The organism is Paraburkholderia dipogonis, from assembly GCF_042680985.1.
Taxonomy (GTDB): Bacteria; Pseudomonadota; Gammaproteobacteria; order Burkholderiales; family Burkholderiaceae; genus Paraburkholderia; species Paraburkholderia phytofirmans.
In genome coordinates this window covers 112,196-168,851 of record NZ_JBHUFR010000007.1, presented here as the reverse complement: position 1 = coordinate 168,851, position 56,656 = coordinate 112,196, and the positions used below count along the sequence as shown (strand labels likewise).

Below are 56,656 nucleotides of genomic sequence, written 5' to 3'. Positions count from 1 at the left end.
ACACTCAATTCGACACTCGCGGGACAGCACGCGGTCGTCACCGGCGGCGGCAGCGGCATAGGCGCCGCCGTCGCGGAAGTTCTGCTACGCGCCGGCGCGCGCGTCACGTTGATGGGCCGCAACGCGGAACGGCTCGACGTGCAGCGTGAGAAATGCCGGGCACTGGGCGACGTGGCTTGCATCAGCGTCGACGTGACGCAGGAAGACTCCGTCGCGAGTGCATTCACCGAGGCCGGCGCAATCGACATCCTCGTCAACAACGCGGGCCAGGCGCAAGCCGCGCCGTTCACGCATACCGACATGGCGCTCTGGCAGCGCATGCTGGACGTGAACCTCACCGGCGTTTTTCTCGGCACGCGCGCGGCGCTGCCCGGCATGCTCGAACGCGGCCACGGACGCATTGTCAATGTGGCCAGCACGGCCGGCCAAATCGGCTACGCGTACGTCGCGGCCTATTGCGCCGCGAAACATGGCGTGATCGGTCTTACGCGATCGCTCGCGTTGGAAGTCGCGACGAAGGGTGTCACCGTCAACGCCGTGTGCCCCGGCTACACCGAAACCGAACTGCTGCACGCATCGCTTGAACAGATCACCAGCAAGACCTCGCGCACCGAACAGCAGGCGCGCGAAACCTTGCTGCGCTCGAATCCGCAACATCGCTTCGTGAGTCCGGAACAGGTCGCCAACGCGGTGCTGTGGCTCTGCCAACCCGGCTCGGATGCCGTCACGGGGCAATCCATTTCCATCTCTGGTGGAGAAGTGATGTGACCAAGTCATCGAACATCAAGAAGCCTACGGCGGCGGCTGATACGAAACCGCCGCGCAAGGGCGTACCTAAACCCGCGGAGAACGTCGTGGACCTCGAAATGAGCACGGGCGCTGATAGTCACATGGGCCTGCGCTTGTGGCTGCGCATGCTGACGACGACCAACCTCGTGCAAGCCGAACTGCGCAAACGGCTGCGCAACGAATTCGACACCACGTTGCCGCGTTTCGATCTGATGGCGCAGTTGGAGCGTCATCCCGAAGGCCTGAAGATGACCGAACTGTCGCGCCGTTTGATGGTGACGGGCGGCAACATCACCGGCATTACGGATCAGCTCGAAAAAGAAGGCCTGGTGTCACGCGACAACGATCCGAACGACCGGCGCTCGATCAGTGTGTGCCTGACGCCGGCGGGACGCAAAGCGTTCGACAAGATGGCGACCGCGCACGAGCAATGGGTGGTCGAACTGTTCGGCGGCCTGAGCCTCGATGAAAAATCGCGCACGCATCAGCGCCTCGGCAAACTCAAGCAACATCTGCTCGACAGTCTGAAAGACTGATCGGCATCGAACCGCGGAGAGAGACTCATGACACGATCCAACGCCGACGCCCTGCTGGCCGGCAATCGCATCACGCTAGCCGGCTACGAAGCACGGCACTTCGGCTGGTCGGTCGCCGACAAGGTCGCGACGATCACGCTGAATCGCCCCGAGCGCAAGAATCCGCTGACCTTCGAGTCGTACGCGGAGTTGCGCGACCTGTTCCGGCAATTGACCTATGCGACCGACGTCAAAGCAGTCGTGATTCACGGCGCGGGCGACAACTTCTGCTCCGGCGGCGACGTGCACGACATCATCGCGCCGCTGATCGATTTGCCGATGCCGGAACTGCTGCTCTTCACGCGCATGACCGGCGATCTGGTGAAAGCCATGCGCCATTGCCCGCAGCCGGTGATTGCCGCGGTCGACGGCGTCTGCGCCGGCGCCGGCGCGATTCTCGCCATGTCGTCCGATATGCGGCTCGGCACCGCGCGCAGCAAGCTCGCTTTCCTGTTCTCGCGCGTCGGTCTCGCCGGTTGCGATATGGGCGCCTGTGCGATTCTGCCGCGCATCATCGGCCAGGGGCGCGCCGCCGAACTGCTCTTCACCGGACGCTCGGCAAGCGGCGAAGAAGGCCACGCATGGGGTTTCTACAACCAGCTATGCGAACCGGCAGCGCTGCTTGAAGAAGCGCACAAGCTCGCCGCCGATCTCGTCGCCGGCCCGACTTTCGCGCACGGCATCACCAAGAAGATGCTGCATCAGGAATGGAGCATGAGTATCGACGAAGCGATCGAGTCGGAGGCGCAAGCCCAGGCCATCTGCATGAGCACACGCGATTTCGAGCGCGCGTACAGCGCGTTTGCCGCGAAGTCACGTCCCGTGTTCGAAGGAGATTGAGTTGAGCGCCAACAGCGAACTGGATCTGCATAGCGCGCTCGCGTGGCCGTTCTTCGAGCCGCGTCATCGCGAATTGGCCGCGGGTATCGAAGCATGGTGCCGCGAGAAGTTGAAGCACGAAGACCACAAGGACGTCGACGCAACCTGCCGTCACCTGGTGCGTGAACTCGGCGCGGCGGGCTGGCTGAAATATGGCGTGGGCGGCGTCGCGTACGGCGGCCACGGCGACACGATCGACACGCGCGCCGTTTGCCTGCTGCGCGAAACGCTGGCCAAACATTCCGGACTCGCGGACTTCGCTTTGGCGATGCAGGGACTCGGTTCGGGCGCCATTTCGCTTGGCGGCACGCACGAACAAAAGACCCGCTATCTGCCGCGCGTCGCTAACGGCACGGCGCTCGCAGCGTTCGCGCTATCCGAACCCGAAGCCGGCTCCGATGTCGCCGCCATGGCGCTCTCAGCGCGCGAGGACGGCGACGCCTACGTTCTTGACGGCGACAAGACGTGGATTTCCAACGGCGGCATCGCCGATTTCTACGTGGTGTTCGCAAGAACCGGCGAAGCGCCGGGCGCGCGCGGCATCAGCGCGTTCATCGTCGATGCGGACACGCCGGGACTGGAGATCGCTGAACGCATCGACGTGATCGCGCCGCATCCGCTCGCGCGTTTGCACTTTGCCGGCGCACGCGTGCCGCGCAGCCAGATGCTCGGCGCGCCCGGCGAAGGTTTCAAGCTCGCCATGCGCACGCTGGATATTTTCCGCACGTCCGTGGCGGCAGCATCGCTCGGCTTCGCGCGTCATGCGATGGCCGAAGGTATTTCGCGCGCCGCATCGCGCAAGATGTTCGGGCAGACACTCGGCGATTTTCAACTGACGCAAGCCAAACTCGCGCAAATGGCGTTGACCATCGACAGCAGCGCGTTGCTCGTCTACCGCGCCGCGTGGCTGCGCGATCAAGGCGAAAGCGTCACGCGCGAAGCCGCGATGGCGAAGTGGCACGCAAGCGAAGGCGCGCAACAGGTGATCGACGCCGCCGTGCAACTCTTTGGCGGCATGGGCGTGCAAAGCGGCACGGCTGTCGAGATGCTGTATCGCGAGATTCGCGCGTTGCGCATTTACGAAGGCGCGACCGAAGTGCAGCAACTGATTATCGGACGCGATGTGTTGAAAGCGCACGCTGCCGCGTCTGCCGGAGACAACGCCCAATGAGCGCGTCTTTCGAACGGCCCGTGCGCATCCGCTTCTCGCACTGCGATCCGGCGGGCATCGTGTTCTTTCCGCAATATCTGGTGATGACCAACGCGCTGGTCGAAGACTGGTTCAACGAAGGCCTGAATATCGACTATGCGCACATGATCTCGCAGCGCCGTGTCGGCTTGCCGATCGTCAAACTCGATTGCGAGTTTTCGCGGCCGAGCAAGATGGGCGAAACGATCACGCTGACACTTAACGTGGCAGCAATCGGCCGCCGCTCGATCAGCATCGATATCGCCGGCCATTGCAACGGCGAAACCCGGTTTCGCGCGAAACAGGTGCTCGTCACGACATCGCTCGAGCGCGGCACATCCATCGACATTCCCGCCGACATCGCGAGCGCGCTCGCGGCGTTTGCCCCACAGCCGGACTCCACTGAGGCGCATCGCTCATGAAAAAAGCTCTTCTTCCCGCCGGCTGGGTCAAGCCGCGTGGTTACGCCAACGGCGTCGCGGCAATCGGCACGCAGGTGTTCATTGCCGGTCAGATCGGCTGGGACGAACAGGCGCGTTTCCAGACCACCGACTTCGCCGCGCAAGCCATCCAGGCGCTCAAGAACGTGCTCGCCGTTTTGCATGAAGCGGGCGGCAAGCCTGAGCATCTGGTGCGATTGACGTGGTATGTCACCGACAAACGCGAGTATCTCGCGTCGTTGAAAGACATCGGCCGCGCATTTCGCGAGTTGATCGGCGACTACGACATTGCGATGAGCGCGGTGCAGGTGGTCGCGCTGATCGAAGACGAAGCGAAGGTTGAAATTGAAGGGACTGCGGTGATTCCGCAGTAGCGCAGCACATTCAAAAAGCCACCAAGCCAACCGAAGCGCATTCAGCCGGCTCAACGCCCGGGAGACCATGATGGAACCGTCAGCACACGTCGATACCTTCGCGCGCGACAATCTTCCGCCGCAGGATCAATGGCCCGTCTTTCTGCTCGACAACCCGGACGTCGCTTACCCGGCGCGCTTGAACTGCGCGACGGAGTTGCTCGACAGAACCATCGACGCGGGCCACCGTGATGATCCCGCGATCTGGTCCGATGTCGACGGGACACCGCGCGCCACCACTTACGGCGAGCTGCTGGCATTGGTAAATCGCAGCGCGCACGTGCTGGTCGACGAAATGGGACTGCAGCCCGGCAACCGCGTTTTACTGCGCGGCCCGAACACGCTGCATATGGCCGTGACCGCACTCGCGGCGCTGAAGGTCGGGCTCGTCGTGGTGCCGACCATGCCGCTCCTGCGAGCCAAGGAGCTGAAGCAGATCATCGAGAAGGCGCAAGTTAGCGCGGCGTTGTGCGACGCGCGCTTGACGGCCGAACTCGCACGCTGCAGCGATCCAGAAGACGAATTTCACTGCGCGGGCCTGAAGCAAACCCGCCTCTTCCACGACGACGCCCCTGATTCACTCGACACGCTCGCGATCAACAAGCCCGACCACTTCACCGCGTGCGACACAGCCGCCGACGACGTCTGCCTGATCGCCTTCACCAGCGGCACGACCGGCGCCCCGAAAGGCTGCATGCACTTTCATCGCGATGTCGTGGCCATGTGCGATCTGTTTCCGCGTCACGTGCTCGAACCTACGTCGAGCGATATCTTTTGCGGCACGCCGCCGCTCGCATTTACGTTCGGACTCGGCGGCTTGCTGTGTTTTCCGTTGCGAGTGGGCGCGTCCACGGTGCTGATCGAGAAGCTCACGCCCGAGACTTTGCTGCAGACTGTGGAACGTTTTCATGCGACCGTCATGTTCACCGCGCCGACCTTCTATCGGCAAATGGCGCCGCTGGTTGCGCAGCACGATGTCTCTTCGTTGCAGAAAACCGTGTCGGCAGGTGAGGCGTTGCCGGATTCCACGCGGCGTTTATGGCGCGACGCGACCGGCATCGACATGATCGACGGTATTGGCGGCACCGAGTTGATCCACATTTTCATTTCGGCGCAGGGCGACGAGATTCGCCCGAACGCCATCGGCCGCGCGGTGCCAGGTTACGCCGTGCAGGCCGTGGACGACGACATGCAACCGGTCGCGCCGGGCACGATCGGCAAACTGGCGGTGCGCGGCCCGACCGGCTGCCGCTATCTCGCCGACGAGCGGCAAAAGAAGTTCGTGCGGGACGGCTGGAACTTGCCAGGCGATTCCGTCTATCTCGACGAAGACGGCTACGTGTTCTACCAGGCCCGCGCCGACGACATGATCGTCTCCGCCGGCTACAACATCTCCGGCCCCGAAGTGGAGAGCGTCCTGTTGCAACACGACGCGGTGTCCGAATGCGGCGTGATCGGCGTGCCCGAGGAAACCCGCGGGCAGATCGTCAAGGCTTTCGTCGTGGTGAATCCCGGGTACGAGCGCGACGACAAACTTGTCGCGCAACTGCAGGAATTCGTGAAAAATAGCGTGGCGCCGTATAAATATCCACGTGTCATCGTTTTTGTCGATTCATTGCCGCGCACCGAAACCGGCAAGCTCAAACGTTTCGAGTTGCGTACCATGGCATAGCTCAGATTATCTGCATGGAGACACACCGCATGGCCGCCTCTTTCATCGAAGTCGTCGCCCAGGATGGCGGCCGTTTCAATGCCTACGTTGCGCGCCCCGCGCAAGGGTCGGGCCCGGGACTCGTGCTCCTGCAGGAAATTTTCGGCATCAACGACACGATGAAGGCGTTGGCCGATCGCTTTGCTGAAGAAGGATATGTGGTGCTGGTGCCCGATCTGTTCTGGCGGATCAAACCGGGCATCGTGCTCGGTTATGGCGAAGCCGACATGAAACAGGCACTCGACTATCTCGGCCAGTTCGATACGGATCTGGCCGTCGACGATATCGCGGCCACCCTCGCCGCATTGCGTGCCATGCCTGAACAGGCCGGCAAAGTCGGCACCGTGGGCTACTGCCTCGGCGGCAAGCTCGCGTTCCTGAGCGCCGCACGAACCGATGTCGACTGCGCGGTCAGCTACTACGGCGTCGGCCTCGAAGCCTATCTGGATGAAGTACCGGCAATTCGTTGCCCGATGGTGTTTCATTTCCCCGAAAACGACTCGCATTGTCCGGCGGAAACCCGCGAACGGATCAGCGCCGCCTTGCGCACGCGGCCGCAAATCGAGCAATACGTGTACCCGGGTTGCGATCATGCGTTCGCCGCGCCGTCGCGCCCGCAATACGACAAACCCGCCGCGATGATGGCGTATTCGCGCACGCTCGCGCTGCTGCGCAAGGTGCTCGGCCCGGTCTACGATCTCAACGCGCTGTGGGAAGCGCATTGCTATTACGAGTTCGCCACGCGCGACGTGGATGCCGTCATGCCGACCATGGTCGCGCAACCCTACGTCAATCACGTTCCGACCATGACTGGTGGAGTCGGTCATGACAATCTGAAACGTTTCTATACGCATCACTTCGTCAACTCGAATCCCGTCGATACGAAGCTGATTCCGATTTCGCGCACCATCGGCGCGGATCGCATCGTCGATGAATTCATTTTCAGCTGCACGCATAGCTGCGAAATCGACTGGTTGCTGCCCGGCGTCGCGCCGACCGGTAAGTATTTCGAGGTGCCTATGCTGGCGGTCGTTTGTTTCCGAGGCGACAAGCTCTATAACGAGCACATCTATTGGGATCAGGCTTCCGTGCTGGTTCAGGTGGGCTTGCTGAACCCCGAGGGACTGCCGGTGGCCGGCATCGAAAGCGCGCGCAAGCTGCTCGACGAAACGCTGCCGTCGAATCAGTTGATGGGCGGCAAATCACGCGTGTGAGGTGCGACTAGAGGCCCGCCTCTGCGCAACGTCCTTATGATGTGACACTCCACTGGCCACCGTCACTCGACCCATGCTGATCGTCCATCATCTGAACAACTCCCGCTCGCAGCGTGTGCTGTGGCTGCTCGAAGAACTCGACGTTCCTTACGAGATCAAGCGTTACCAGCGCGACCCGAAGACCATGCTTGCACCGCCCGAGTTGCGCGCGGTGCATCCGCTCGGCAAGTCGCCCGTGATTACCGACGACGGTCAGACGATCGCCGAGTCGGGCGCGATCATCGAGTATCTGATCGGCAAATATGGGCAGGGACGTTTTGCGCCGGCACCGGGCACGCCGGAGCGACTGCGCTACACATACTGGCTGCACTATGCGGAAGGTTCGGCGATGCCTCCGCTGCTGCTCAAGCTCGTGGCGCTGCGCATTGCCAGCGCGCCGATGCCGTTTTTCGCAAAGCCGATTGCGCGCAAGATCGCCGGCACGCTGCAATCGAGTTTCATCGATCCGCAGTTGAAGCTGCACCTCGGTTATATCAATCAGGAGTTGAGCAAGACCGGCTGGTTCGTCGGCAACGACTTCACGGCGGCGGACGTGCAGATGAGTTTCCCGCTCGAAGCCGGCACGGCGCGCGGCGGCATGGAAGGCCAGATTCCGGCCGTGGCCGATTTCCTGAAGCGCATTCATGCGAGGCCGGCGTATCAGCGCGCGCTGGAGCGTGGCGGCAAGTACGAGTTGCTCGGCGGCGATTGAGAGTCGCGCCGACCTGGAACTCGTAGTTGTAGGTCGAAATTCGCGGGTGCTAGACTGACAAATCCCATTGTCGTCAACGAGTTGCCAAACGGTTGGTCTGGACTGCGCCCACATTTTTCTGGCGCGGCATCTGCTTCAGCCGCGGCATGTTCGGCATCCCATCGACCATGCCTAAGGAGTCGCCCGCATGACCCATTCTATCCACGGTAACAAGCGCTGGCTCGCACTGATCGTGCTGTGCCTCGGCGTGCTCATGATCGTGCTTGATACGACGATCGTGAACGTCGCGCTGCCGTCCATCGCTGCGGATCTTGGGTTCACCGAAACGTCGCTCGTGTGGGTGGTGAATGCGTACATGCTGACGTTCGGCGGTTGCCTCCTGCTGGGTGGGCGGCTCGGCGATCTGTATGGGCATCGCAAGCTGTTTCTTATCGGCATCACGTTGTTTACGCTGGCGTCGCTTGCTTGCGGGATTTCGAACTCACAAGGGCTGCTGGTGTGTGCGCGTGCGGTTCAAGGTGTAGCGGGCGCCATCGTCTCGGCGGTTTCGCTGTCGCTCATCATGAATCTGTTCACCGAACCCGGCGAGCGCGCGAAAGCCATGGGCGTGTACGGGTTTGTGTGCGCGGGCGGCGGCAGCATCGGCGTGTTGCTCGGCGGGCTGCTCACCAATCTGCTGAGCTGGCATTGGATCTTTCTCGTCAATCTGCCTATTGGTATTGCCGTGTACGCGCTCTGTGTCGCGCTGTTGCCGTCCGCGCGCGGTCATGCGCACGGCGAGCGGCTCGATGTGGCCGGCGCGGTCTCCGTCACGGTCTCGCTCATGTTGGCCGTGTACGCAGTGGTGAATGGTAATGAGGCAGGTTGGACTTCGGCGCAGACGCTCGGTTTGCTGTTTGCGGCGCTGGCGCTGCTGGCCGTGTTCCTGGTGATCGAGTCGCGCGTGCAGCATCCGTTGATGCCGCTGGGTCTGTTCCGCTTGCGCAATGTGGCGACGGCGAATGTGGTCGGCGTGCTGTGGGCGGCGGCGATGTTTGCCTGGTTCTTTATCTCCGCGCTGTATTTGCAGCGTGTGCTCGGCTATCGGCCGCTGCAGGTCGGACTTGCGTTCCTGCCCGCTAATCTGATCATGGGGTTCTTCTCGCTCGGGCTGTCGGCGCGGGTGGTCATGCGCTTCGGACTGCGCGTTCCGCTGGCCGCGGGGTTGCTGGTCGCGGCTTGCGGTCTCGCGTTGTTCGCTCGCGCGCCGGTTGGCGGCAGTTTTGTGCTCGATGTCATGCCGGGGATGATTCTGCTCGGCTTCGGCGCGGGTATTGCGTTTAATCCGATGCTGCTAGCCGCCATGAGCGATGTCGATCCGGCCGATTCGGGGCTTGCGTCGGGTATTGTCAATACTTCGTTCATGATGGGTGGCGCGCTTGGGCTTGCGGTGTTGGCGAGTCTTGCCGCCGCGCGAAGCGAGGCGGTGCAGGCGTCGTCTGGAGATGCCGTGGCTGCATTGAATAGCGGGTATCACGTCGCGTTTTTGTTTGGGGCAATTTTTGCGGCGGTGGCGGGGATTCTAGGCGGCTTGCTATTGCGCACGGGGCACGCAGGTAGTGCGGGTGCGCATGAAGACGCTCACGGTCACAACACGGCGGCAGCGGATGAACATTCCACCGCCACGGGCAACAAAGCCGCGACCGAAAACTACTGAACGCGTTTCCGCAAAACCGCAATCCCGATCAAACACCTCGCGTCGGCGCTCGCTATGCTGGTTCCATGCTGACATGAGAGCCCAAATGAACCCGGTCGGAAAAGCGCTGTGGTTTATCGAAAGCCACTTTGCCCATGAGTTGACGCTCGACGACATCGCCAACTGCGGATGCGTGTCGCGTTTTCATCTGGCGCGCGCCTTCGAAGCGGCCACCGGGTTTTCGGTGATGCGCTATGTGCGCGGGCGTCGCTTGAGCGAAGCGGCGCGTCGGTTGGCGAGTGGCGCGCCCGATATCCTCGCGGTCGCCATCGACGCCGGCTACGGTTCTCACGAGGCATTCACGCGCGCGTTTCGCGAGCAATTCGGGCTTACGCCCGACGCGCTGCGCGCGCGTGGCCATCTCGACAATCTCGCCCTCGTGGAGCCGATCAAAATGGACGAAACTCTCCTTACCCATCTCGAACCGCCGCGCTTTGAAGACGGCAAAGCGTTTCTCGTCGCGGGCCTGAGCGAGCGCTACACCAGCGAAACCTGTGCCGCGATTCCTTCGCAGTGGCAGCGCTTTGGCGACTACTTCGGCAAAGTGCCGGGGCAGGTCGGCAATGTGGCGTATGGCGTTTGCTATAACGCGGACGACAGTGGCAACGTCGATTATCTGTGCGGTGTCGAAGTCAGCGACTTCTCGGCGTTGCCTGTTGAGCTGAGCCGTTTGCGTATTTCGCCGCAACGGTATGCGGTGTTTAGTCATCGCGAGCATGTTTCAACCATTCGGCGCACCTGGAATACGATCTGGAATCAGTGGCTCCCGGCATCGGGACATATTCCTGCCGATGCGCCGAATTTCGAGCGGTATGACGAGAAGTTCGATCCCGTCAGCGGGATGGGTGGACTTGAGATCTGGTTGCCGTTGAAGGGCTGAGGAGCCCACGCGCGTGTCCCGGTGATGCATGTGGCGTGTGAGTCGCCGACAAGCCTGCTATTGGCTGGAAAATGGGCGCAATACGACCGATGTGTCCTGCTTGTTTCTCCCTGCCTACTTTGTCCAATTTTGTTTGAGTGACGACAATGACGCAAACCGCCGTGAGATTGCTGGCCATTGTCACCCTGCTTCTGGGTCTGTTGGTCACGCCCGTCTTCGCGGCGAATGTCGGCTTTGAGGAGGTCAAGATACCGAATGGCGCTGAGCCGCCGCTCATTGCCGGCATCTGGTATCCGACCGATGCGACGGCGACGTCACACGTCTTGGGCAATTTCGCTCAGACTGTGGCGGCGGACGCGCCGATCACTGGCAAACACTTCCCGCTCGTGGTGATGTCGCACGGCGGCGGAAGCTGGTACGGCGGGCATTACGATACGGCGCTCGCGTTGGCTCATGCGGGCTTCGTCGTGGCAGCGGTGAGTCACGCCGGCGACACTTTCGATGATCAGAGCCGGGTTCTGCAGCTCTGGCGCCGTCCTGCCCACCTTCACGCGCTGGTCGATTACATGCTCGACAAGTGGCGCGGGCACGCACAATTGAACGCGGCGCGCGTCGGTGCGTTTGGCTTTTCTAACGGTGGCTTCACCGTGCTCGTGGCAGCAGGCGGTGTCCCGGATCTTTCGACAATCGCCCCGTTTTGCGAGGCTCATCCGGATCACGATCTGTGTGAAGCTCTCAAGCATGCCGGCGTCGATCTCCATATCGGCGCGAGTGTCCCCGCCGACGCCTGGGTCCACGATCCGCGCATCAAGGCCGTTGTCGTCGCCGCGCCCGCGTTCGGGTTTGCGTTCGGACCCGTAAGACTGCGCGGTGTTCGCGTCCCGGTCCAACTCTGGAGCGCTGCCGACGATAGCCATCAGCCGCATCCCTACTATGACGAGGCCGTGCGCGACGACTTGCCCCTCGCCCCCGAATATCACGTCGTTGCCAACGCAGGCCACTACGACTTCCTCCCACCCTGCGACGCGCGTCTTTCCAGGCTACGGCCGGAAATTTGCAACAGCCTGCCGGGCTTCGACCGCGAGGCGTTTCATGAGCAATTCAACGCCGACGTCGTGCGGTTCTTTGAGGCAACGCTGCGATAGGAAACTCATCCTCTTGTGTACGCTGGCCTGTACGCCGCGAAATCGGTCGCGAGCCTTCAATTGAATCTCGCGAGTGCCTCATTGTGTGACTGTTTGAAAGTCCGGAGAGGCCGCACGCTGTTGCGACCGTCCCGGAAAAAGATTGCCCTCGGATTACCAGGCAGGCGCTACTCAGGCTGCGAGCACCTCACTGACCTCCCAGCTATCTATCCCCAACGCGTCGCCGACCGGTTTGCAGGTGAGCCGCCCTTCATGCACATTCAGGCCGGGGCGCAGGTACACATCGTCGAGCAATGCCTGCTTCCAGCCTTTGTTCGCGATGTCGACCACGAACGGCAGCGTGGCGTTGTTCAAGGCGAACGTCGACGTTCTTGCCACCGCGCCCGGCATATTCGCCACGCAATAGTGCACCACGCCGTCGACGACGTACGTTGGCGCGTCGTGCGTTGTCGGACGCGAGGTCTCGCAGCAGCCGCCTTGATCGATCGCGACATCGACAATCACCGAACCTGGCTTCATGCGCGCCAACATGTCCCGCTTGATCAACTTCGGCGCCGCCGCGCCGGGCAGCAGCACGCAACCGATCACGAGATCGGCCCGTTCAAGCAGTTCCTCGACTTGAGCCTGCACCGAGAAGACCGTCTGGATCGCGCTGCCGAACTGCACTGTCAGACGCTTCAGAACGTCGGCGGACCGGTCGACCACGGTCACCCTCGCCCCCATGCCGAGTGCAATCGTCGCCGCGTGCGTGCCGGACACGCCGCCGCCCAGAATCAGCACCTCTCCCGGCGGCACACCGGGCACACCGCCAAGCAGCACACCGCGGCCACCCATCGATTTTTCGAGGCAACGCGCGCCCGCCTGTGGCGCGAGCCGGCCCGCCACCTCCGACATGGGTGTCAGCAAAGGCAAACCGCCTGAACGCGAGGTCACTGTTTCGTACGCGATGCAGGTCGCGCCGCTCCTGATCAGATCGGCGGTCTGATCGGCGTCGGCCGCGAGGTGCAGGTACGTGAACAGGATCTGGCCACGGGACAAACGTGCGCGCTCTATCGCCTGCGGTTCCTTGACCTTGACGATCAACTCCGCCTCTTTCCACAGACGCTCGACCGAATCCTGAATGCTCGCACCCGCTTTGACGTAGTCGCTGTCAGCAATGCCTGATCCTTCGCCCGCGCTTTTTTCGACCGCGACGCTATGGCCATGTCGAACCAGCTCGGCGACCGACACCGGCGTCAGACCAACCCGGTACTCCTGCGTTTTGATTTCCTTTGGTACGGCGATTTTCATTTTATGTCTCCTCGGGGTGGATCAGGCGCTTGCTTGTGGCAAGTGCGTTTGTGATCGCGTCGATTGCGCCTGGTGTTGCATCGACGGCAGTGTTCGCCTCCGCGTGGGTTAGATAACGTGGCGGCGTGGAGTCAGAATATCGCTTTGAAGGATGGCGCGTCTAATGATGTCGTTGTCAAGAAGCGGTGCAGCAATGGGTGGCGTGACTGCGAGCGCCGGATCGAAGAAAGATGTGGTCGATACGATTGGCGAGTTGGCTCCATGGCGGTCGGCATTCCCTTGTCCCGCACAATGCCCATGATCGGGACTTCCGCAGGCGAATCGCGCAACGAATTACTCGAATAACGGCGCAAATCCCGAGTGATTTTGACGCGGTGCGGTGAATCGATCAGCTTCATCAGCTTCGCCGTACCTGCTGCTTTGCACAACGGGTGTGACGGTAGGTTCACTCGTGCCTGATTGGTCCGTTCTTCTCTGCGCCCTGCTACGGCGCCCGTTAGATCTTGTCGCTAACGATGGCGCCCGAGAGCGGCGCGCCGGTGGGCATTTGTCCCTTGGCGATTGTGATCAGAACGACGTATAGCCCTTTTCAGTCTGCCGTCATATCTTGCCGGCATCACTCACCCCACCTGATCAGGATTAGCGTTTGCCGCGGCCACCAGCGGGTTTGCCAGCCGGCTTACGTGAGCCCGCAGCTGGCTTGCTGGCGGGTTTGCTGCGCGGCTTTTGCACGCTGAATGGGCTATTGCTGGACAAGCTTGTGCCTTTATTCGTGGCCACAGCGCGTTGCGCCGCAGGCTTGCGTTTGCTTTCGCCAGTTTGCGGGCGCGGTTTCTTGCTGGGCATCTGCAGGGCGCCCGGCGCAGTTTGCGGCACTTTGGGCTTCTTCGGCTTCTTGGGTTTCTTGATGATCTCCCCCGTCGCGCTAGTTTGCGGCACGCGGTGTTCGGCTTCGAAGCCCGGCTCTTCTGCACGACGCAGAGTCTGCCGGATCAGCGCTTCAATCGCGGCCAGTTGCGGCGCTTCATCGGCACACACAAGGGACACCGCCACGCCGCTGGCGCCCGCTCGGCCGGTACGGCCAATACGGTGCACATAGTCTTGCGCCACGATCGGCAGATCAACATTGATCACTAGCGGCAGGTTGTCGATATCAAGCCCGCGCGCAGCCACATCGGTGGCTACCAGCATATTGACTTCGCCCGTCTTGAAGCGCTCCAGCGCACGCAGGCGCGCGGGTTGCGGCTTGTCGCCGTGGATGGTGTCGACCGAATAGCCCGCTTCATCCAGTATGGCCGCCAGGTAATCGACGCCGTTGCGGGTTTTGACGAACACCAGCGCGTGCTCCCAGTTGTTCTCGGCCACAAGGTGCATGAAGAGCTCAGGCTTGTTCTTTTTATCCACCGGCACCACCCACTGTTTGATCTTGCTGGCCGTGGCATTGGGTGGGCTGACACTGATATTGACCGGGCCGCGCAAAATGCCCGCCGCCATGGTGCGGATATCATCGGTAAACGTGGCTGAGAACAGCAGGGTCTGGCGCTGAGCGGGCAATGCGGCAAACACCGCGTTGAGTTCACGCTCAAACCCCAGATCCAGCATGCGGTCGGCTTCATCCAGCACCAGCGTTTGTACTTGATCGAACTGCACTGCGTTCTGGCGATTGAGATCCAGCAAACGGCCCGGCGTGGCAACGAGCACATCCACGCCTTTGCGCAACTTCATCATCTGCGGGTTGATGCTCACACCGCCGTAGGCGGCCAGAAATCGTAGGTCGAGACCTTTGCCGTAGGCGATAAAGCTTTGCAGCACTTGTTCGGCCAGTTCGCGCGTGGGCACCAGCACCAGAACACGCGCGCGGTTGCTGGACACCGCCGGGCCGTGCTGCACTAGCCGTTGCAACAGCGGCAGCGCAAAACCCGCCGTTTTGCCAGTGCCGGTCTGTGCCGCAGCCATGACGTCATTGCCACTGAGCACGGCGGGAATCGCCTTGACCTGCACCGGCGTAGGTGTCTGGTAATTGAGGTCCTGCAAGTTACGCAGCAAGGGATCGATCAGGCCAAGCGAAGCAAAAGACATTGGCGTATTCCGGGCTAAAGCCGCAATTCTAGCGGTTGCCGTCTGATTTGCGCGGCGCAGACATGTTCTCGGTGGATGAGAAGCGCGCATTCGGCCGCTACCAAGGCTTCGATTCCGCGGACTTGAGCGTTTGACAGGTAGCGCTTGAGCATGAGCCACGAAATGTCGTCACCGGGCCAACAGATACAGCTCGAAGTCGGCTCGAAGTTGGCTAAAAGCCATCCACCTTTTCCAGACGCCCGTGGGGTCGCGGACGCCACGGCTAGTGCTGATGCGTCATTGCTCGTTTATTCATGATGTTCGACCAACTGGCGCAATGATTGCAATACGTTGGACGAGCAAGCCAAACTGCTCAAACCAAGCTAAACGTGCTTATCAGGAGCGTTGCCATGACTACCCTCACAATCCAGGACCTATCCAAGGTCGAGACGTTGGATCGTCAAACCATGAAGAACGTACACGGCGGAATTATCGGCGCCTGTGCACCCGGCCCGGAGGCTCAAGCCGGTATGACAGTGAACGATTACGTTAAAGGGCTCTCGCAGTATCTGGGTAACATAGGCCGTCAGAACGGTCTAAATTGCGACGGTTCCGCCGGGCCACGACCCTAGAGCGTGGTGGAGTAGATGCCCTGGGTGGTTCGAGAAGCCACTGGGGCATTGTCTGCTCCGAGGGGGAAGCCGCATAAGTTTAGTCTTGCATATGTTCGACATGAAAAGCAGGCGTTGGCATGACTGGTTTTGAGTTACCCATCTTTACGTTCTTCGATCAAAGGGCGTTCGTTGATGGCGGTTGCGTTGCAATCTAGCTCCGCTAGCCGTAGCGTCTTGTGGATCACACTGGGTGTTCCCGTTACGGATTATCGGATGCACAAGGGAGCAATCTCCTGCGCAAGCGACTCCATCCATCCTTCGACTCCAGATTTTGCAGCGGCATAGTCGCTGCAAAAGACAAGACCAGCAATGCCGGCTGTCGATGAGATCGTGGCCGCGCAAGCACACATGTGTCTGTCGACGTTCCGTCAGCATTTCCGCAACATCACGAGAACAAGTCCTCTGCAATACCAGAAGCAGTTGCGCTTGCAAGAGGCGCGGCAAGATTTGAGGCGACTCCGCTTACCGTGATGTGCACATTCGCAAATGGCAGGCAGCGATTGTTGGCGATCCGCGCTACGGGATCGGACGGCTGCGCGTGTTTGGCCGAACCCGGGCGTACATAGCCGGCCCCAAGGGGAGTTCCTTGGACGACAACCGAGCTTCCGTAGCCGTCCCACTACGGACGATCACGCGCTCCTGGTTCCAACGACGGGTATCGGGGCGGAACGGCCATGCCGTGTCATGACCGATTGGTCAAGAGGCCAACAGCGACGCTGGGTCGATGAGTCTGGCGTAACAATGTGGCAGTGCGTCCAAACACCAATTGTTTATCTAATTTAGGCCGCGGACTGCTTCGCCAACTGTCTGATAGCAGGTCCCGCATGATCGTAGAAGCGACGGATTCCGGAGCAAAGATAGTTCAATCCCGGCTCGCCAGCCGGACTGCGCACGAAACGATTCTTCGGACACTCGCCCCAGCACAGTTTCAGGTGTTTGCACTGCGCGCAATACGCGGGAAGCGAATCTCGCTTGGCGTAGCCAAAACTCTGCTGCCGAGCCGAGAACGCCATCTCGCCAAGGTGCGTCTTGTGTATATTCCCGAGCGAGTAGGACGGGTACACGTAGTGGTCACACGAATAGACTTCGCCATCGTGCTCGATGGCCAATGCCTTGCCGCAAAACTCAGCGGTCACGCAGGTTTGTGCGGGCCTGCCCATCGTCTGCACCACTGCAGTTTCGAATAGATTGACCAGCACGCGACCCACATCCTTCCTGTACCACTCGTCGAACGTTCGCGACAAAAAATAGCCCCAATCGTCGGGATCGACCGACCAGTCAGTCACAACCGAATCGGCATGGCCCGGCTTCGCCGCCGTGCTTCCCAGCATCGGCATCGAATCTATCTGCCAATGCTGTGGCGCGACCGTATGGAAATTCTTTGGCTCGACGCAGGGAATGAACTGGATGTAAGTCGAGTTGATCTCGTTACGCAAAAAACGGTACACGTCTAAAGGCCGTTTTGCATTGACACGATTTACAACCGTCAGTGTGTTGAATTTCACGCCGTGTTTTTTTAGCAGCCCGATGCCTCGCATGACCTTGTCGAAAGTGGGCTGACCTTTACGATCGACGCGAAAGGTGTCGTGTAGTTCACGAGGCCCGTCGATGCTTACGCCTACCAGAAAGTCGTTCTCTTTCAGGAAAAGACACCAGTCGTCGTCAAGCAGCGTTGCATTGGTCTGGAGATCATTCGAAATGCGGCGGTTTTCGGGCGCATAGCGCTTCTGAATCTCGACGATGTCCCGGAAGAACTCAATGCCGAGCATGGTCGGCTCGCCGCCCTGCCAGGAAAAGATGATCTCGTCGCCATTTTGCGCTTCGATGTATTGCCGGATATAACACTCGAGCATAGAGAGTTCCATCCGGCGGCCACGATGCTGATCGAGCAGATGTTCCTTGTGAAGGTAGTAACAATACGTGCAATCGATATTGCATGTCGAGCCGATTGGCTTGGCCATTGTGTGGAACCGGCCCTTCTGTTCGGGTGCCGTGGGTTCCAGTTCCGCATTCGACGGCCGCGTCGGGAAAAAAGTTACAGGCCGCTCTGCTGTTACGTCGTCGAGACTATGCACGCCATTTCTCCACGTATCGGTCTTATCCGGTGAATCGGCCCTGTCATTGCGTCGCGCCCGCTTTCGCAGCGGGAAAGATTGTCTTCCAGTCCTGTTTCATGCTGACCACTATCCAGCCGCGCGCGAGGGCTTCGTCCCACGCCTTGTCGAGCCTGGCAAGCGATGATTGCCGGTCGTAGGCAAACTCGCGCTGCGCATCGTCGTGATGCACGAGCAACGCTAGCCTGGCGCCGGATCCGGCCGCCGTGTATTCAAGCATTTCACGATCGCCGTCGGAATTGCCGAAGGCAAGGATCGGCCGACGACCGATAGCGCGAAAAATACCGACAGGCTTACCAGGACCATCATCGTTGAAATCGAAACCCGGTTGACGGATCAGCACGGGCTTGCCGTCGCGCACCTGATACGACAACTTTTCCTGGGTGCCCACCACATGGTCCGGCGGGATGCCGTAAGCGTCCATTGCCCACACGCGCATGAACTCCGCAGTGCCCCCGGAAACGATCCAGATCTGGAAACCGCTGGCTCGCAGAAGATCGAGCAACTCAAGTTGCGGTTGATACACGAGCTGCGTGTATGGACGACCGAGTGACGGATGCTTCGCGCCGGCCAGCCAGCTGTGTATCTCCGCGTCGTATTCGTCGGTTGTCATGCCGCTGTTGGCGACCGCGACCATCTGCAAGAACGCTTTTCTGTTCTTCGCAATTCCGGCGGTGTCGTTCGCAAGCAGCGCCTGGTATGCGGGCGTGTTCTTCCACTCCGGATGTTGAGGCGCGACGGCCTTCAGTTTCTCGATCATGAACGACAACTGAAACGGCATGGGCTGCTCGCTCCAGAGCGTGCCGTCGTTGTCGAAAACCGCTATACGCTCGCTGGGCGGCACGTATGTGGACGAACCTTCGCGAGTAACGCCGGCAATGAATCTGAGGATGGCGATACGCGCCGCACCGTCGTTCCACGATGGCAATGCAGCAGCCGACGGCTGAACAGAGACGGTCTGACGCGAGGTCTCCGCTGGCGGCGTGCCGTGGCCCGCGCATGCGCTCAGCAAAGAGCACGTGCATAGGCATAGACCCGTAAGCCGAAGCCACCATCGCCACGAGCGCGATCGTTTTTCGCTGCAACGCATGGTTAACTTCTCCGTCAAGTCGGTCGCCACCTGCGCATTGCCGCTTCCGGACAATGGGGCACGTGAGTGTCCGGAAGCCCACAACGCATCATCAGTTGCCGGTCGGCAGCGGGATCTCGAAGCCGTTCTTTTGCAACTGGTCGCGGACGTACTGGAACCTTTCGTACTCGCTCAGTGTGATCGGCCCCGAATACGATTCGCTCTGCAGTTTGCGCGGCGGATACTTCACGTAAGTCTTCATCATTTCCTTGACTGCTCCGCTGAGCGTCGGCAGCGTCCAGGTGTGCTCGGTGTAATTGTTCATGAAGATGTCGTAGCGTTCCTGAGGGTCCTGATACAGATCGAACACCTGCGGGACCGTTGCGACGTAACTCTCCGGTCCTTTCCAGCCGAGATTCGAGTCGACGGCAAGGCCACCTGTTTTCACGCCAGCGTCACCCCGCAGATTGAACACGGCCTTGAACTGGCCAACCCGCACGGCACCCGGCGTCAGTTCGTTCTCCGTGAAATAGAACCACGATGTACGCTTGCTCTTTCCCGTGCCGAACAAAACGGGCGACATGTCATAGCTGTCGAAGATTATGGGCTTGCCCTCGCGATCGTTTTTCGGCAGGTCCACGCCCGCAACCGCCGCGAACGTAGCCATGCAGTCGAGGCCGCCCAGAATGTCATAGTTGCGCGTGTGCGGCTGAATCTTGCCGGGCCACCAGGCGATGGCCGGCACGCGCGAGCCGCCTTCCCGGTCGGTTCCCTTGGTGCCCCGGAACGGCGTGTAACCTGCGTCGGGATAGACATCCTGCCACGCGCCGTTGTCCGTCGTGAATATGACGAGCGTATTTTTGTCGAGCCCTTTTTCGCGCAGTTTGTCGAGGATATGGCCAACTCGCGCATCGAGTTCGACAAGCGAATCGGCGTATTTCGACTTGGACAATGACTTACCGATGTAGTCAGGATCGGGCAGGTTCGGTTGGTGAACTTTCATGAAGTTCACGTTAATGAAGAACGGTTGTCCCTTTTGCGCGGCATCGTCTATATCGTCGAGTGCCGCCTTTTCGATGTAACGATCCACGAACGGAATGCCGACGACGCCTTTTTCGGGCGTGTTTTCATACTCGCCATTGAGCTTGAAATCCTCATGCGCCTTTTCACCTGCTTTGGCCGACAGCATGCCCTTGGTTACCTTGACGAACAGGTCCCGCGTTTGCTGGTCCATGTCGGGAAACCATTTTGGATCCGCATACGTGTAGGCGTTAAGGTGGTATAGGCCGACGTACTTCATGTCGTCATAACCTTGCGCATTGGGAAGCGCATAGTCCGCTTCGCCAAGATGCCATTTACCCGTGAAATACGTGTTGTAGTGGGCGAGCTTCAATACTGAGGCCAGCGTCCATTCGGCATGCGGCAGGCCGCCGCCTTGTCCCTGGAATGCAACTGTCGTCATGCCGCTGCGGTTCGGATTACGACCGGTTTGCAGCGCTGCTCGGCCTGGCGTGCAACTCGGCTGGCCATAGAAATCGAAAAAGGTGATGCCTTCGTCGGCCATCTTGTCGAGATTAGGCGTCGGTATGCCACGCCCCTCGCCGCCCCCGTACACGCCCAAATCACCCCAACCAACGTCGTCTCCCACGATCAATACGATGTTCGGCTTGGATGCTTGCTGCGAGTTGGTCTGGGCGGGCGCATTGATCGCAACACTCAACAGGGCCGCCGCTACCAGGGCGAAGGGCGCGCGTTGCGCCGGTTTCGCGAGTGCCGTAAAGCATGTTCCTGTTTTCATTACGTTTCCCTAAGAATCAATCAATGCCGGGCCCAAGTGAGTACCCTTCGAAGTGAGTTGAATCTCGTACGGCTACAGCGACGCCGCGCCAGTTGAAGGCGGCTGCCTCAACGTTTGCCAGAGTGTCGATCCTTTAAACCTTGGCAACTAAACATGAAGGACGAAGCGTGTGCGGATGGGGCCCTATCGAGTACGCCTTGCTCCTCCACACATCCAGACGAGCACGTGTCGAATCCTGAGTCGTTCGGCAAACGCCCGCCAGGACGTCCCAGCTCGGATCGCCCGCGATGATCAAGAAAGGTTTTGCACCTTTGCGATAGAGGATCGCCTGCCTGCCAGTGACACCGTTTTCTCACAGACACGCAACCCGCACCATAGGTAGTTCGGGCAACCCGATTGCCCCTCGGGGCAACTACAAATTCTGCACCACACGGCGGCTCGACCGAAACTGCCGCATTTCATCGACAGGATCACGACGATATCGCTGGTCTGGAAATGCGTAGGGGCGATAGAAGCGCAAATTTGAACACCCGGGTGCACCGTGGCCCTCGATGCAAATGTGCTGCGCCAACTCAATATATTCGCGACCGAGAACCGATGCAGGCTCGGAGGCCGTGCGGAGCCAGGGGGAGCATGAGCGATTCGGGTGGCGGGTGAGCGGCTGAGTTGCTCACTGACGTCAGGTCTCAAATCTGTAATAAGTTTGCAGACACGACAGCGGAACTTAGCAGGCAGCGATGGTCCTTGATGAGGCATGCTCCCACGCGATCGTCGCTTGCGTCGACATGATCGATGCCGCTGTCACTGTTGGGGTACGATGCGACCTCTGCGCCGTGAGCTATGCGCCCAAGGCATCGCGCGACATGGGCACGGAAACAGTTCTAGAAGCATGCCGGCAGTTGGCAAACCATAGACACCCTTCGGCCGAACATGCTGCCTACGGCGGCTTGCAAACCAAAACGGGCGGGGAATGACGCATTTTATTCAGCTGCGAGCAACGGTTATTTGTCGGGGAACGCATTCGCCCCGGCCGCCGGAAAGCCGTCGTTAAAGAGTCCGACGTCCGCTCGAAAAAGCGCTCGCCGCGCTGGTGCTATCGGCCAGGACCCGTCACTCATCGTCTATTCGCTGACCCCGCAGCCTGAACGCCCGCCGCGCCACTGCCCGCCTCGCTTTGCGGCCTAAGGGCGCCGCAAAGCGCAAGCGGTTCCTCACCCATCCAGCCAGAAAAGAAACAGCCCTGCACGTCTAGTGGGCTATCATGCCTATCCTCTCCGAAGTAGCTCCTTATGATTTCCGTCCGTAATGTCACGCTGCGCCGTGGCGTCAATGTCGTACTCGATAGCGCGTCCGTCACCTTCACCCCCGGCGAAAAGATTGGCCTTGTGGGCCGCAATGGCGCCGGCAAATCGTCCTTCTTCGGCCTTCTCAACGGCACGCTGCACGAAGACAGTGGCGAGTTTTCGATTCCCGCTGCGTGGAAGATGGGCCAGGTCGCGCAGGAGATGCCGGAGACCGAGCAGAGTGCGACCGACTTCGTCATCGACGGTGACACCGTACTGCTGGCCGCGCAGGCCGAAGTAGCCGCCGCCGAGGCCAGCGACGACGGCATGCGCATGGCGCACGCCTACATGGCCCTGCACGACGCCGGCGCACATGACGCCCCCGCGCGTGCCCAGGCGCTGATCCTCGGCCTTGGCTTCAGTGCCGCGCAGCTCAGCCAGCCGGTCAACAGTTTCTCCGGCGGCTGGCGCATGCGGCTGCAACTGGCGCGCGCGCTCATGTGCCCGTCCGACCTGCTGTTGCTCGACGAGCCGACCAATCACCTCGACCTCGACGCGCTCGTCTGGCTGGAAGCCTGGCTCAAGCGCTATCAAGGAACCATGGTCGTGATCAGCCACGATCGCGAGTTCCTCGATGCGGTGACGCAAGTGACGGTGCACGTCGACAACGCCAAGCTCGTGCGTTATGGCGGCAACTACAGCAAGTTCGAAGACATGCGCGCTGAGCAACTGCTGTTGCAGCAGGCCGCGATGGCGAGGCAGGCGGACAAGATCGCCCACCTGCAGAAATTCATCGACCGTTTCAAGGCGAAGGCCTCGAAGGCGAAGCAGGCGCAGAGCCGGGTCAAGGCGCTCGAACGCATGGAGAAGATCGCACCGGTGCTTGCCGATGCGGAGTTCACCTTCGAGTTCAAGGAGCCGCTCAACGTCCCGAACCCATTGTTGTCGATGCTGGACGCGAGCTTCGGCTACGCGGCGCCCACCGACGCACCGCCGGGCACGCCGCCGACGGTCATCGTGCGGGGCATCAACCGCTCCGTGCTGGCCGGGCAGCGCATCGGCATTCTCGGTGCCAACGGCCAGGGCAAGTCCACTCTGGTGAAGACCGTGGCGCACGAGCTGGCGCCGATCGCCGGCGAAATCAGCGAAGGCAAAGGCCTGAACATCGGCTACTTCGCGCAGCAGGAACTCGACGTGCTGCGTCCCCTCGACACGCCGATGGAACACATGATCCGCCTTGCCAAGGACACGCCTGCGCACATGCGTGCCCCCGGCCAGAGCGGCACCGAACAATCGCTTCGCACCTTCCTCGGCACCTTCAACTTTAGTGGCGACATGGTTCATCAGGCGGTCAGCACGATGAGCGGCGGCGAAAAGGCGCGGCTCGTGTTGTGCATGATCGTGTGGCAGCGCCCCAATCTGCTGCTGCTCGACGAGCCGACCAACCACCTCGACCTGGCCACACGCGAAGCGCTAGGCATGGCACTCAACGAATTCGAAGGCACGGTGATGCTGGTCAGTCACGACCGGTCGCTGTTGCGCGCTGTGTGTGACGAGTTCTGGCTTGTCACCAAGGGAGGCGTCGAGCCCTTCGACGGCGATCTGGACGATTACCAGCAGTTCCTGCGCGACGAAGCCCGTCGCATGCGCGAGCAGGCTGCGGGGGAGTAGAAGGTCAGGACGTGAGTTGCGAAATCGGTGTTGTCGGAACGATGTCGCTTGTGGGCTCTTCGTCGAACCCGTAAAACGAGTGCGGGGTCGAGCACAGGATTGCATCGACGAGCGAGGGCGTGAGACCTAAGTCCAGCAGCGCGGAAAGCGTCTGGCTGAAATCTGTCGCGTGTTCAAACTGCGTGTGTGGCCAGTCGCTGCCCCACATCAGGCGTTCGGCGCCAAATACGTTGATCAGTTGGTCCGTGGCATCGCGCATAAAATTCGAGCCAGGCTTTGAGCAACGATAGGCGCCCGAGATCTTGACCCACACGCGACCTGAAGGGCCAAGCGCCAGCAGGTCCTTGAACCCCGGGTCGCTGGTTCCGCTGTCCTGAGCAGGGCGGCCAAAATGGTCCACGACGACAGGCAAGCCCACATCCAGCAAGGAGTCGATCAGCGGCGCCAGGTCCAACGCCTCCCTGTGCAGCTCCACATGCCAGCCGAGATTTGACAAGCGCCGCCATAGCGTCGCGTAGGGTGCCGCACTGACATCGGGGAGCGTCTGCCCGACAAGGTTGAGACGCACGCCTGTAACACCCTGGCTGTTCAGGTGCGCGAGGTCGTCTTCCGAAATATCGGGCGAAACGACTGCCACTCCCCTCAGCCGGGTCCGGTCTCTCGTCAGCGCCTGTAAAAGGTAGCTGTTGTCGGTACCGAGAAAGCTTGGCTGGACCAGCACGGCATGTCCAATATCGCTCGCGTCCAGAAGCGTTCGGTAGGCATCCAGCGTTGCGTCATAGTCAGGTGCGTAGCGCCGCTCGTCCGCGAGCGGCAGTGCTTTTGCAAACACGTGCGCATGCGTGTCAACGCGCGGCAGATCAGGCCGCGCAATGGGTCGTGCCTGAATCATCGCTGGCTCCGGGGATGGTCAAGCGCGAAATCGACATCCGCGACCGGTTGCGAAGCCTGCTCGACCGCAGTCGGCCGCAACCGCTTGCCGCGCGTTTCGGGAAGCAGCAACACGGCAACCATCGCCAGCCCGTACGCAATTGCCGCATCGATACCGATCGCTGTTCCCAGCGACATCGAATGACTCATGTACCCGACCAGCACGGGAAAACCCGCCGAAGCGATGCGGCCAAAGTTGTAGCAAAAGCCGACGCCTGTCCCGCGCATGTCCGCAGGATAGAGCTCGTTGAAAAGCGCGCCCAGGCTGGCCGGGATGCCGGCGGCGAAAAAGCCTAGCGGGAAGCCAAGCACAAGCATCTGCGTATTGCTCAACGGAAGCATCACGTAGGCGAGCACGGTGACGATGCATGAGAACGCAAAGAATGCGATGTTGCGCCGGCGTCCGATACGGTCGAGCAGGTAAGCGCTCGCCATACAGCCGCACCAGAAAGCGACGATGACGACGGCAAGATAGCCACCCGTGTTCAGGACCGACAGATGTCTCTCCTTGGAGAGGAAGGTCGGCAACCAGGTCATGATGGCGTAGTACCCGCCGTGGGCGCCCGTGCCCAGAATCGCGCCGATAACCGTAGTCTTGATGACACGCGGCTGAAACACCTGCGCGATTTGCGCCCACACAGAAACCGCTGGTTCAGCCCGAGACGGGGCGACGCGCACGGGTTCGCGAAGATTGCGACGCACGTACAGGACGAGCAGCGCGGGCAGCAGGCCAACGCCGAACATGACGCGCCACGCCGTGTCTGACGGCAACCATGAAAAGGCGGCAGCGTACAACAGCACCGCGCCGGCCCAACCGACAGCCCACGCGCTCTGCACTGCGCCCATGGCCTTGCCGCGATGCTCCGTGCGGATGGTTTCGGCCATCAACACCGCGCCCGCGGCCCACTCTCCACCGAACCCGAATCCTTGCAGGGCCTTCAGGACCAGCAGTTGAGGAAAACTCTGGGCGAAGGCACAAAGGAAAGTGAACCCCGCAAACCACAAGATCGTGATCTGCAGCGTGCGAACCCGGCCAATCCTGTCGGACAAGGCGCCCGCCAACCAGCCGCCCATTGCCGATGACACCAGTGTCACGCCGCTGATGGCGCCCGCCTGGGTGTGGTCGATGCCATAGGCTGCAATGATTGCCGGGATTGCCAGGGTGAACATCTGCACGTCGAGGGCATCGAGGCCCCAACCGGCGAAACATCCCCAGAAGGTGCTGCGCTCGAGGGGTGTTCCTCGCTTGTACCAGGTGAACATCGTCATCTCCACAGGTCAATTCATATATTCATGTATATGACTATATGTTTAGTTTAAGCTCATCCATGAGGTTGTCATTGAGGATTTACCCTCGCTCCCGCAGATGTTGTACAGTCACTATTCCTGTGAACAACTATATGAATCATGGATATGCAATCGCTCTCAGGTAAGCCGGACGGTCGCTTGCCCCGATACCAGCAGTTGCGCGACGACCTTGTGCGCCGTATTGCAGAGGGCGAGTGGTCACCTGAAAAGGCCATCGCCACGGAGGCTGAGCTTAGTCAGTTCTATAACGTATCGACCGGAACCCTCCGCAAGGCGATTGATTTACTGGTGGCAGACGGGGTGCTCACCCGCACTCAGGGAAAGGGGACCTTTGTCCGGCGCCCGCGATTCGATTCGTCGCTGTTCCGATTCTTCCGGTTCAAGTCAGTCGACGGCAAACCGGTCCGGCCGACGGCGAAGGTGCTCAGGCGCGAAGTCGTCAAGCCGAACGAGACAATTCGCTCAACCCTGCAGATGAAGGCGACCGAGAAGACTCTTCATCTCTCGCGAGTGCGGCTGATTGAAGGGGAAGCGGTATTGTCGGAAGAAATATGGCTTCCTCGAAGCCGCTTCGAAGGACTGGCGACACTGCCCCTCGGCGATTTTGAAGACTTGCTGTATCCGCTCTACGAGCGGCTCTGCCGGCAAATCGTGGCGTCCGCCACCGAGATTCTGAACGTCGAAAAAGCCACGGAAGCTGATGCAGCGCTGTTGCGCATCGAGGTTGGCAGCCCGGTAATCCTCGTGCAGCGTGTAGCATCCGATTTTGCCGGGACACCGATTGAATGGCGCGCCACGCGCGGTGCTGCTGAAACATTCCAGTATCAGGTCGACATTCGCTGACAACGCGGCTTCGTCGCCGCGCCTGCCGCTTTCGCCGGCATCGGCGACGATGAACGGCGCTGCCGCGCCCTGCAGGGCGCGTTTTCGCGCGCGAGCCGGCGCCCAGGTTCGGCCTCAAGCTCCCCTTCGTTAAGAACATCGGCGCGCGCAGCCTGCTGCCGCGGCGGCGAGTGTGCGCACGCTCGTCCGGGTAATACCTGATTGCAGCCCGACTTCAAACATACAAACATATATATGACTATATCAATTTGCTTGTTTTCGTCTGACTGAGCGTTTTGCGACGCGCTAGTCTCGCGGCTGCGGGCATGGACCTTGGAGCGAAGATGTCTACGTCTGCAACACGCGAGCAGAAGGTAATGAGGAAAATGGCATGGCGGCTGATGCCTCTGCTGATTGTCATGTTTCTCATCGCATTCATCGACCGTCAGAATGTCGGCTTCGCGAAGCTGGAAATGGTCCAGGCACTCGGCATGACAGAAGCCGCATACGGACTCGGAGCATCGCTATTTTTCATTGGCTATCTGCTGTTCGAGGTGCCCAGCACACTCGCACTACATCGTTTCGGCGCCCGAACGTGGCTTGCTCGCATCATGATCACGTGGGGCGTGGTTACAGTACTCATGGCATTCACGCGCTCACTGCCGGTTTTTTACTCGTTCCGGTTTGCACTTGGCGTTGCCGAAGCGGGCTTCTATCCGGGCGTCATTTACTACCTGACGCAGTGGTTTCCTCAAAGCTACAGAACGCGCGTGCTCGGCCTGTTTACTCTTGGCAGCTCGCTGGCGAACATGCTCGGTGCGCTGGTGGGAGGGCTGCTCCTTTCCCTGGGCGGAACATTCGGACTGGCGGGTTGGCAATGGGTCTTCCTTGCCACCGGCATTCCGGCAATTCTGATTGCATTCGTAGCGCTTAAATTTCTCCCGAGCTCCGTCAGGGAGGCGAACTTCCTGTCGGACGAGGAAAGGAACATTGTGGACGCGGCGCTCAAGCGCGAAGCGTCCACCGAGGCAAAAGAGTCACGCCCATGGGCCGCATTGCTCGACCCAAAGGTTCTTCTGTTTGCAGTGACCTACATGCTGATGTCGACGTCGCTGTACGGCGTTACGTACTGGATGCCAACGCTGGTTAAGAGTTGGGGCGTTTCGTCGAGCGTCAACGGCCTGCTCAACATGATTCCGTGGGCACTTGCGGCACTTCTTCTGCTTTGGCTCCCCGGGAAGCTGAAACGCGAACAGGTAGTGTTAAAAGCAATGGTCGTGGTCGCGGGCATCGGCGTCGTATGCTTTGCGTCCAGCCTCGTACTGCCGACCGTTTCGTTGCGCTTCATTGCTCTGTGTCTCGGTGGCGCCTGTATTCCTTTGCTATACCCTTGCTTCTGGTCGCTTCCCCCGCGCTTCTTTTCCGGCGCTCGAGCCGCGGCGAGTGTCGCTGCCATCAACTGCATCGGCAATCTCGGAGGATTCTTCGCACAGAACCTGATGCCATACGTCGGCAAGGTGAGCGGTAGCCACATCGCACCCATGCTCGTTCCGACTGCATGCCTGTTAGCGCTTGCAATCGGGACCGCCATTGCATGGAAAGTCAGCGGACATCGCAGGGCGGAACTTGCATCATCGACGGTGCCGCTTTGACGTGGATTCATTCGAGCCATTTTTGAGCGGTTGTCGACTGGGCACACTCGACATCGCGATGGGTTAAAGTTATCTGAGGTGGCTGAGGCTCGTTCCATAACGAAACACCCCAACGTGATCGCCCCGCCACTTCCTCAAGCCTTCGCTTTCCCGCCCGTCTCCACCAGCTCGAAAGGCGTCTCCCTCATCCGCTTCCCAGTCAGTCTAAAGACCGCATTCCCCACCGCCGGCGCCACCGAAGGACTCGACAACTCCCCAACACCGCCGGGTTTAGAGGTATCACCCTGCACAATCAAAATATCAACCTCCGGCAAATCACTCATCCGCATCACCCGATAACTATCAAAGTTCTTTTGCTGGATCTGCCCATGCCGAATATCAACGCGATCCGCCGTTGCGTGCCCCAGGCCCCACATCAACCCGCCATAAAGCTGCTCCTCGACCCCACCAGGCGAAACCGCCAACCCGCAATCCGCCACACAGGTCAGCTTCTCGATCACAACGCCATCCCCCTTCCGAGCCACTCGCGCCACCACGGCCACATAACTGCCATACGCCTGATTAGTCGCCACGCCCAAAGCAGTCCCTGCAGGCAACGCCGTCCCCCACCCGGCCCGCTTCGCCGCCTCCCGCAAAACCGCCTGATGCCTCGGATCCTTCATATGCGCGAGCCGGAACTCAACAGGATCTCGACGCCCCGCATGCGCGGCCTCATCCATAAACGACTCAACCGCAAACACATTCGGGATATAACTCACCGCCCGATACCAGCCAGTCGGCACACCCGTCTCATGCCGCACCCAACCAATATCCACATGCGGCGCGCCATAAGCGAATTCATACTTGCTGATCGCCTCAGTGGTGCTGTAATCCATCCGGTCCGGACGATCGAAGTACCCAGGCTCCCACTGCTCCGGCGAAGCAGGCATCACCGCCCGCAATTGCAACGTCGCCAAATTCCCGCGCGAATCGAGCACTGCCTTCGCCCGATGAAAACTCGCCGAGTGGTAGTAAAGCGCGCGCATTTCATCTTCACGGCTATTCATCAACTTGACCGGCTTTCCAACTTTCAACGCGAGCCACGTCACTTCGAAAAGCCAGTACTTCGACTCGCGCGACCCAAAGCTGCCACCTGAAACAAGCTCATGCAGCACGACACGATTCGCGGGAATACCGCCGATCACCTCAGCCGCCTCCTGCACCGTCGACGGCACTTGCAGCCCGCCCCAATACTCGATTGAACCGTCCTTCCTGGCCCACGCAGTCACATTGATCGGCTCGAGCGGACACTGCGCCTTATAAGGCATCGAATAAGAAGCCTCAATCACCCGCGCTCCATGCGGAAACGCCGTCTTCAAATCGCCACTCTGGATAGTCGGCACCACCCGCGCCGCGGGATCATCGAGCCACGTTGCCTGACGCGCGGCAAGCGTGCTGCTATCGAAAGTCTCAAGCGGACTGTCTTCCCACTCCACATGCAACGCCGCCTGCCCCTTATGCGCGGACCAATAATCATCGGCTAACACTGCAACACCCGCCTGATTGCCGCCGAGAATGTCGGGCCGACCAGGAATCTGCAACACCTGCCGCACACCTGGCACGGCCAGCGCGGCTTTAGCGTCCACGCTACGCACGCGTGCATCGATCACTGGCGCACGCATGACGACCGCAACCAGCATGTCCGGCAACGAGACGTCGATGCTGTACGGAAACGCGCCGCTCGCCTTCTCCGCGGCGCCGCGTTTCTTCCGCAATTTGCCAATGTATTTGAACTGTGACGGGTCTTTCAGCACGACGTCTTTCGGCGGGGGCATTTGCGCCGCGACTTGCGCAAGCGACCCATAATTCGCACGCGTGCCGTTGGCCTTATTGACCACGAATCCGTTTTCCGTCGAACACGTCGACGGCGCCACATTCCATTGTTTTGCCGCAGCGGCAATCAACATGGCGCGCGCGGTCGCACCTGCACGTCGCAAGCGCTCGTATTCCAACGAGACACTCGTGCTCCCGCCCGTTGAAAACACCTTCCACAACGGGTGAATGTAGTCGCCGTAAAACGGATCCTCCGGCGTGATCACATCGACGCGAAACAGATCGACGTCCAGCTCTTCCGCGACCATCGCAGCGAGCGCGGTACGCGTTCCCGTGCCGGAGTCGTGCTTGTGCACGACCAGTTTGATCGTATCGTCCGGCAGCACGCGCACCCACGCATTCGGTTCGAATTCACCGGATTGCGGTTTCGGGTCGCCGCTTTTGTCGTCGCCCTTGGCGAAGGCTTCGGGCAACTGGAAGCCGATCGCGAGACCCGAGGCCAACAGCGCGGTACTCTGCTTGATGAAGCGACGCCGCGCCGCGCCGCGAGCGCTCTTCAGCACTTCTGTGTCGTTGCGCATTCAAGCCTCCTCGATCGTGATGCAGGACGAGCAGGCTGAAGCGCACTCGGACACGCCAGCGGGCATCTCCACACCGGCCAACGCGGCATCGCCCGACGCTGCCCGCTTGATCGCCTTGCGAATCCGCGAATAGGTGCCGCATCGACAGATGTTGCCCGACATAGCCGTCGTGATGGTTTCGTCGTTGACGGTCGGCTTGTCCTTGAGAAACGCGGCCGCCTGCATCAACTGGCCGGACTGGCAGTAGCCGCATTGCGGTACATCCTCCGCGACCCATGCAAGTTGCAGCGGATGCCGTCCATCCTTCGACAACCCCTCTATCGTGGTAATGCGTTTGCCGGCCACGGCCACAGCGGGCAGCAAACAGGAGCGCACCGCCTCGCCTTCCAGATGCACGGTGCACGCGCCGCAAAAGCCGCCGCCGCAGCCGAATTTCGTGCCGGTCAATTTGAGCCGGTCGCGCAACACCCACAACAGGGGCATGTCTTCCGGTACATTGTCGAGCGAGTGCCGCGTGTCGTTGACCACGATCTCGATCATGCGCTGTCTCCTGAATGTCGTTGTGCAGCGCGGCGCATGCATGAGTGGATGCGTGACAAGGGCCGCGTGCTTGCGGCCATTATTGAAAGCCGTTAAGCACAACGCCAGCGACCATTTCTTCCACCGTCTGTAAGTCCGGCTAACACCATGTTGAAGCGCTATCCGTCCATTCAGTCGATGCAGGCCTTCCTGCAAGCCGCGCGCGTCGGCAGCTTTTCGAGCGCGGCGCGGCAGTTGTCACTCACGCACAGCGCGATCAGCCAGCAGATCCGCACGCTCGAAGAGTTCGTCGGCCAGCCGCTCTTCGTGCGCGAAAGCGGTCGCGTGGTGTTGACGGATGCAGGCGTGCTGTTCGCCAATCAGTTGGCGGATGGCTTCGAGCAGATCGATCGTGCGTTGTCGTCGGTGAAAGAGCGCGCGGTCAAGCAATCCATCACGCTGGACGTCGATCCCGAACTCGCGCAGAGCTGGCTGGTGGCGCGTCTGCCTGCATTGCTCGGCGCGCTGACCGGCACGTCGCTCACGGTGTTGTCAACGCCGCGTCATGACCGCAGCGCGTTCGAGCGCGTGGATATTGCGTTGCGGTATGGGTATGGAGAATGGGACGGCTTCGAAAACGCGCTCATTTGCGGCGACCGTCTGACGGCGGTGGGTTCGCCTTCGCTATTGCAGGCACGCGGCCTCAGCGTGCCGCTCACGCCTGAGCAGCTATTGGATTTGCCGTTACTGGGCTATACCAAGCGTTCGTGGATTCCCTGGCTCGCCGCTGCTGGCCTGCCCGAGGTCGAGCCGGACGCCGTAGCGGTTTTCGATAACGCTGCGGGTCTGATCGCCGCGGCCTGCGCAGGCGTAGGCGCGGGTTTGGCGCGCGGCCTGCTCGCCGCCGACGCTCAACGAAACGGCAGTCTGGTCGAACTCACGCAAGTCGAAATTCCAACGCACTACAACCTGTACGCCGTATGGCCGCGTGAGAAAGCCGAACGCGTGGCGCCGCTAATCGACGTGATCCGCAACCTGGTCGCGCAAACTAACGGCACGCGTTAGGTCGTACTAGCGGCCACTTCCCGCACGGTATCGAGAAACAGCGACAGCACCGGCGAAGGCGTCTCAGCACGACAGCGCGCGTGCAGCGACACTTCGGGACGCGGCGCGGCCACTGGCACGAACGCGACGCCGCCCGTCGATAACTGCCGCGCGGATGAAGGCAGCAGCGCAACGCCCAGCCCTTCGCGCACGAGGCATAACAGCGTATGCACCTCGACCACTTCCTGTTCGATCCGCGGCGTAAACCCTGCCTCGACGCAACAGTCCTGTAAAAAGCGCGCCAGTTGTGACTGCCGCAAACCGAACGACACGAAGCGCTCGGCCTCCAACTCCCGCAACGCAATCTCCTCACGCGCCGCCAGCGCATGCCCCAACGGCAACGCCACCACCGCCGACTCGCGCATCACCACTTCGCTGCGAATCTCCGGGTCTTCATGCGAAACGCGGAAAAAACACACATCGAGCCGCCGCTCTTTCAACGCGAGAATCTGCGCGGCCGGTGTCATCTCATGCAGCGTCCACCGCACTTGCGGATGCTTCTCCGCGAATACCCGTAGCGCGCGCGGAATCGGCTCGACCATCGCCGAACTGATGATGCCGATCTCAAGACTTCCCACTTCGCCACGTCCCGCGCAACGCGTCAGATCGATCGCGCGTTCGAACTGCGCGAAGATCAACGGCACCTGTTCTTTAAGTGTTTTCCCTGCCTCGGTGAGTTCGACACGGTGCTGCGAGCGTGTGAACAACGCGGTGCCCATCTCTTCTTCGAGGATGCGAATCTGTTGACTCAGCGGCGGCTGGGAAATGTGCAGCCGCGCGGCTGCGCGGCCGAAATGCAGTTCGTCGGCAAGCACCGCGAAGTAACGCAACAGCCGGATGTCCATATCGCAAACGTATCAAGATCGTGGTTAAAAAATATTGTACAGAGCGTTTTTAACTTGTGAGACTGCATCGCAAGCAGCAGTGCACATCAGTGTGACACTCGATGCCGGCGAGGGGAAGGCGCTCAAAAACAGCGCCTTGCAAAGGGCCGCATGGGCAAGCCCGACGGGCTGGGTTCCATCGATGCGCCTGCCCGCGATCCGGCAACTGGATACACCAGTTCCTCTCAAGGAGATCGAGTACATGATCATCGACACTAGCTGTTATCCGACCAACCTGGTCGACCTCGCGTGGCGCCATGACGGAGAGCCATTTTCCGGCGAGCGTCTGATCGAGGTGATGGACGGCCCCTACATCATCAACGGCAAGCCTCGCCGCATCGACAAGGCCTTCATTCAGCCGCCGCAAGGCAACACCATCTATACGTGGACGGACGGCGAGCGCTCAGGCCGCGAGTCGATCGACGACTACATGGCGTACACGGTCGAATGCGTTCAGAAGTATCCGGACCGTCTGCTCGGCTGTTTCGTCTACAACCCGCGTTGCGGTCCGGAGAACGGCGCCGAAGCGATCGAGTTCTATGCGAAGGAACACGGTTTCAAGATGGTGCAGTTGCAGGCGAACATGCATGCGTACCGTCCCGACCGCGCGCTCGACTGGTTGCGCCCCGCGTTGCGTAAATGCGCGGACCTCGGCTTGCTGGTGAAGCTGCATACCGGCGACGGCCCGTACAGCATTCCAAGCGAGTGGTATCCGCTGATTCGCGAATTCCCGTCGGTAAATTTCATCATGGCGCACTTCGGCGTGCAGACCGGTGGCGTGTATTGCTTCGAGCCGTATCAGATGGCGCTTGATACGCCGAACGTGTATTGCGAATCGAGCTGGTGCCTGCAATCGCGCATTGTCGAATTCGCGAAGGTACTGCCCACGCACAAGATTCTCTACGGTTCCGACACGCCGCCGAACGAGCCGGGCATGTGGCTGCGTTTGCTCGAAGTGCTGTGTCACGAACCGCCGCAAGGCCTGAATCTCGACGAAGACACGCTCGAGGATTATCTCGGCAACAACCTCGCCCGCATGATCGGCATCGAACCGAACGCGCCGCCGAGGAGCATCGAAGAAGCGCAAGCCTATTTGAAACACCACGCCGGCGCCGCGAAGAAACACGCGGGCCAGGCCGACTACGCAGGAGCCCGTTGATGATCATCGATACCCATCTGCACCCCACGAATCTCGTCGACGAAGCGTGGCGCCATACCGGCGAACCGTTCACCGGCGAACGCCTGCTGAAGATGATGGACGGTCCGTACATCATCAACGGCAAGCCGCGCCGTATCGACATGGGCTTCATTCAGCCACCGCCGGGCAACACCGGCTATCGCGACGGCAATCGACGCGGCCGCGAAGGCATTCGCGACTACATGTCGTATATCGCCGAATTGACGCAGAAGTACCCGGATCGCTTTATCGGCAACTTCACGTACAACCCGCGTTGGGGTCCGGAGAATGGCGCGGCGGAGCTCGAATTCCACGTGAAGGAATACGGCTTCAAGATGCTCAAGCTGCACGCGAACATGCACGGCTACCGGCCGGATCGCGCGCTCGACTGGCTGCGTCCCGCAATGAAGAAATGCGCGGAGCTCGGTGTGGTGGTGCTGATTCACACCGGCGATGGGCCGTACACGATTCCGACGCAGTTCTATCCGATCATCCGCGAATTCCCGATGGTGAATTTCATCATCGGTCACTTCGGGATTCAGACGGGCGGCAACTATTCGTTCGAAGCGTTCTGGATGGCGATGGACACGCCGAACGTGTATTGCGAATCGGGCTGGTGCTATCAGTCGCGCATCGTCGAATTCGCTCGCGAACTGCCGCGCAACAAGATCGTGTTCGGCACGGATTCGCCGCCGAACGAACCGGGCATGTGGCTGCGCGAACTGGAAATGCTGTGCGGTCCCGCGCCGCAAGGCATGAATCTGGATGAGGATGGTCTCGAAGACTATATGGGCAACAACATCGCCCGCCTTGTCGGTATCGAGCCGACCAAGCCGCCGAAGGATCTCGCCGAAGCGGAGAAGCGTTTGAAGGCGACTTATGTGAATGACGTCACGCAGCCGGCTTAACGCTGACTGATTGATGTTTCAAAGCAGGCGCGGTTAGCGCCGTGCCTGCCTCGGTTGTCTCACACGGAGTTCACTATGGCGGATAACCTCTTCCGCGCCACGCAGGATTTTCATCGCTTCGCGCATGCGTATCGCGAGCACTATCCCGATGATGTTTTGACGCTTTCACAGCCACTTTCCGCCGATCAGGACGTCACTGCGGTCGTCGCTGAACTCGCAGCGCGCGGTCAGCATCCCATGCTGATCTGCGAGAAGGTCGACGGGATCGCAACGCCTCTCGTTACCAATTTCTTCGCGTCGCGTACACGCATTGGGCGCCTGTTCGACGTCGATGCGTCCGGTTTGTTCGACGCCTATCAACAGCGTGCGAACGCGCCAATTGCGCCGGCCTATGTATCGAACGGCCCCGTACTGGATCAGGTCATTGAAGGCGACGCCGTCGATCTCGCGCAATTGCCGATGATCCGCCACTTCGATACCGACCGCGGTCCGTACATCACGAACGCGGTGATCGTCGCCGAAGATCCGGTCACCGGTGTGGCGAACCTCAGTTATCACCGTTCGATGCGGCACGCGAAAAACGCTTTGGCCACCAGCCTGCATTCGCGCGGACACCTCTGGCGCATGCTGCAAACCGCCCAGGCACGCGGCGACACGTTGAAAGTCGCGATGGTGATCGGAGCGCATCCGCTGTTCATGCTGGCCGCCGCCGCGCGCGTGCCGTTCGGCACCGACGAACGCGCCATCGCCGGCGGTCTGTTCGGTGCGCCGCTGGAACTGGTGCGCACGCCGCGCTACGGCATCGGCGTGCCCGCTTCCGCCGAGTTCGTGCTGGAAGGCACGATCGATCCTTCAGCTCACGCCGAAGAAGGCCCGTTCGGTGAATTCACCGGCTATTCATCGGACCGCTCGACCAACAACGTGCTGCGCGTCGATACGACGATGCGTCGTCACGATGCGTGGCTCGTCGATGTAGTCGGCGGTCCTTACGCAGAACATTTGACGTTAGCGCGCTTGCCGCGTGAAGCGGAGATGAGCGAGAAGCTGAAGGCGCGCTTCCCATCCGTCACGGCATTGCACTATCCCAACTCCGGCACACACTTTCACTGCTACGTCGCGCTGAATCAAACGCGCGACGGCGAAGCGCGCCAGATCATGCTCGCGCTGCTCGGCTGGGACCCGTATCTGAAGAACGTCGTGGCGGTGGATAGCGACATCGACATTACCAATGACTCGCAGGTGCTCTGGGCTATCGCCACGCATTTTCAGCCGCACCAGGACGTATTTATCGTCGATGGTTTGCCCGGCAGTCCGCTCGATCCATCGTCGTCCGCAGCGGGCACCACGTCACGCATGGGCATCGACGCGACGCGCGGTTCGCATTTCGACGGCATCCGCGCGCGGATCAGCGAACGTGCCTCGCAAGAGGCCGTCGACATTCTGTCCCACGCCGCCGGAGTACCGCGATGAGCACGCGGCGACTCGTAGTCGGCATCAGCGGCGCATCCGGCTTTACGTATGGTGTGCGCCTGCTGCAATTGCTGCGTCAACTCGATATCGAAACGCATCTGACCGTCTCGCGCAGCGCACTGCTCACGATGACGCACGAAACCGACTACAAGTTCGCCGACGTCAGCGCGCTAGCTAGCGCCACCTACCGTTGCGACGACATGGCCGCGGCCATTTCCAGCGGCTCGTTCCGCTCGCTGGGCATGATCGTCGCGCCGTGCTCGATGAAGACGCTCGCCGAAATTGCCAGCGGCATGTCGTCGAGCCTGATCTCACGCGCCGCCGACGTGACGTTGAAAGAGCGCCGCCCGCTAGTCCTGCTGGCGCGCGAAACACCGTACACGCTGGCGCATCTGCGCAACATGATTGCCGTAACCGAAATGGGCGCGATCGTCGCGCCACCCGTGCCGGCGTTTTACGCGCGCCCCGCTTCACTCGACCAGATGATCGACCACACGCTTGGCCGCGTGCTCGATCTGTTTGGTCTCGAAGCGGGCACCGTCAAACGCTGGCGAGAAGTTGAAGCACAAGCACCGTATATCGCCTGATAGCCGAACCGCAGTACGAACGAAGAAACGGAGACGAGCCATGAATCACATTCACACCACCCACAACGAAATCGAGAAAATCCCCGTCACGGTGCTGACCGGCTTTCTCGGCGCCGGCAAAACGACGCTGCTCAACTACATCCTGCGCGAGAAACACGGCCGCAAGATCGCGGTGATCGAAAACGAGTTCGGCGAAATCGGCATCGACGGCGGCCTCGTGCTCGAATCGACCGAAGAGATCTATGAAATGACGAATGGCTGCGTGTGCTGCGTCGGCGCGGTGCGCGAGGATCTGGTGCGGATCGTGCGCATGCTGGTGGAACGGCCGGACCGGCTCGATCACATCATCGTCGAAACCAGCGGGCTCGCCGATCCATATCCCGTCGCGCAGACGTTCTTTCTCGACGATCCCATCGCCAAACAGGTCACTCTCGACGCCGTCGTCACGATGGTGGATGCGAAGCATATCGCCGCGCATCTGGACGATCTGGTGCTCGACGGCAGCGACAACCAGGCCGTCGATCAGATCGTGTGCGCGGACCGTATCGTCATCAACAAGGTCGATCTGGTGGGACCGGACGATATCGCTTCGCTTACGCAACGTATTCGCGGGCTCAATGCCACGGCAGAAATCGTCGAGTCGAGCTATGCGCAGATCGACCTCGGCAAGATTCTTGGCGTAGGTGCAAACGAGTTCTCGCAGATTCTCGTCGAGACCGACGGCTTGCATGAAGAAGAACACGCGCACGGCCATGAAGAACATGAGCACGAACACAAGCATGCCCATCACGACGACGATCACGACGACCACCAGCACGACGAAAGCGTTTCCTCGGTCGGGATCGAAGTCGACGCGGATATCGACCTCGACGCGCTGCAAGCATGGCTCGCCGAACTGCGCGACTCGGATGCCGCGAACCTGTTCCGTATGAAAGGCATTCTCGCGGTGCAAGGCCAGTCGCATCGCTACGTGCTGCAAGGCGTGCACAACGTCATCGAATTGCGCGCGGCGCAAGTGTGGGGCAGTGAGCCGCGTTCGTGCCGCATCGTTTTCATCGGACGCGATCTCGATCGCGCCGCGCTGACCGACCGCTTCCATGCCTGTCTTGCCGTGCCGGTTGCGGCCTGACGGGCGATCCGGTCGGCGCGCGTCGTAGTGCCGCGCGGCTAGGTCCGTGTGGCGCGCTCCGATCGATAACCATAATTTGGAGACACGTCATGAACACCGCCATACACCCCGTCGATCGCATTCTGCCGAAGCGCCAGATGATCACGCTCGGTTTGCAGCACATGTTGGTGGCTTACATCGGCGCCATCGCGGTGCCGCTGATCGTCGCGTCGGCACTTAAGATGTCGCCGGCCGACACCACCGTGCTAATCAGCACGGCGCTGTTTTGCTCGGGCATCTCGACGATTCTGCAAACCGTCGGCGTCTGGAAGTTCGGTGTGCGTCTGCCGATTCTGCAAGGCGTCGCATTCAGCAGCGTCGGGCCGGTGATCGCGATCGGCACGAGTCCGGGCGTCGGCTTTGCCGGCGTATGTGGCGCCGTGATTGGCGCGGGTCTGTTCACGATGTTCGCCGCGCCGTTGGTCGGGCGCTTACGAAGGTTCTTTCCACCTGTAGTGACCGGCTGCATCGTGACCGTGATCGGCTTGCAGTTGTTTCCCGTCGCGTATCAATGGGCCGGTGGCGGTGAGGCTGCGCAGCAGCAGTTCGGCGCGCTGCCCTTCCTGAGCGTCACGTTGTTCGTCGCGCTGGTGATTCTCGCGATCAACCGTTTTGCCAATGCGTTTCTGCGCAATCTGTCAGTGCTGATCGGTTTGATTGCCGGCGGCATTCTGGCGTGTTCGCTCGGCATGGGCAACTTCGCGAGCGTGGCGCAGGCACCGTGGTTCACCATGCCACTGCCGTTTCACTTCGGCACGCCCGTGTTTTCGCTGGTGCCGGTGCTGACCATGATTGTCGTGATGGTGGTGCAGATGGTCGAATCCATGGGCCTGTTCGTCGCGATCGGCGACATCGTCGATAAGGACGTGAGCGAGGAGGACGTGGTGCGCGGCATGCGTGCCAACGGTCTGGCGAGCGCGATTGCCGGCATGTTCGCGGCGTTTCCGTTCATCGCGTTCATGGAAAACGTCGGGCTCGTCATTCTGACCGGCGTGCGCAGCCGCTGGGTGGTGGCGATCAGCGGCGTGCTGATGTGCGTGGTGGCGCTGGTGCCGAAGATCGGCGCGGTGGTCGCGTCGACGCCCTCCGCCGCGCTCGGCGGTGCGGGTATCGCCATGTTCGGCGTAGTGGTCGCGGCCGGTGTGCAGACGTTGGCGAAGGTGGACTTCGAGCGCAATCGCTACAACGTGCTGATTGTCGGTTTCACGATCGCCACCGCGTTGATTCCGGTAATGGCGCCGCAGGTCTTCAAGCACATGCCCGACTGGACGCAACCGTTCCTGCATAGCGGCGTGGTACTGGCGTGCCTCGTTTCCGTGGTGCTGAACGCGGTGCTCAACGGCGCGCATGAAGAGGACGCGGTGCCGGCGCACAACATGGTCCGCGAATAAGCGGATGTTGCATGACGAGCGCGGCCGTCTTTGCAAAGGCGGCCGCTTCGCAGTAACTGAAAGGATATCGAATCGTGAGCATGCAAACTGAAGCGTTGCTGATCAAGAACCCTGTCGCGGTGATGAGCGGAATGAGCGGCGAGCGCGCAAGACTCGGCCAGGTCGATCTGCGCATTCGCAATGGCCGTATCGAAACCATCGCGCCGAATCTCGAACCGCGTGCCGATGAACGCGTAATCGACGCGCGTTCCTGCGTGGTGTATCCGGGTTGGGTCAACACGCACCATCATCTGTTCCAGAATCTGTTGAAGGCCGTGCCGTCCGGTATCAATGCGGATTTGCAGGAATGGCTAGCCGCTGTACCGTATCCGCGTCTTGCGCGTTTTACGCCGGATCTGGCACGCGTTGCCGCTCGTCTGGGTCTTGCCGAGTTGCTTCTCTCCGGCGTGACGACCTGCGCCGATCATCACTATCTCTATCACGCGGACGGCACCACCGAAACCGGCGATCTGCTATTCGACGAAGCGGCTTCGTTCGGCATGCGCTTCGTGTTGTGCCGCGGCGGCGCATTGCAGGCGGCGGGAGATCATCCGGGTTTTTCCAAGGTCGCGCTCAAGCCCGAGACGCTCGATCAGATGCTTGCCGATATCGAGCGTTTGAAGTCGCGCTATCACGATGGCGGCGAGGCTTCGATGCGTCGTGTCGTAGTCGCGCCGACTACGCCGACGTTTTCCCTGCCGCCCGACCTGTTGCCGGAGGTCGCGCGCGCGGCTAGACGGATGGGTTTGAGGTTGCATACGCACCTGTCCGAGACGACCCGTTATGTCGATTTCTGCAAGGAGCGTTTCAACAAACTGCCGGTGGAGTTCGTGGCCGATCACGAGTGGCTTGGACCGGATGTGTGGTTCGCGCATCTCGTGCATCTGCAGGCGAGCGAGATCGCGATGCTCGCCGAAACTGGCAGTGGATGCTCGCATTGCCCGGTCAGTAACGCCAGGTTGGGCAGCGGCATCGCGCCCGCGCCGCAAATGGCGGCCGCGGGTGTGCCGATGTCGCTCGCCGTGGATGGCGTGGCGTCGAACGAATCCGGCAGCATGACCAACGAGGCGCATTTCGCGTGGCTCGTGCATCGCGCGGCGCACGGCGCGTCGGCGACTACCGTCGAAGAGACGATTCACTGGGGCAGCGCGGGTGGCGCGGGCGTGCTCGGACTCGATGCGGTCGGCACGCTTGAAGTCGGCAAGGCCGCGGATTTCGTGCTGTATGACGTCAGCGATCTGCGCTTCAACGGCTTTCACGATGTTGCCGTTGCGCCGGTGACGGCGGGCGAGCCGGCGCGCGTTCGTTACAACGTGGTGAACGGTCGCGTGGTGGTGGATAACGGCGTGATTCCGGGTCTCGATCTCGACGCGCTGCGTTATGAAGCCGCTGAGGGCGTGAAGCTGTTGCTCGCGGATTAAAGCAAAGGGGACGCGTCAAGATGCAAAGCAAACGAATCCGGCTCGGTATTCTGACGCCGTCGTCGAACACCGCGCTCGAGCCGATGACGGTGGCGATGCTGAGCGAACTGCCGCATGTCAGCGCGCATTTTGCCCGCTTCACGGTGACTGAGATCGCGTTGTCCGAGCAGGCGCTCGGCCAGTTCGACGTGAGTCGGATTCTAACGGCCGCGCGTCAACTGGCCGATGCGCGGGTGGACGTGATCGGCTGGAGCGGCACGTCGGCGGGCTGGCTGGGATTCGAGCGCGATCAGGCGCTGTGTCGGCAGATTACGGAGGCGACGGGCATTCCCGCGACGACTTCGGTGCTGGCGCTTAACGAGATCTTCGAGAAGACCGGTGTGCGCCGATTGGGTCTCGTATCGCCCTATACCGATGATGTCCAGCAACGAATCGTGCGTAACTATGAGAAGCTCGGGATTGAATGCGTCGCGGAACGGCATTTGGGGCTGCGGGATAACTACAGCTTCGCTGAAGTGCCCGATACCCAACTCGCAATCATGATGCGCGAGGCCGCGTTCGCGAGACCGGATGCAGTGACGACCTTCTGCACGAATCTGCACGCGGCGCATCTGGTGCGTGCGTTCGAGATGGCGACGGATATTCCTGCTTATGACACGGTGGCGACGGTGATCTGGAAGGCGTTGAGGATGGTGGGAGTGGATATGAGGCCGTTGGCGAAATGGGGGCGATTCATTTTCACGGTTCCATGACCTCGCCACATCACAGCTTCGACGCCATCACAGGCGCTAGCGCCATCGACCTCAACCGTTCCACAGCCTCCACAAACGAAACCGTCATTTGCCGCCCATCCCGCAAGCGAATACTAATCGTCCGATCCCGCTCATCGCGCGAGCCCACCACAACCAGAAGCGGCACCTGTTTCTCGCGCGCATCGACGATCTTCTTCTCCAGCCGTTCAGGTCGAGTATCAAGCACCGCCCTGACACCCGCATCGTCGAGCGCCTGCATGACCTCTTGCGCGTAAGCGCTATTCGCCTCGCTAATCGTCGCAACCACGACCTGCTCAGGCGCCAGCCACGCCGGCAACCATCCCTCGTGATGCTCTAGCAGCATCGCGATGAACCGCTCCATGCTGCCGAGCACCGCGTGATGAATCATCACAGGCCGCTCACGCTCATTGCGTTCGTTGACGAACTCCGCGTCGAGCCGCTCGGGCAGCACGAAATCGAGCTGGATCGTGCCGCACTGCCAACTTCGCGCGCGGCTGTCCAGAAGATGAAATTCGAGTTTTGGCCCATAAAAAGCGCCCTCTCCTTCGAGCACGTCGAACTCGATCCCGGCCGCACGCGCCGCGTTCGCCAGCGCATCTTCCGCGCGATCCCACGTTTGATCGTCGCCCGCGCGCATGGCCGGCCGCGTCGCTAGCGCGACCTTGAACTGGGGAAAACCGAGATCCGCATAGACCGCACGCAACAACGCACAGAAGCGGCCGACTTCCGCCTCGATATGAGCCTCCGTGCAGAACACATGCGCATCGTCCTGCACGAAAGCACGCGTGCGCTTCAATCCTTCAAGCGAGCCCGACGGCTCATCGCGATGACACGCGCCGAACTCGCTGTAGCGCACCGGCAATTCGCGATAAGACCGCACGCGCTGATTGAATACCTGCACATGACAGGGACAACTCATCGGCTTCAGACACAGCGCGCGGCCTTCTTCCGCATCGGCTAACGAATACATCGCCGCGCCGAACTTCTCCCAGTGCCCGCTCTTCTCCCACAGCGAGCGCGCCAGCAATTGCGGCGTGCGTATCTCGCGAAAGCCCGCGCGACGCATGCGCGCACGCACATAGTCTTCGAGCACGCGATACAGCTCCCAGCCGCGCGGGTGCCAGAAAACCATGCCGGCGCCTTCTTCCTGGTGATGGAAGAGGTCGAGTTTATTGCCGATTACACGATGGTCGATATCGTTCACAGTCTTGCTCCATTTGATCGGTTACCGCGAATGGATGCCGCAAACGGAGGTCCAGAAACGCCAAAGGCCCCGTCCGTTTCCGGCGAGGCCTTTGGTGGTTTGCCACAGCGTCCTGCTTCTAGTGCGTGCAACCTCCAGACGACCCGCCTGTGAAGGTGGTCGTCGTGGTGGTGACGGCAGCGAAGGGAATCGAGTGGAAGTCCATGGATCGACAGTAAACGATTCTGTGGCGGGACGTCAATCGCATTCTCGCCGCGCTCTGGTCATAACGGCACAATAAACGCTACGATGTATGTCTGATCCGAAGCGCGCGCGTCTGCGCGAAACTTCGGTCTGCACAATTCAACCGATCAACCGAGCCACTAACCTTGACTATCCATATCCGTCCCGCTCGCGCCGCCGACGCCGCGTTGATTCTTCGCTTCATCACCGAACTCGCGGTGTACGAGAAAGCGGAGCACGAAGTCGTCGCGACCGTTCACGACATTGAAGCGAGCCTGTTTTCCGCCGCTTCCAGCGCGAAGGCGCTGATCTGCGAGATGAACGGCGAGCCCATCGGCTTTTGCGTCTACTTTTTTTCGTATTCCACCTGGCTCGGCAAGCAGGGGCTTTATCTGGAAGACCTGTACGTGTCGCCGGCATCGCGTGGCAGCGGCGCGGGCAAACAGATGCTGCGCCACCTCGCGCGCATTGCCTGCGACACCGGCTGCGGCCGCTTCGAATGGAGCGTGCTCGACTGGAACGAGCCGGCCATCGGCTTTTATGAATCGATCGGCGCAAGCGCGCAAAGCGAATGGGTACGGTATCGGTTAGCGGGAGACGCGTTGAAGAAATTTGCCGAGGGCGACGCGTGAGCGATACGTTTATTCGCGCCGCAGGCATAGCGACTTGGCGGCGATACCCACTGTGATACGTGCCTTGTTTGTATGCAGCAAAAACCGCCTGCGCAGTCCAACTGCTGAGCAAGTGTTCGCCGGTTGGCCCGACGTCGAGACCGACTCGGCCGGTCTCGGTGCCGATGCCGACTTGCCTCTTTCGCCCGAGCAGGTTCGCTGGGCCGACATCGTCTTCGTTATGGAGAAAGCGCATCGCGCGCGGCTGTCGGCGAAATTCCGTGCGTGCCTGAACGGCAAGAAAGTCGTCTGTCTCGACATTCCCGACAACTACGCATTCATGCAGCCGGAACTCGTTGTGTTACTGGAATTGAAGGCGGGCAAGTTCCTTCGAAGCAAGTAGTGGCGCGCACTAAGCCCTACTCACTCACCGCGCCCCGCCATTCGCCACGGCATCCACCTCGAATGCATCGCCCGTGGCAAAGAACGTCCCGCCGGCCACGTAGTGACAGGTGCGCAGATCGGGATCGTCGCCGAAATGCCAGCGGTTATTCGAGTACACGCGGCTATCCGCATACGCCGCGACGACTTCGCCGATGATCAGATCGTGGCGCTGGCTATCGTCCGGAATGACCTTGCACTCCATCCATGTGATGCAACCCGCGAGCATGGGCACGTCGATCCGTTGTGCGGGGAACGTCTCCAGGTCGAAGGCGGAGAACTTGTCGAGTTCGGTGCCCGCGTTCGTACCCACCGCCAGCGTTTGCGCAGCGAATCCACGGCTCGGCAGCTGCAGTCCGAACATGCCGCTTGCCTCGATCAGTTGTCGCGTGAGCGTGCGGCTATCCACCACTACGACCACCTTCGGCGGGTTGAAGTCGAGCGGCATCGCCCACGACGCCGCCATCACGTTCGAGCGGCCGCCGTGCGCGCTGGTGATGATCGTGACCGGCCCATGATTCAGCAGTTGCGTGGCGCGCGGCAAGGCCACGGGTTCTCGGGTGATTTTCATACGTAGAATCCGCGTCAAATGAATGAGAGCGATTGTAGCGTCGGGTCTTGATACGCGCTGCGCACGCCACCTCGGGCCGATCCAGGCGAGAATGCAAGACCGTCGAACTCGTTGGAGGAACCGTGCACATCGTCCGCCCGCATATCGCTGACATTAGCGTCGTAGCACTCGCGAACTGAAGCACGAATGTTCACCGAGTACATCGTCAAATGGGATCTGCAGCAGGACGGCGCGCCGATTCGCACGCACAGTAGCCGGCTGCTGCCGGTGCGCCACCACGGCATCCCCGCGATGCTGAAAGTCGCGCAGGAACCCGAAGAGAAATTCGGCGCGCGGTTGATGGTGTGGTGGGACGGCGAAGGCGCGGCCCGCGTGCTCGCGCACGATGCCGCCGCCCTGCTGCTTGAGCGCGCGCAAAGCAGTCACGCGCTGGCGGACCTGGCGCGCACCGGCGATAGCGGCGCCGACGACCGCGCCACCGACATTCTCTGCGCCACCGCCGCGCGGCTCCACGCGCCGCGAAACAAACCGCCGCCTGAATTGATCGATCTGCCACGCTGGTTCGCAAGTCTCTGGCCCGCCGCGCAAGAATACGGCGGCTGGTTGCAGGACAGCGCCACCGTCGCGCAAGCCCTGCTCGCCGCGCCGCAAGACCCGGTGGTGTTGCACGGCGACATTCATCACGGCAATGTGCTCGATTTCGGCTCGCGCGGCTGGCTGGCCATCGACCCGAAAGGCCTCTTCGGCGAACGCGGATTCGACTACGCGAACATTTTTTGCAATCCAGATGAGGCGTCGGCGTTGCGATCGGGATGGTTCGAGCATCGCGTCGAACGGGTCGCGCGGATGGCTGGACTCGATCGGCGCCGTCTGCTGCAGTGGATACTGGCGTGGTCCGGTTTGTCCGCGGCGTGGATTCTCGAGACGGGCGAGGCGCCCGACATCGATATGGAGATCGGCAGGCTGGCTGCCGAGGCGCTCACACGTTAAAGCGCTAAAGCGAAAGTAAGGTCAGGCAAATCAGGGCGGCAACTCGCGAGCCGCCGCCCGGGTGTGCATCAGTGCGGCGCTTTACCGTTGGGTACAGCGTCCAGCGGCTTGTGCTGTTCCTCGCCAAGTCCTGGGAAGAACGCGTTCCAGGCGGCGCGCACGCCTTGGGCCGCGGTGGCCTCGGCAGCGATCGATTCGGCTTCGCCTTCGCCGGCCGTCGATGGATCGGCGGACAAGCCGCGCCAGTGCGTGAACACGAGCAACGGTTTCTCGGTCCATACGCCGTCGCCGAACTTCGCAAAGGCCGTGTCCCCGCTCGTCAACTGCACCTCATACCAGCCTTCACGGACGGGCGTGTGGGCCTCAAGCTCAAACCACGGGGTCGGTTCGATTTCCTTCATGTCGTCTCCGGTCGGATAAATCATCATAGATAACCACAACAAAGGCTTTCTTCATGCCGGGGCCAGCAACGGCCCGGCAAGCGCGCTTGCGGCACCGCGTGTCACGCGATGTTGCAGTGCGGCGCGTGCGGCATGAGCTGCGGGCGATTCGTCGATGTCGCACACTCCGAAATCGCCGCGCATAAGCGACACGATAGCGCGACATGGGCCGCGCGGACAAACGCAAAAAGTTACGCGCGCATCTTCGCATCCGACGTGGCTGCCGGACGGCGCTTCGGCTTGCCGTCCAACCCGGCCGCAAGCCCGGCCAGCACACGGATTGCGGGCGCCAGCCGTTCGGCCGGCGTGTTGCCGTAACCGATCACGAGCCCGTTTGTTTCGGCGCGCGGTTGCAATGCGAAGCCGGACAGCGCGCGCGGATTGAGCCCTTGGGCGAGCGCAAGTTCGGCCAGCGTCCGATCGTCGATGCGTGACAGCAAGCGCAGCGTCAGATGCATGCCGCAATTGCCGCCGAGAATCTGCGACGCGTCAAAATGCTCGGTCAGCGCGTCGCGCAAAGCCTGCTGGCGCTCGCGATACAGACGCCGCATACGTCCGAGATGCCGCCCGAACTCGCCGCTTTCGATGAAATGCGCGAGCGCCAGTTGTTCCAGCCGATGTCCGCCGCGCAGCATCTCCTGCACCGCGATGGCGGTGTGCGCCGCGATCGGCCGCGGCAACACCACGAAGCCGATGCGCAGCGCGGGAAACATCGTTTTGCTGAACGAGCCGACGTACAACACCGGCGCGTCCTCGACCAGCCCTTGCATGCTGGCGATCGGCTCGCCAGTGTGGCGGAATTCGCCGTCGTAATCGTCTTCGATCAGCCACGCGCCGCTGCGGCGCGCCTGGGCGATCAGTTCCAGCCGACGCGCCACGGACAGCACCGAACCCGTCGGGTATTGATGCGCAGGCGACGTGTAGATCAGCTTCGGCGGCTGCGTGCGCCATGCGTCGGATGGCACCGCCATGCCTTCGGCGTCGACGGGAATCGGCAGCGTGGTCAGATCGCCCAGATTGAACGCGGCCTTCGCGCCGCGATAGCCGGGATCCTCGACCCACGCGACATCGCCCGGATTGGTGAAGAGGCGCACGCACAGGTTCAGCGCCTCCTGTGCGCCCTCGGTGATCACCACCTGCGAGCCTTCGCAGCGCACGCCGCGCGCCATGCGCAAATGCGCGGCGATCGCGTCGCGCAACGCCGGCTCGCCAGCCGGCGTGCCGTAGCCCAGCGCGAGGGGCAATGCGCGCTCCATCGAGCGTTCGAGCGCGCGCCGCCACGCGGTCAGCGGGAAACGGTCGAGAGCGGGCGTGCCGGGCGTCAGAGGAAAGGTGTTGTCGGCGTGGGTGCGCGTGGCCGCGAACTGCCCGACGCGCGACGCGTAGGCCACATCGGGCGCGGCCGGCTGCGAGGCCGGCTCACCACGTGCGGATGGGCTGGAAAGCGGGCTCACGCGCGTGCCCTTCTTGTCGGCGACCACATAACCCACCGCTGCAAGATGCTCGTACGCGATCACCACCGTGTTGCGCGACACGCCCATTTCCGCCGCGAGCAGGCGCGACGACGGCAACAGCGACCCCGCCGGCAAACGGCCCGCGAGAATCGCCTGTTGCAAGCGTTCGAGCAATTGTTTTTGCAGCGGCTCGGGCTTTGCGCCGCCGCCGGCGGCGGCCGACGCAGCCGGGCTGCTAAGCGGGCCAATGATCTCGATCATCGCGGCTGGACCTATCAAATGACGTTGGCGTGGATCTTTTTAACATACCACGTTTGCCGTATCGTTCTTTCATCATCGACGATCATTCGTAACCGACCGCAACCTTCAACCTTCCTGCATGGGACCAACGATATGGAATCCAGACGCAACGCATTCGAACAGCCGATCGGCGCCCCCGTGCCGGATTGGAACGGCGCTCAGGCTCCCGGCCGCGAGCCGCTGGCAGGCCGCTATTGCCGGATCGAACCGGTAGACGTGGAACGTCACGCCGAGGACCTCTACGACGCGTACAGCTCGGCCACGGACGGCCGCGACTGGACCTATCTGAGCGTCGGTCCGTTCGAGAGTCTCGCTGCCTATCGCGAGCATCTGACGCGCGCCGCCGCGTCCGCCGATCCGCTGCACCATGCGGTGATCGATCTGGCGACCGGCAAGGCGGTTGGCACGCTGGCGCTGATGCGGATCGACCGCGCGAACGGCGTGATCGAAGTCGGCCACGTCACGTATTCGCCGCGCCTGAAGCGCACGCGCATCGCCACCGAAGCGATGTTTCTGGTGATGACGCAGGTGTTCGACAAACTCGGCTATCGGCGCTTCGAATGGAAGTGCGATTCGTTGAACGAGCCGTCGCGCACGGCGGCTTTGCGCTACGGCTTCACGTTCGAGGGGATCTTCCGCCAGGCGATCGTGTATCGCGAACGCAACCGCGACACGGCGTGGTTTTCGATCATCGACAGTGAATGGCCCGCGCTGCGCCCGAGCTATACGCGATGGCTCGATAGCGGCAACTTCGATGCGCAAGGGCAGCAGGTCGAACGGCTGGTGGATCTGATCGCACGGCAGCGCGCAGCCGCGAGCGGCGACGCGCAGTGAGCTGATTTGTCGAGCCGGCCGGCGCAGATGGCTTGCTCCACCTGAGCGGCAACCGCGGCGCTCGCCGCGCGCCGGCTCAAACCGCGTGGGCCTGCCGACGCAGCACGATGGTCGGCTTGCCTTTGTACGTGGTGCGATGCTGCTCACGATAGCCGCACTTATGGGCAACGCGCAGCGACGGCAGATTCTCCGGCGCGACGATGCAGGCCGTTTCGCCATCCGGCCACTGCCGGTCGGCCCACTCCAGCGCGGCGCGCACGGCTTCGGTCGCGTAGCCGCGGCCATGCACGGCCGGGTCAAGCGCCCAGCCCACTTCGGGCACCATCAAGGACGGTTCGATCTCGCGATGGTAGTCGGCAAAGCCGACTTCGCCGAGAAACCGGCCGCTGCCCTTTTCCCGCACGACCCAATAGCCGTAGTTCAGCATCGCCCAATGTCCGGCGTAGCGCAGCAGACGCGCCCAAACTTCTTCGCGCGTGAAGGGTTTGCCGCCGATGTAGCGGATCACTTCGGGATCGGACCACATCGCGTAACTTTCGAGGAAATCGTCGCGGGTGTGGGGTCGCAGGGTGAGGCGGGAGGTGGTGAGGAGCGTGGGAGCAATCGGCATTGCGTAGGAGCGGATAGTTGATGGAGTGGCCCGGCAATCAGCGGCTCGATGATCGCAGATTTTTTGCGCGCCAGGGACGTGGACAAAATCCCGCCGCGCGCACGCCGCAAAGCTATGGCATGCGAAGAGACTTCGCCCTACACTCGCCGGGTACGGCCAACCATCGTTGCCACGCTCACCACCGCTCCGTCGATGAAAACCCGCCTGCGCTACCTCACCGCGCTGATCGTGAACGTCGCCTTGCCCGTGCTCGCCTACCGGCTCGCTTTCCCGCACTGGGGCCAGCTCGGCGCGCTGGCCGCGTCGGCGCTGCCGCTGGTCGCGTGGATGAGCTGGGACCTTTTGCGCTATCGCCATTTCGACGCGCTCAGCGCACAAGTGCTGATCGGCATCGTCTTGTCGCTGCTGGCGCTCAGCATCGGCTTCGGCGGCAACGCGCGAATGCGCGAGATCGCAGACCCAATGGTCTCCGGCATGATCGGCGTATCGTTCCTGCTGTCGCTCGCGCTGCCCAAGCCGCTGGTGTTTTACCTCGCCCGCTCGACCATGTCGCGTGAAGATCATCGCAGCGTCGAGAGCTTCGAAAAGCATTGGCGCGAACGTCCTTCGCTCGTCGCGTACATCCGCTTGATGACGCTCGTGTGGGGCATCGGCATGACGGGCGAGAACATCTTGCGCAGTCTGATCGTCTGGCAATGGCCCGACGATCCGCGCTCGGTCGTCGCTTCCGACGTGCTGAGGTACGGCGTCTATGCCGGCCTGACCGTTTGGACCTTCTGGTGCCGCCGGCTCATCAAGCGAGATGCGTTGCGCTATCCGGACGACACCGTAGACGCGACCAAGACAAACCACCTCGCTAGTTCATAACCCCAAGCTTCACGCCAGTTCGAGAAAGCGCGCGAGACACGGATTGCAATTCGCCGGCGACCACGCCAACACCTGCTCGATCAGCGGCGCATCGGCCAGCGGCCGGAACACCACGCCCGCGAGTTGCGCGCGGCGCATGGAAGCCGGCACCAGCGCCACGCCCACCCCTTCGTCGACGAGACTCAGCACCGTCTGTTGCAGCTGCACTTCGAGACGTATGTCGGGTTCGAAGCCGCCCGAGCGGCAATGCTCGATGATTGTCGCGCGCAATGTTGGCGCGACTTCCTCGGACGCGAGCACGAACGGCTCGCCGGCCAGTTGCGCGATCTTCAGACGCCGCGCGCGCGCCCGCGGATGACTGCGCGACAGCGCAACACATAGCGGCTCGCTGAGAATCGTGCGTGTGGCGAGCCCCTTGCCCGGCACGTTCGGAAACATGATGGCTGCGTCGATCTGCCCGCTCAGCACCTGCGCGGCGAGATCGTTCGAGACGACCTCCCGCAAATTCAACGCGACCTCGGGATACGCCGCGCCGAAAGCCCGCGCATAACCCGGCACGACGCTATACGCCGCACACATCGTAAAGCCGATGGCGAGCTTGCCGGCGTCACCCTGCGCGGCGGCTTGCGCATTGCTGACCGCCTGCTCAACGGCGGCGAGAATCGCCTTCGCGTCGGCGTAAAAACGCTCGCCCGCAGCGGTCAAGCTCACGCTGCGCGGGCTGCGCTCGACCAGCGTCACGCCGACGCTCGCCTCCAGCGCCGCCAGTTGCCGGCTCAACGGCGGCTGCGACAAATTCAGACGCGTTGCCGCCCGGCCGAAATGGCGCGTCTCGGCCAGCGTCACGAAGTAGCGCAGCGGCTTGATATCGATCACGACGCCCTCACACAAAACGACAATGCAAAAAAAGTATTATCGAACACAGAAAACAGTATTGGATTGTATCGCCGCCAACCTCTACGCTGGCGAATCGCCATGCTTCCCCCATCTCTGCGCCGATGTTAGCCACCCTCGAAATCCTGCTTCCCGTTTTCGGCCTGATTTTCGCGGGTTTCGCCTGCCGCCGGCGCAACGTGCTCGGACCGAACTCGGCGTCGGAGCTGAACCGCTTCGTGGTCTGGCTGGCGCTCCCGGCGCTGCTGTTCGACATCATGGCGCACGCCACGTGGCAGCAGCTCTATCAACCGGCGTTCGTCGCTACATTCTCGATTGCGTGCGTCAGCGTGTTCGTGCTGATTCTGGCGATGCGGTTGATGACCGGCCGGCATCTCGCGGATGCAAGCGTCGATGCGATTGCGGCCTCGTATCCGAACACCGGCTATATCGGCTTCCCGCTCGGCATGATCGCGTTCGGCTCGGCGAGCCTGACGCCGACTACGATCGCCACGATCCTTGTCGCATGTGTGCTGTTCGCGGTTGCCATCGTGCTGATCGAGGTAGGTCTGCAGACCGAGCGCACGCCGCATAAGCTGGGTTTGAAGGTGCTGCGCTCGCTGGCGCGCAATCCGCTGATCGTGTCGCCGATTGCCGGCGTGCTGTTTGCCAGCCTCCATGTCGCGTTGCCGGCCAGCGCGGAGACTTTCCTGAAACTGCTGGGCGGCGCGGCGAGTCCGTGCGCGCTAGTGAGCCTCGGCTTGTTCCTCGCCGAGAAGCGCCCGGCCGACGCCGGCGCACGAGGCATTGCCTGGTTGCTCACGGGCGTGAAGCTGCTCGTACAGCCGGCGCTGACGTGGTGGCTGGCGGCGCGCGTGTTCGGGCTCTCGTCGACGCTGGTCGAGATGGCGGTCGTCCTCGCCGCGTTGCCCACCGGCACCGGGCCGTTCATGCTCGCCGAGTTCTACGAGCGTGAAGCGCACATTACCTCGCGAACGATCTTGCTCTCGACCGTGGGCTCGACCGTGACCCTCTCGTTGCTGCTGCTGTTGATGGGCCATCGCACGTAAGCGCACATAAGCGCACATAAGCGCACATAAGCTCATCCAGTCGCATCCGAACGCGCCGACCGGCGCTCAAGCTGCACAGGCGCGCGCCTCGCGCTATGCTTCGCGAACGGATCGCCCCGGTCCGCGACCTTCGTCCGCAATGCGCGGAGCCTGAGCCAAGCCGCCGTGCCCAAAGCCCGCCCACCCGAACTCCACGACGACGCCGACGCCCGTTCGCTCGCGCGGCACTATCCGCGCGGGCTGCGTATCGACCCGCACTCGCACACGTGGGCGCAGGTGTTGTACGCGGTATCGGGCGTGATGTGGGTCGAGGTCGGCCGCGAAGCGCTGGTCGTGCCGCCGCAGCGCGCGGTCTGGCTGCCGGCCGGCACGCTGCACGCCATCCACATGATGAGCGAAGTGGAGATGCGCAATCTCTATCTCCACGCGCGCAATGTCGGTCACCTGAGCCGCCGCAGCGACGTGTTCGAAGTGAACGGCCTGCTGCGCGAACTGATCAATTCGATCGCGGAGCATGAAGGCAGCGATTCGCGCGATCAAACCTATCTCGACGCCGCCTACCGTCTCGCCATGCTGGAACTGGGACACGCGCCGCGCTCGTCGCTGCGCATCGCGCTGCCCGACGCGTCGGACCGGCGGCTCGACGCGCTGTGCCGCGCGGTGATCGACAATCCGTCGATTGCGATCAGCTTCGAGCAGCATGCGGCGTCCGTCGGGGCGAGCGTGCGGACGCTGGCGCGGCTCTTCACACGCGAACTGGGCGTCGGCTTTGCCGAATGGCGCCGCCAGGTGCAACTGGCGGTCGCCGTCTCCTGGCTCGCCGAAGGACGCCCGGTGAGCAGCATCGCGCGCGCGCTCGGTTTTCAGCCGAGCAGCTTCAGCGACATGTTCCGGCGCGAACTGGGCGCGCCGCCGACTGGCTTCGATCCGAGCGGCACGTTGAGCGAGGTCGCGTCCGCCGTCTCGCCCGAAGCCGCGAAAAGCCGCCAAGGTTGATCAGGTTCGCTGCGTTACTAGCGCGCAGGTCTCCAAACGTCTTGTCCGATTTTCGAAAGCCTTTGTCTCAACGCCTTTCTGCCCGCCACCTAGACTAACGTTCAATCTGTTGCGCAACGCAGCCAGGAACCCAATTGGAGCCACAAACGATGAAAGCCATCCAGTTCAAATCTTTTGGCAGCCCCGAAGTGCTCGACTACACCGACCTGCCGACCCCGCAAGCCGATGCGGACAACGTCGTCGTGCAGGTCAAGGCAGCGTCGGTGAATCCGAGCGATGTCAAGAACGTCTCCGGGCATTTCGCACACACGGTGCTGCCGCGCACGCCCGGCCGCGACTTCAGCGGCGTGGTGGTGGACGGCCCGCAAGCCTGGCTCGGTGCCGAAGTGTGGGGCACCGGCGGCGACATCGGCTTCACGCGCGACGGCACGCACGCCGAATTCATCAAACTGCCGCTCGCGGCACTCTCGCGCAAACCCAAAACGCTGAGCCACGCGGAAGCCTCCGCGATCGGCGTGAACTTCGTGGTTGCCTGGCTCGGCACGGTCGAGTACGCGCATCTGCAAGCGGGCGAAACCATCGCCGTGATCGGCGCGGGCGGCGGCGTGGGCGGTGCGGTGGTGCAGATCGCCAAGGCGCGCGGCGCCCGCGTGATCGCCGTGGACCGTCATCCGCTCGACGCGGACACGCCGGCGGGCCGCCTGATCGACGACTACGTGCCGTTCGATGAAAACGTCACGGACCGCTTGAGAGCGCTCACCGACGGCGCGGGCGCGGACGTCGTGTACGACACAGTCGGCGGCGTGGCGTTCGAGACCGCGTTGAGCCTCGTCAAACGTCGTGGCCGCGTGCTCGAAATCAGCGGCACGGGCAAGCGTCGCGTCGAATTCGATCTGATCGACTTCTATCACAACGAGACGCAATTGCTCGGCGTGGACAGCGCGAAGCTCGGCGTCGCGGAATCGGCGCCGTTGATGACGGCGCTAGTCGACGGCTTCGAAACCGGCAAGCTGACCGGCCCGGCTATCGCGCAAACATTCCCGCTCGAACGCGCTCGCGAAGCCTACGAGGCCGTGGCCGCCGGCACACGCGGCCGGGTCGTCATCGCAATGTGATCGCCATCGCGACCGGCGGGCCCGGCAGCCCGCCTCTCACCTGGACACAACAGTCATGAAAGCGTATTTGATCTCGCTGGCCGCCGGTCTGCTGGTCGGCCTCCTCTACAGCGTGATGGACGTGAAGTCGCCCGCGCCGCCGACCGTCGCGCTGGTCGGGCTGCTCGGCATGCTCGGCGGCGAACATATGATTCCGTTGGTGCGGACGTGGCTGGCGTCGGGCATCCATTGACTCGCCTCTTGCGGCCGCGTCTCTCAGGCACCTTTTCCGTCACCCCGCGTCACACGCTAAGATTGAGCCCGACGGGCTCGTGCGTCGCCCGCAGACGACAAGAAAAGCATTGCCTCGGAGAATCAGATGCCTGAAGAATATGAAGTGCATGGTCCGCACGACCACGCGGTGGAACATGCCGGTCATCACGACGCGGATCCGTTTGCGAGCCGCATGGCCGTGATGACGGCCATTCTCGCGACGATCGGCGCGCTGTGCGCGTACCAGAGCGGCAACAGCGAAAATCTCGCGCTGTACTACAAGAACGAAGCCGCGATCAAAAAGACCGAAGCGTCGAACCAGTGGAATTACTACCAGGCGAAGGGCGAGAAAGAAAATCTCGCCGAACTCGGCGCGGCGCTGTCCGCTGGCAACACGGACGCGCATACGAAATTTCTCGCCGACGTCGACAAATACAAGCAGCAGAAAGAGCCGATCCGCGCGAAGGCCGAAGCGATCGAAAAGGAAGTCGTCGATAACGACGCGCGCAGCGAAGCGTTGCTGCATGGCCATCATCGCTGGGCACAGGCCACCACGCTGATTCAGGTGGCGATCGCCCTGTGCGCGATCACGTTGCTGACCCGCAAGAAATGGCTGCGCAATCTCTCGTTCGTCGTGGCTGGCGCGGGCGTGATCACCGGCGCGTTGGCGTTTTTCTCGGCTTGATGGGCGAAGCGGCGTGCGGCGATAGTGCGCCGCATGCCGCGAATGAAGGAGTACAGCGTGGTTGATGGATCCGCGGTTCTAGGCGTTTTCTCTGTGTACGTGGCCGGCGTGGTGACTCCCGGGCCGAACTTCGTTGCGGTTGCGCACAAGGCCGCATCGGCGACGCGTGTCGAAGCGCTCGCGATGGTCGGCGGCATCGTGCTGGTCAACCTGTTCTGGGCAAGCTGCGCGATTCTCGGCGTCGGCATCGTGTTCACGGCTTTTCCATGGCTCGCATTGGCGGTGAAGCTGGCCGGCGCCGGCTATCTGATCTGGTTCGGCGGACGACTGATCGTCAACGCGTCGGCGGGCAAACCGGCCGCCGGCGTGAATGCCGCGGCGGGCGGCTTCCGGCAAGCGTTCGCGCAAGGCTTCGCGACCAACATCGCGAATCCAAAGTCGATGGCGTTCTTCGCCGCCGTGTTCTCGTCCGCCGCGCCGGCGCATGTCAGCGTCGGCACGTTTGTGGCGATGCTCGGCATGGTGTGCGTGGTCGCGAGCAGCTGGTACGGATTCGTCGCGCTGACCTTGTCGCATGAGCGCATTGCGACCGCGTACCGGAGCTGGAAGGCGTCGATCGATCGCGTATGCGGCGGGTTGATCGTTGCGTTGGGCGTGCGTCAGTTGATCCGGTAGCGGTTATAGCGTTTAACGCGGCGCGCTCAATGCGCTGTACCGTGCGCGCGTTCGAGCAGCAACTCGCGCTCGCGCGCATTGCGCGTCATCCCGGCCGCCCGTTCGAATTCGGCGCGCGCTTCTTCCATGCGTCCCAGCTTGGCCAGGAGATCGCCGCGTACGCTCGGCAGCCAGTGATAGTTCGCCAGCGCGGCGTCGCTTGCCAGCGCATCGACGATCTCC

At 61.7% G+C, this 56,656-nt stretch carries 54 protein-coding genes (2 of these 54 cut by a window edge); 35 read left to right on the top strand and 19 right to left on the bottom strand.

All coding sequences use genetic code 11. The features are described 5' to 3' along the window. From ACFSNN_RS09530 to ACFSNN_RS09475, 12 genes are all read left to right on the top strand, one after another. Window positions 1-768, top strand: partial view of an SDR family NAD(P)-dependent oxidoreductase gene (locus ACFSNN_RS09530; RefSeq protein ID WP_134460904.1) — the 3' portion only. The gene continues 6 nt to the left of window position 1, outside the view; 768 of the gene's 774 nt are visible here — the last part of the coding sequence; its start codon lies beyond the left edge, outside the window; its stop codon occupies window positions 766-768. After that, window positions 765-1,325, top strand: a complete 561-nt coding sequence (locus ACFSNN_RS09525; protein ID WP_134460907.1) for a MarR family winged helix-turn-helix transcriptional regulator — start codon at window positions 765-767, stop codon at window positions 1,323-1,325. The genes ACFSNN_RS09530 and ACFSNN_RS09525 overlap by 4 nt, the downstream gene beginning before the upstream one ends. 27 nt (window positions 1,326-1,352) lie before the next feature. After that, window positions 1,353-2,204, top strand: a complete 852-nt coding sequence (locus ACFSNN_RS09520; protein WP_134460910.1) for an enoyl-CoA hydratase family protein — start codon at window positions 1,353-1,355, stop codon at window positions 2,202-2,204. Between the two features lies 1 nt (window position 2,205). After that, window positions 2,206-3,414 (top strand): acyl-CoA dehydrogenase family protein, encoded by a 1,209-nt coding sequence (locus ACFSNN_RS09515; protein ID WP_134460913.1) that lies wholly within the window; start codon window positions 2,206-2,208, stop codon window positions 3,412-3,414. Next, complete coding sequence (locus ACFSNN_RS09510) at window positions 3,411-3,854, top strand: acyl-CoA thioesterase (RefSeq protein WP_134460916.1); 444 nt, start codon at window positions 3,411-3,413, stop codon at window positions 3,852-3,854. Before ACFSNN_RS09515 ends, ACFSNN_RS09510 begins: the two co-directional genes overlap by 4 nt. Continuing rightward, window positions 3,851-4,246: a RidA family protein gene (locus ACFSNN_RS09505; protein ID WP_134460919.1), complete on the top strand. Its 396-nt coding sequence runs from the start codon at window positions 3,851-3,853 to the stop codon at window positions 4,244-4,246. Before ACFSNN_RS09510 ends, ACFSNN_RS09505 begins: the two co-directional genes overlap by 4 nt. 70 nt (window positions 4,247-4,316) lie before the next feature. Then, the gene (locus ACFSNN_RS09500; protein ID WP_134465513.1) at window positions 4,317-5,957 is read left to right on the top strand and encodes an AMP-binding protein; all 1,641 of its coding nucleotides are present in this window, start codon (window positions 4,317-4,319) and stop codon (window positions 5,955-5,957) included. Window positions 5,958-5,986: 29 nt separating this feature from the next. Next, the gene (locus ACFSNN_RS09495) at window positions 5,987-7,210 is read left to right on the top strand and encodes a dienelactone hydrolase family protein (RefSeq protein WP_134460922.1); all 1,224 of its coding nucleotides are present in this window, start codon (window positions 5,987-5,989) and stop codon (window positions 7,208-7,210) included. Between the two features lie 73 nt (window positions 7,211-7,283). After that, window positions 7,284-7,961: a glutathione S-transferase gene (locus tag ACFSNN_RS09490; protein ID WP_134460925.1), complete on the top strand. Its 678-nt coding sequence runs from the start codon at window positions 7,284-7,286 to the stop codon at window positions 7,959-7,961. Between the two features lie 187 nt (window positions 7,962-8,148). After that, window positions 8,149-9,657 carry a DHA2 family efflux MFS transporter permease subunit gene (locus ACFSNN_RS09485; RefSeq protein ID WP_134460928.1) on the top strand — a complete coding sequence of 503 codons (1,509 nt, stop codon included), beginning with the start codon at window positions 8,149-8,151 and terminating at the stop codon, window positions 9,655-9,657. 85 nt (window positions 9,658-9,742) lie between these two features. Continuing rightward, the gene (locus ACFSNN_RS09480; RefSeq protein ID WP_134460931.1) at window positions 9,743-10,576 is read left to right on the top strand and encodes an AraC family transcriptional regulator; all 834 of its coding nucleotides are present in this window, start codon (window positions 9,743-9,745) and stop codon (window positions 10,574-10,576) included. Between the two features lie 146 nt (window positions 10,577-10,722). Next, a complete protein-coding gene (locus ACFSNN_RS09475; RefSeq protein WP_134460933.1) occupies window positions 10,723-11,721 on the top strand; it encodes an alpha/beta hydrolase family protein in 999 nt (332 codons plus the stop codon). A gap of 171 nt (window positions 11,722-11,892) precedes the next feature. Here the strand turns inward: ACFSNN_RS09475 and ald are convergent, their stop codons facing one another. The 7 genes from ald to ACFSNN_RS09440 all read right to left on the bottom strand — a co-directional run bounded on the left by ald (window position 11,893) and on the right by ACFSNN_RS09440 (window position 20,724). Beyond that, the gene (gene ald / locus ACFSNN_RS09470) at window positions 11,893-13,011 is read right to left on the bottom strand and encodes an alanine dehydrogenase (protein ID WP_134460936.1); all 1,119 of its coding nucleotides are present in this window, start codon (window positions 13,009-13,011) and stop codon (window positions 11,893-11,895) included. A 131-nt stretch (window positions 13,012-13,142) separates the two neighbouring features. After that, window positions 13,143-13,409 (bottom strand): hypothetical protein, encoded by a 267-nt coding sequence (locus ACFSNN_RS09465; RefSeq protein WP_134460939.1) that lies wholly within the window; start codon window positions 13,407-13,409, stop codon window positions 13,143-13,145. Window positions 13,410-13,650: 241 nt separating this feature from the next. Continuing rightward, the gene (locus tag ACFSNN_RS09460) at window positions 13,651-15,090 is read right to left on the bottom strand and encodes a DEAD/DEAH box helicase (RefSeq protein WP_134460942.1); all 1,440 of its coding nucleotides are present in this window, start codon (window positions 15,088-15,090) and stop codon (window positions 13,651-13,653) included. A gap of 859 nt (window positions 15,091-15,949) precedes the next feature. Continuing rightward, entirely contained in the window at window positions 15,950-16,093 is a 144-nt protein-coding gene (locus ACFSNN_RS09455; protein WP_134460945.1) for an SDR family NAD(P)-dependent oxidoreductase, read from the bottom strand. A gap of 429 nt (window positions 16,094-16,522) precedes the next feature. Next, window positions 16,523-17,704 carry an anaerobic sulfatase maturase gene (locus ACFSNN_RS09450; RefSeq protein ID WP_134465514.1) on the bottom strand — a complete coding sequence of 394 codons (1,182 nt, stop codon included), beginning with the start codon at window positions 17,702-17,704 and terminating at the stop codon, window positions 16,523-16,525. Window positions 17,705-17,861: 157 nt separating this feature from the next. Further along, entirely contained in the window at window positions 17,862-18,947 is a 1,086-nt protein-coding gene (locus ACFSNN_RS09445) for an HAD family hydrolase (RefSeq protein WP_134460948.1), read from the bottom strand. Between the two features lie 91 nt (window positions 18,948-19,038). Further along, on the bottom strand, window positions 19,039-20,724 hold the full coding sequence (locus tag ACFSNN_RS09440) for an arylsulfatase (protein WP_134460951.1): 1,686 nt from the start codon (window positions 20,722-20,724) through the stop codon (window positions 19,039-19,041). A 1,289-nt stretch (window positions 20,725-22,013) separates the two neighbouring features. On the opposite strand from ACFSNN_RS09440, the gene ACFSNN_RS09435 reads away from it, so the two are divergent. Further along, complete coding sequence (locus tag ACFSNN_RS09435) at window positions 22,014-23,678, top strand: ABC-F family ATP-binding cassette domain-containing protein (protein WP_134460954.1); 1,665 nt, start codon at window positions 22,014-22,016, stop codon at window positions 23,676-23,678. A 4-nt stretch (window positions 23,679-23,682) separates the two neighbouring features. Here the strand turns inward: ACFSNN_RS09435 and ACFSNN_RS09430 are convergent, their stop codons facing one another. Further along, the gene (locus ACFSNN_RS09430) at window positions 23,683-24,570 is read right to left on the bottom strand and encodes an amidohydrolase family protein (protein ID WP_134460957.1); all 888 of its coding nucleotides are present in this window, start codon (window positions 24,568-24,570) and stop codon (window positions 23,683-23,685) included. Then, window positions 24,567-25,871, bottom strand: a complete 1,305-nt coding sequence (locus ACFSNN_RS09425; protein WP_134460960.1) for an MFS transporter — start codon at window positions 25,869-25,871, stop codon at window positions 24,567-24,569. Before ACFSNN_RS09425 ends, ACFSNN_RS09430 begins: the two co-directional genes overlap by 4 nt. Before the next feature lie 144 nt (window positions 25,872-26,015). Between ACFSNN_RS09425 and ACFSNN_RS09420 the strand changes: the two genes are divergently transcribed. Both ACFSNN_RS09420 and ACFSNN_RS09415 read left to right on the top strand, forming a co-directional pair. Continuing rightward, window positions 26,016-26,759 (top strand): GntR family transcriptional regulator, encoded by a 744-nt coding sequence (locus ACFSNN_RS09420; RefSeq protein ID WP_208949544.1) that lies wholly within the window; start codon window positions 26,016-26,018, stop codon window positions 26,757-26,759. Between the two features lie 323 nt (window positions 26,760-27,082). Further along, window positions 27,083-28,390 (top strand): MFS transporter, encoded by a 1,308-nt coding sequence (locus tag ACFSNN_RS09415; RefSeq protein ID WP_134465516.1) that lies wholly within the window; start codon window positions 27,083-27,085, stop codon window positions 28,388-28,390. 134 nt (window positions 28,391-28,524) lie between these two features. Here the strand turns inward: ACFSNN_RS09415 and ACFSNN_RS09410 are convergent, their stop codons facing one another. Together ACFSNN_RS09410 and ACFSNN_RS09405 are read right to left on the bottom strand one after the other, a co-directional pair. Continuing rightward, the gene (locus tag ACFSNN_RS09410) at window positions 28,525-30,783 is read right to left on the bottom strand and encodes a xanthine dehydrogenase family protein molybdopterin-binding subunit (RefSeq protein ID WP_134460963.1); all 2,259 of its coding nucleotides are present in this window, start codon (window positions 30,781-30,783) and stop codon (window positions 28,525-28,527) included. Continuing rightward, window positions 30,784-31,323 (bottom strand): (2Fe-2S)-binding protein, encoded by a 540-nt coding sequence (locus tag ACFSNN_RS09405; RefSeq protein ID WP_134460966.1) that lies wholly within the window; start codon window positions 31,321-31,323, stop codon window positions 30,784-30,786. It lies immediately after the preceding gene. Between the two features lie 147 nt (window positions 31,324-31,470). On the opposite strand from ACFSNN_RS09405, the gene ACFSNN_RS09400 reads away from it, so the two are divergent. Next, window positions 31,471-32,367, top strand: a complete 897-nt coding sequence (locus ACFSNN_RS09400) for a LysR substrate-binding domain-containing protein (protein ID WP_134460968.1) — start codon at window positions 31,471-31,473, stop codon at window positions 32,365-32,367. On the opposite strand, the gene ACFSNN_RS09395 is transcribed toward ACFSNN_RS09400, so the two are convergent. Beyond that, a complete protein-coding gene (locus ACFSNN_RS09395; RefSeq protein WP_134460971.1) occupies window positions 32,364-33,251 on the bottom strand; it encodes a LysR substrate-binding domain-containing protein in 888 nt (295 codons plus the stop codon). The two genes, ACFSNN_RS09400 and ACFSNN_RS09395, sit on opposite strands and share 4 nt — an antisense overlap. 241 nt (window positions 33,252-33,492) lie before the next feature. On the opposite strand from ACFSNN_RS09395, the gene ACFSNN_RS09390 reads away from it, so the two are divergent. The 8 genes from ACFSNN_RS09390 to ACFSNN_RS09355 all read left to right on the top strand — a co-directional run bounded on the left by ACFSNN_RS09390 (window position 33,493) and on the right by ACFSNN_RS09355 (window position 42,203). Beyond that, window positions 33,493-34,449: an amidohydrolase family protein gene (locus tag ACFSNN_RS09390; protein WP_134460974.1), complete on the top strand. Its 957-nt coding sequence runs from the start codon at window positions 33,493-33,495 to the stop codon at window positions 34,447-34,449. Beyond that, window positions 34,449-35,375, top strand: coding sequence for an amidohydrolase family protein (locus ACFSNN_RS09385; protein ID WP_012428924.1), 927 nt, complete (start codon window positions 34,449-34,451; stop codon window positions 35,373-35,375). Before ACFSNN_RS09390 ends, ACFSNN_RS09385 begins: the two co-directional genes overlap by 1 nt. 75 nt (window positions 35,376-35,450) lie before the next feature. Beyond that, window positions 35,451-36,845, top strand: coding sequence for a UbiD family decarboxylase (locus tag ACFSNN_RS09380; protein ID WP_134460977.1), 1,395 nt, complete (start codon window positions 35,451-35,453; stop codon window positions 36,843-36,845). Next, window positions 36,842-37,432, top strand: a complete 591-nt coding sequence (locus tag ACFSNN_RS09375) for a UbiX family flavin prenyltransferase (RefSeq protein ID WP_134460980.1) — start codon at window positions 36,842-36,844, stop codon at window positions 37,430-37,432. Before ACFSNN_RS09380 ends, ACFSNN_RS09375 begins: the two co-directional genes overlap by 4 nt. Before the next feature lie 40 nt (window positions 37,433-37,472). Beyond that, entirely contained in the window at window positions 37,473-38,561 is a 1,089-nt protein-coding gene (locus tag ACFSNN_RS09370; RefSeq protein WP_134460983.1) for a CobW family GTP-binding protein, read from the top strand. An 89-nt stretch (window positions 38,562-38,650) separates the two neighbouring features. After that, window positions 38,651-39,991 carry a nucleobase:cation symporter-2 family protein gene (locus tag ACFSNN_RS09365; protein WP_134460986.1) on the top strand — a complete coding sequence of 447 codons (1,341 nt, stop codon included), beginning with the start codon at window positions 38,651-38,653 and terminating at the stop codon, window positions 39,989-39,991. An 80-nt stretch (window positions 39,992-40,071) separates the two neighbouring features. Further along, window positions 40,072-41,451, top strand: coding sequence for an amidohydrolase family protein (locus ACFSNN_RS09360; RefSeq protein ID WP_377688951.1), 1,380 nt, complete (start codon window positions 40,072-40,074; stop codon window positions 41,449-41,451). Window positions 41,452-41,471: 20 nt separating this feature from the next. Further along, window positions 41,472-42,203, top strand: coding sequence for a maleate cis-trans isomerase family protein (locus ACFSNN_RS09355; RefSeq protein WP_134460992.1), 732 nt, complete (start codon window positions 41,472-41,474; stop codon window positions 42,201-42,203). 10 nt (window positions 42,204-42,213) lie between these two features. On the opposite strand, the gene thrS is transcribed toward ACFSNN_RS09355, so the two are convergent. After that, a complete protein-coding gene (thrS, locus tag ACFSNN_RS09350) occupies window positions 42,214-43,428 on the bottom strand; it encodes a threonine--tRNA ligase (RefSeq protein ID WP_134460995.1) in 1,215 nt (404 codons plus the stop codon). A 368-nt stretch (window positions 43,429-43,796) separates the two neighbouring features. Between thrS and ACFSNN_RS09345 the strand changes: the two genes are divergently transcribed. Together ACFSNN_RS09345 and ACFSNN_RS09340 are read left to right on the top strand one after the other, a co-directional pair. Next, window positions 43,797-44,282, top strand: a complete 486-nt coding sequence (locus ACFSNN_RS09345) for a GNAT family N-acetyltransferase (RefSeq protein WP_134460998.1) — start codon at window positions 43,797-43,799, stop codon at window positions 44,280-44,282. A gap of 52 nt (window positions 44,283-44,334) precedes the next feature. Continuing rightward, on the top strand, window positions 44,335-44,664 hold the full coding sequence (locus ACFSNN_RS09340; protein ID WP_134465517.1) for a low molecular weight protein tyrosine phosphatase family protein: 330 nt from the start codon (window positions 44,335-44,337) through the stop codon (window positions 44,662-44,664). Between the two features lie 24 nt (window positions 44,665-44,688). On the opposite strand, the gene ACFSNN_RS09335 is transcribed toward ACFSNN_RS09340, so the two are convergent. Beyond that, window positions 44,689-45,273: a flavin reductase family protein gene (locus ACFSNN_RS09335; RefSeq protein ID WP_134461001.1), complete on the bottom strand. Its 585-nt coding sequence runs from the start codon at window positions 45,271-45,273 to the stop codon at window positions 44,689-44,691. 186 nt (window positions 45,274-45,459) lie between these two features. Between ACFSNN_RS09335 and ACFSNN_RS09330 the strand changes: the two genes are divergently transcribed. Further along, the gene (locus tag ACFSNN_RS09330; RefSeq protein ID WP_134461004.1) at window positions 45,460-46,263 is read left to right on the top strand and encodes an aminoglycoside phosphotransferase family protein; all 804 of its coding nucleotides are present in this window, start codon (window positions 45,460-45,462) and stop codon (window positions 46,261-46,263) included. Between the two features lie 68 nt (window positions 46,264-46,331). Here the strand turns inward: ACFSNN_RS09330 and ACFSNN_RS09325 are convergent, their stop codons facing one another. Together ACFSNN_RS09325 and pdxR are read right to left on the bottom strand one after the other, a co-directional pair. Continuing rightward, window positions 46,332-46,664: a hypothetical protein gene (locus tag ACFSNN_RS09325; RefSeq protein WP_012428912.1), complete on the bottom strand. Its 333-nt coding sequence runs from the start codon at window positions 46,662-46,664 to the stop codon at window positions 46,332-46,334. A 230-nt stretch (window positions 46,665-46,894) separates the two neighbouring features. Beyond that, entirely contained in the window at window positions 46,895-48,418 is a 1,524-nt protein-coding gene (pdxR, locus tag ACFSNN_RS09320) for a MocR-like pyridoxine biosynthesis transcription factor PdxR (RefSeq protein ID WP_134461007.1), read from the bottom strand. Between the two features lie 132 nt (window positions 48,419-48,550). Here pdxR and ACFSNN_RS09315 point away from each other — a divergent pair, with 132 nt between their 5' ends. Continuing rightward, window positions 48,551-49,291, top strand: coding sequence for a GNAT family N-acetyltransferase (locus tag ACFSNN_RS09315; protein WP_134461010.1), 741 nt, complete (start codon window positions 48,551-48,553; stop codon window positions 49,289-49,291). A gap of 76 nt (window positions 49,292-49,367) precedes the next feature. Here the strand turns inward: ACFSNN_RS09315 and ACFSNN_RS09310 are convergent, their stop codons facing one another. Beyond that, on the bottom strand, window positions 49,368-49,901 hold the full coding sequence (locus tag ACFSNN_RS09310; protein ID WP_134461013.1) for a GNAT family N-acetyltransferase: 534 nt from the start codon (window positions 49,899-49,901) through the stop codon (window positions 49,368-49,370). 192 nt (window positions 49,902-50,093) lie between these two features. Here ACFSNN_RS09310 and ACFSNN_RS09305 point away from each other — a divergent pair, with 192 nt between their 5' ends. Continuing rightward, window positions 50,094-50,768 carry a VC0807 family protein gene (locus tag ACFSNN_RS09305; protein WP_134461016.1) on the top strand — a complete coding sequence of 225 codons (675 nt, stop codon included), beginning with the start codon at window positions 50,094-50,096 and terminating at the stop codon, window positions 50,766-50,768. 9 nt (window positions 50,769-50,777) lie between these two features. Here the strand turns inward: ACFSNN_RS09305 and ACFSNN_RS09300 are convergent, their stop codons facing one another. Further along, the gene (locus tag ACFSNN_RS09300; protein WP_134461019.1) at window positions 50,778-51,644 is read right to left on the bottom strand and encodes a LysR family transcriptional regulator; all 867 of its coding nucleotides are present in this window, start codon (window positions 51,642-51,644) and stop codon (window positions 50,778-50,780) included. Between the two features lie 122 nt (window positions 51,645-51,766). On the opposite strand from ACFSNN_RS09300, the gene ACFSNN_RS09295 reads away from it, so the two are divergent. The 6 genes from ACFSNN_RS09295 (at window position 51,767) to ACFSNN_RS09270 (ending at window position 56,434) form a co-directional block, all read left to right on the top strand. Next, the gene (locus ACFSNN_RS09295; RefSeq protein ID WP_134461022.1) at window positions 51,767-52,711 is read left to right on the top strand and encodes an AEC family transporter; all 945 of its coding nucleotides are present in this window, start codon (window positions 51,767-51,769) and stop codon (window positions 52,709-52,711) included. A gap of 165 nt (window positions 52,712-52,876) precedes the next feature. Beyond that, complete coding sequence (locus ACFSNN_RS09290; protein ID WP_134461025.1) at window positions 52,877-53,707, top strand: AraC family transcriptional regulator; 831 nt, start codon at window positions 52,877-52,879, stop codon at window positions 53,705-53,707. A 149-nt stretch (window positions 53,708-53,856) separates the two neighbouring features. Continuing rightward, on the top strand, window positions 53,857-54,822 hold the full coding sequence (locus ACFSNN_RS09285) for a quinone oxidoreductase family protein (RefSeq protein ID WP_134461028.1): 966 nt from the start codon (window positions 53,857-53,859) through the stop codon (window positions 54,820-54,822). 55 nt (window positions 54,823-54,877) lie between these two features. After that, on the top strand, window positions 54,878-55,054 hold the full coding sequence (locus ACFSNN_RS09280) for a DUF1427 family protein (protein ID WP_134461031.1): 177 nt from the start codon (window positions 54,878-54,880) through the stop codon (window positions 55,052-55,054). Between the two features lie 126 nt (window positions 55,055-55,180). Next, on the top strand, window positions 55,181-55,759 hold the full coding sequence (locus ACFSNN_RS09275; RefSeq protein ID WP_134461033.1) for a DUF4337 domain-containing protein: 579 nt from the start codon (window positions 55,181-55,183) through the stop codon (window positions 55,757-55,759). A 57-nt stretch (window positions 55,760-55,816) separates the two neighbouring features. Then, window positions 55,817-56,434 (top strand): LysE family translocator, encoded by a 618-nt coding sequence (locus ACFSNN_RS09270; RefSeq protein WP_134461036.1) that lies wholly within the window; start codon window positions 55,817-55,819, stop codon window positions 56,432-56,434. A 26-nt stretch (window positions 56,435-56,460) separates the two neighbouring features. On the opposite strand, the gene ACFSNN_RS09265 is transcribed toward ACFSNN_RS09270, so the two are convergent. Continuing rightward, window positions 56,461-56,656: the 3' end of an RNA polymerase sigma factor gene (locus ACFSNN_RS09265; protein ID WP_134461039.1), read on the bottom strand. Its footprint extends 1,079 nt past the window's final position; 196 of the gene's 1,275 nt are visible here — the last part of the coding sequence; its start codon lies off the right edge, out of view; its stop codon occupies window positions 56,461-56,463.

Bases quoted from the DNA above. Each gene is read 5' to 3' on its own strand.
- ACFSNN_RS09520 (WP_134460910.1), top strand. From the start codon at position 1,353: ATGACACGATCCAACGCCGACGCCCTGCTGGCCGGCAATCGCATCACG.
- ACFSNN_RS09510 (WP_134460916.1), top strand. From the start codon at position 3,411: ATGAGCGCGTCTTTCGAACGGCCCGTGCGCATCCGCTTCTCGCACTGC.
- ACFSNN_RS09505 (WP_134460919.1), top strand. From the start codon at position 3,851: ATGAAAAAAGCTCTTCTTCCCGCCGGCTGGGTCAAGCCGCGTGGTTAC.
- ACFSNN_RS09500 (WP_134465513.1), top strand. From the start codon at position 4,317: ATGGAACCGTCAGCACACGTCGATACCTTCGCGCGCGACAATCTTCCG.
- ACFSNN_RS09495 (WP_134460922.1), top strand. From the start codon at position 5,987: ATGGCCGCCTCTTTCATCGAAGTCGTCGCCCAGGATGGCGGCCGTTTC.
- ACFSNN_RS09490 (WP_134460925.1), top strand. From the start codon at position 7,284: ATGCTGATCGTCCATCATCTGAACAACTCCCGCTCGCAGCGTGTGCTG.
- ACFSNN_RS09485 (WP_134460928.1), top strand. From the start codon at position 8,149: ATGACCCATTCTATCCACGGTAACAAGCGCTGGCTCGCACTGATCGTG.
- ACFSNN_RS09480 (WP_134460931.1), top strand. From the start codon at position 9,743: ATGAACCCGGTCGGAAAAGCGCTGTGGTTTATCGAAAGCCACTTTGCC.
- ACFSNN_RS09475 (WP_134460933.1), top strand. From the start codon at position 10,723: ATGACGCAAACCGCCGTGAGATTGCTGGCCATTGTCACCCTGCTTCTG.
- ald (WP_134460936.1), bottom strand. From the start codon at position 13,011: ATGAAAATCGCCGTACCAAAGGAAATCAAAACGCAGGAGTACCGGGTT.
- ACFSNN_RS09465 (WP_134460939.1), bottom strand. From the start codon at position 13,409: ATGAAGCTGATCGATTCACCGCACCGCGTCAAAATCACTCGGGATTTG.
- ACFSNN_RS09460 (WP_134460942.1), bottom strand. From the start codon at position 15,090: ATGTCTTTTGCTTCGCTTGGCCTGATCGATCCCTTGCTGCGTAACTTG.
- ACFSNN_RS09455 (WP_134460945.1), bottom strand. From the start codon at position 16,093: ATGTGTGCTTGCGCGGCCACGATCTCATCGACAGCCGGCATTGCTGGT.
- ACFSNN_RS09450 (WP_134465514.1), bottom strand. From the start codon at position 17,704: ATGGCCAAGCCAATCGGCTCGACATGCAATATCGATTGCACGTATTGT.
- ACFSNN_RS09445 (WP_134460948.1), bottom strand. From the start codon at position 18,947: ATGCGTTGCAGCGAAAAACGATCGCGCTCGTGGCGATGGTGGCTTCGG.
- ACFSNN_RS09440 (WP_134460951.1), bottom strand. From the start codon at position 20,724: ATGAAAACAGGAACATGCTTTACGGCACTCGCGAAACCGGCGCAACGC.
- ACFSNN_RS09435 (WP_134460954.1), top strand. From the start codon at position 22,014: ATGATTTCCGTCCGTAATGTCACGCTGCGCCGTGGCGTCAATGTCGTA.
- ACFSNN_RS09430 (WP_134460957.1), bottom strand. From the start codon at position 24,570: ATGATTCAGGCACGACCCATTGCGCGGCCTGATCTGCCGCGCGTTGAC.
- ACFSNN_RS09425 (WP_134460960.1), bottom strand. From the start codon at position 25,871: ATGTTCACCTGGTACAAGCGAGGAACACCCCTCGAGCGCAGCACCTTC.
- ACFSNN_RS09420 (WP_208949544.1), top strand. From the start codon at position 26,016: ATGGATATGCAATCGCTCTCAGGTAAGCCGGACGGTCGCTTGCCCCGA.
- ACFSNN_RS09415 (WP_134465516.1), top strand. From the start codon at position 27,083: ATGTCTACGTCTGCAACACGCGAGCAGAAGGTAATGAGGAAAATGGCA.
- ACFSNN_RS09410 (WP_134460963.1), bottom strand. From the start codon at position 30,783: ATGCGCAACGACACAGAAGTGCTGAAGAGCGCTCGCGGCGCGGCGCGG.
- ACFSNN_RS09405 (WP_134460966.1), bottom strand. From the start codon at position 31,323: ATGATCGAGATCGTGGTCAACGACACGCGGCACTCGCTCGACAATGTA.
- ACFSNN_RS09400 (WP_134460968.1), top strand. From the start codon at position 31,471: ATGTTGAAGCGCTATCCGTCCATTCAGTCGATGCAGGCCTTCCTGCAA.
- ACFSNN_RS09395 (WP_134460971.1), bottom strand. From the start codon at position 33,251: ATGGACATCCGGCTGTTGCGTTACTTCGCGGTGCTTGCCGACGAACTG.
- ACFSNN_RS09390 (WP_134460974.1), top strand. From the start codon at position 33,493: ATGATCATCGACACTAGCTGTTATCCGACCAACCTGGTCGACCTCGCG.
- ACFSNN_RS09385 (WP_012428924.1), top strand. From the start codon at position 34,449: ATGATCATCGATACCCATCTGCACCCCACGAATCTCGTCGACGAAGCG.
- ACFSNN_RS09380 (WP_134460977.1), top strand. From the start codon at position 35,451: ATGGCGGATAACCTCTTCCGCGCCACGCAGGATTTTCATCGCTTCGCG.
- ACFSNN_RS09375 (WP_134460980.1), top strand. From the start codon at position 36,842: ATGAGCACGCGGCGACTCGTAGTCGGCATCAGCGGCGCATCCGGCTTT.
- ACFSNN_RS09370 (WP_134460983.1), top strand. From the start codon at position 37,473: ATGAATCACATTCACACCACCCACAACGAAATCGAGAAAATCCCCGTC.
- ACFSNN_RS09365 (WP_134460986.1), top strand. From the start codon at position 38,651: ATGAACACCGCCATACACCCCGTCGATCGCATTCTGCCGAAGCGCCAG.
- ACFSNN_RS09360 (WP_377688951.1), top strand. From the start codon at position 40,072: ATGCAAACTGAAGCGTTGCTGATCAAGAACCCTGTCGCGGTGATGAGC.
- ACFSNN_RS09355 (WP_134460992.1), top strand. From the start codon at position 41,472: ATGCAAAGCAAACGAATCCGGCTCGGTATTCTGACGCCGTCGTCGAAC.
- ACFSNN_RS09335 (WP_134461001.1), bottom strand. From the start codon at position 45,273: ATGAAAATCACCCGAGAACCCGTGGCCTTGCCGCGCGCCACGCAACTG.
- ACFSNN_RS09330 (WP_134461004.1), top strand. From the start codon at position 45,460: ATGTTCACCGAGTACATCGTCAAATGGGATCTGCAGCAGGACGGCGCG.
- ACFSNN_RS09325 (WP_012428912.1), bottom strand. From the start codon at position 46,664: ATGAAGGAAATCGAACCGACCCCGTGGTTTGAGCTTGAGGCCCACACG.
- pdxR (WP_134461007.1), bottom strand. From the start codon at position 48,418: ATGATCGAGATCATTGGCCCGCTTAGCAGCCCGGCTGCGTCGGCCGCC.
- ACFSNN_RS09315 (WP_134461010.1), top strand. From the start codon at position 48,551: ATGGAATCCAGACGCAACGCATTCGAACAGCCGATCGGCGCCCCCGTG.
- ACFSNN_RS09310 (WP_134461013.1), bottom strand. From the start codon at position 49,901: ATGCCGATTGCTCCCACGCTCCTCACCACCTCCCGCCTCACCCTGCGA.
- ACFSNN_RS09305 (WP_134461016.1), top strand. From the start codon at position 50,094: ATGAAAACCCGCCTGCGCTACCTCACCGCGCTGATCGTGAACGTCGCC.
- ACFSNN_RS09295 (WP_134461022.1), top strand. From the start codon at position 51,767: ATGTTAGCCACCCTCGAAATCCTGCTTCCCGTTTTCGGCCTGATTTTC.
- ACFSNN_RS09285 (WP_134461028.1), top strand. From the start codon at position 53,857: ATGAAAGCCATCCAGTTCAAATCTTTTGGCAGCCCCGAAGTGCTCGAC.
- ACFSNN_RS09280 (WP_134461031.1), top strand. From the start codon at position 54,878: ATGAAAGCGTATTTGATCTCGCTGGCCGCCGGTCTGCTGGTCGGCCTC.
- ACFSNN_RS09275 (WP_134461033.1), top strand. From the start codon at position 55,181: ATGCCTGAAGAATATGAAGTGCATGGTCCGCACGACCACGCGGTGGAA.